We start from the raw sequence: 56,571 nt of genomic DNA on the forward strand, positions 1-56,571 counted from the left end.
CTCGACGGCATCGAGGCCACCCGGCGGATCCTCGAGCAGGCCCCCGAGGGCCGCGGGCCGAAGATCATCGTGCTGACCACCTTCGACCTCGACGACTACGTCATGGCCGCGATCCGCGCCGGCGCGAGCGGCTTCCTGCTCAAGGACGCCCAGCCCGAGGATCTCCTCGCCGCGATCCGCACCGTGCACCGCGGGGACGCCGTCATCGCCCCGTCCGCGACCCGCCGCCTGCTGTCCCAGATGGCCACCACGGCGCCGGCGGCCCCCAAGGACGCGACCCCGCTCGAGGCCCTCACCGACCGCGAGCGCGACGTCCTCTCCCTCATGGCCAAGGGGCTGTCGAACACGGAGATCGGCGAGGCCCTCTTCGTCGCCGAGGCCACCGTGAAGACCCACGTGGGCCGCGTGCTGGCCAAGACGGGTGCGCGCGACCGCGTGCAGGCCGTGATCGTGGCCTTCGAGACGGGCCTGGTCAGCCCCGGGGAATGAGCGCTCGGGGCTGAGCATTCGGGAGTGGGCGCTCGGGACTGGGCATGCGGGAGTGGGCGCCGGGGCGCGCTGCTCCCCCTGCGGTATGACGCCCCTCTCCCCCCGAGGTCGGCCCCGCGCCGCGGCGGTCGAGCCCGCGGCCCGATGCGGGGCCAGACCTCCGGGTCGAAGACTGATGAGGTCCCTCCCGGCAGGTGCCGGGGCCCCGACCCGCAGCAGGAGAACCCATGACCGCGCCAGCGTCCGCCGCCGCCCACGACAGCCTCGCCCACGACCCCAGCATCGGCGACCCCAGTACCGGCGACCGCAGCGGAGGCGGCGGGCACGCCGAGCCCGCGATCAGCGCCCGCGGCCTGGTCCGCACCTACGGCACGGGCGAGAGCGCCGTCCGGGCCCTCGACGGGGTCGACGTCGACATCGCGCGCGGCGCGTTCACCGCGATCATGGGCCCCTCGGGATCGGGCAAATCGACCCTGCTGCATGTCCTGGCCGGCCTCGATGCCCTGGACCGCGGCTCGATCCGCATCGACGGCACCGAGATCACCCGCCTGCGCGACGACGCCCTGACCGCCCTGCGGCGCGACCGCATCGGCTTCGTCTTCCAGTCCTTCAACCTGCTGCCGATGCTCACGGCCGAGCAGAACATCCTCCTGCCGCTCGACCTCGCGGGCCGCCGCGTCGATCGCACCTGGTTCGACACCGTCACCGGCGCCTTCGGCCTCACCGACCGCCTGGGCCACCTGCCCTCCGAGCTCTCGGGCGGGCAGGTCCAGCGCGTCGCGATCGCCCGCGCGCTCATCACCTCCCCCGCCGTGGTCTTCGCCGACGAGCCCACCGGCAACCTCGACTCCGCCACCACCGCCGAGGTCCTGGACTTCCTGCGCCTGAGCGTCGACGAGTTCGGCCAGACCGTCGTCATGGTCACCCACGAGCGCGATGCCGCCGAGACCGCCGATCGCATCATCACGCTCGCGGACGGCCGCATCGCGACCGACGAGGAGATCGCCCGATGAGCGCCATCGCCGCCTCCCGCCCCGCGGAGCATTCGCGGCGCGGCGGACTGCGCATCCGCCTGACCCCGCGCCGCCGGCACCTCGCCGCGATCATCACCATCGCGCTGTCCACCGCCTTCGTCGTCGTGATGGTGCTCGCCGGCGGCCTGCTGCGCTCGAGCATGTCGGCCGATATCGACGACCGGATGCGGGGCGCCGACCTCGTGGCCGCGGCGCCCGCGGGCGATGAGAGCGGGCCGGCCGGCACCCTGGCCCCGCAGATCCCGGGCGCCGTGGCCGTCTGGCCGCAGGGCGACCTGTACGCCACCGCACGCTCCGCCGCGCTGGATGCGCCGGTGTTCATCACGCTGAGCGTGGATCCGCCCGCCGCCGCCGGTGGGACCCCGATCGCCGAGGGACGGGACGCGAGGGCCGGGAACGAGATCGTCATCGACCCGACCGCCGCCGACCGGCTGCGGGTCGGGGTGGGCGATGAGATCACCCTGCCGGCCGAGTACTCGCCGACCGGAGCCGAGCAGCGCCTCACCGTCGTCGGCATCTCCCGCGGCACGCAGGCCGGCGCGATCGGCGGCGGCTATCCCCGGATCCACCTGAACCAGGCCAACACCGATGCGATCGCAGGCCCGGGCGCCTTCGACACCGCCGCGGGCTGGTCCGTGGCGCTCGAGGACGGGGCCGATGCGCAGGCCGTCGCCGCCGCTTCCACGACCGACGGCATGGATGTCATGACCGTCGAGGAGGCTCGCGAGTCGCAGCTCGACACGATGATGCGCGGCGCCGCCGCGCTCGGGCTGATCCTGGGCGTCTTCGTCCTCATCGCGCTCATCACGGCCGCGGTGGTCATCGCCAACACCTTCGCCGTCACCCTGGCCCAGCGGGTGCGCTCGCTCGCCCTGCTGCGGACGCTCGGGGCGCAGCGCCGCCAGGTCGCCCGCGTGGTGCTGCGCGAGTCGCTCGCGGTCGGCCTGATCGGCTCCGCGCTCGGGGTGGTCATCGGCCATGCGCTCGTCCAGGCGCTGCTGGCCGGGGCCCTGGCCGTGGGCTGGCTGCACGGCTTGCTCTGGGTGCCCGTGAGCGCCGCCTCCGTGCTGCTGCCGGTAGCGGCGGGCCTGGTCGTGACGCTCGGCGCCGGTATGGGACCGGTCCGCGCCGCCACGCGCGTCGCCCCGCTCGAGGCGCTGCGCCCGGCCCCGGACTCCGGCGGGCACGCCGAGGGCCGTCTGGGCCTCCGCGGCATTCTCGGGCTCGCGGCGCTCGTGGTCGGACTCGCCCTGCTCGGCGGCGGCGTCGCCCTCTCGCACGCCGGATCGACAGGCGGGGGCACCCTGCTGGGCGTCGTCGGCGGCGCCCTCAGCTTCTTCGGGATCCTCGTGGCGCTGGTCCGGGTCACGGCCCCTCTCGCGCGTCTGTCCGGCGCGGTCATCGGGCGCCTCGGCGGCCTCCCGGCGCGCATCGCCGCCGCCAACACCACGCGCTCCCCGCGCCGCAGCGCCGCAACGATCGCGGCCCTGCTCATCGGGACGACGCTCATGACGATGATGGCGGTCGGCTCGCAGTCGGCCTCGCATACCCTCACCACGGAGCTCGCGAGCCGCAAGCCCGTCGACATCGTCGTGACGGCCGAGTCGATGCCCGCCGACGCGGCCGAGGAGCTCGCCGGTGTCCGCGGGGTCGGAGACGTGGCGGCCGTGCGCCGCGGCGACGTGCAGGTCGGGGCCGACGAGCCGATGACGGTCTACGGCGCCACGGGCGCGCAGCTCGACGCGGTCGCCAACCGCGACGACCTCGGTTCCCTCCTGAGGGACGACGAGCTGCTGCTGGGCGCCGAGCGCGCCGACCGCTTCGGCGTCCACGACGGGCAGGAGCTGCGGATCACCGGGGCGGACGGCGCCGAGCACACGGTGCGCGTGCGGGTCGACGGGAACCTGCAGATGACGCTCGTGACCCCCGCGACGCTGGAGCACCTCGTCGCCGCCCCGACCCCGGTGCTGCTCGCGCGCTTCGCCGAGCCCGGCTCGGCCGACCGCGGCGACGCCGACGGGATCTCGATCTCCACCGGGGTCCAGGACCTCGTGGCCGGCGAGGGCTGGCAGGGCGCGGACGCGAACGGCGGCGCCGGCATCGAGCGCGAGATGTACGGGAAGACCCTCGGCACGCTGCTGGGCATCACCATCGGCCTGCTCGCCGTGGCCGTCATCGTCGCCCTCGTGGGCGTCGCGAACACGCTGAGCCTCGGCGTCATCGAGCGCACCGGGGAGAACGCCCTGCTGCGGGCGCTGGGCACCACGCGGCGGCAGATGCGGGCGATGCTCGGCTGGGAGGGCGTGCTGCTCGCGCTCGTCGGCGCCGTGCTCGGGATCGGCCTGGGCACCGTCTACGGGATCCTCGGCATCCACGCCCTGCTGGGCTCGGCGTTCCCGGTGATCATCGCGATCCCGTGGGCGCAGATCGGCGCGGTGCTGGTCCTCGCAGTCCTCGCCGGATGGGCGGCCTCGGTGCTGCCGGCCCGGCGCGCGGCTCGCACGGCACCGGCGCAGGCGCTCGCGGCGCGGGACTGAGCGCGGCGGGCCGAGAGCCCCCGCAGGAGATCGCGGAGCAGAGCCCCGGCAGGAGATCGCGGAGCAGGAGGAGACGACGGGCGGGACCGGTCATCAGGACCGGGCCCACCCGTCGCCTGCAGGGTGCGGCGTGCGGGGCGCCGCTCCTGGCCGAGCGGGGTGAGGCCGTCGCCGCGTCCGGCGGCTCGGCGCCGTGCGCTGCTCCTGTCAGTCCTGGTCGAGCGGGGTGGGGGTCGAGCTCACGAGCCGCATCAGCAGCACGATGGCGATGATCGCGAGGACCAGCCCGATGCCGCCCGCCGTCAGCAGTCCGCCGCGCAGCATCGAGGCGGCGGTCAGCGCCTGGAACAGCTGCCACGTGATGCCGAAGCCGACGCCGAAGCGCCCGCCGCGCAGCACCGAGGCCGCGGCGAGGCCCACCAGGACCGCGAACAGCACCAGGAAACCGGCCAGTCCCAGCAGGAACGTGCGCGAGGCGTCGGAGTCGGTGCCGCCGAGCGCGACGATCGAGGCGAGGGCCAGCAGGCCGAGGGCCTCGAGCGCGAGGACGAGCGCCGCCGGCGTGCGGGACGGGGAATCAGCCATGGCCAGAACTGTACGTGCCGCCTCGTGACTGCCACGCCGTGGCTGCCGCCCCGTGACCGCCGCGCTGTGACTGCTCCGTGCGCTCAGCCGCGCTCCCTGCGTCCGGGACCGGTGCGGCGCCCACCCGCCGCACCGGTCCCGGTCGGATGCAAGGGATGGCGGTGTGGGAAGTGCCACCGAGTTGCGCACGCGCGATCCCTTGTCCCGTCGACGCGGCCCCGGGGAAGATGGACAGCGCCCGTTTCCGAGGCCGACGCCCTGCATACGCGCAGACGTCGCCTCGTTCACGGGCGATGACCCCCACTGCACGTCCTGCGGGACGTACCGCGGCGTGCCGCCTCCTCGGAGACGGCGGGCCGCACTGGAAAGAGAGAGTGACGATGGACTGGCGCCACCGCGCGGAATGCCTCACGCAGGACCCGGAGCTGTTCTTCCCGATCGGGAACACGGGACCCGCGATCACGCAGATCCAGGAGGCCAAGGCCGTCTGCCAGCGCTGCGAGGTCATGACCACGTGCCTGAAGTTCGCTCTGGAGACGGGGCAGGACTCGGGCGTCTGGGGTGGTCTGTCCGAGGACGAGCGCCGCTCGCTCAAGCGCCGCACCGCCCGCGCCCGTCGCGCCGGCTGAGCCACTGCCCCTGCATCGGAGCTCCCCGGAGTCTCGACAACCACGGCCTCCACGGTCATGGCCTCTGCGGCCATGGCTCCGCGGCCATGGCATCCGCGGTCATGACGAAGGCCGGTCCCCCACCCGCTCTGCGGCGCCGGGGACCGGCCTTCGTCATGCGCGGGGTGGCTGATGGGCCACCGCATCGCCCCTGGCGGTGCTGCCGTCGGCGGCAGGAGCGGCCGGCGCGGAGCCCCGCTCGCGGCCTCAGACGCCCAGCGGGTCCAGGTAGACGTCGAGCGTCGCGATGGTGCCGCCGCCGGGGCGGTCGCTCCAGGTGAGCGTCCCGCCCAGCTCGCCCTGGACGAGCGTCGAGGCGATGTTGGTGCCCAGCCCGGAGGGCTTGCGCGAGCCCATGCCCACGCCGTCGTCCTCGATGCGGATCACCAGGTGGGATCCCGTGCGCTCGGAGCGGACCGTGAGCGTGCCGCCGGTCTCCGAGAGCCCGTGCTCGACCGCGTTGGTCACGAGCTCGGTGACGACGAGCGCGAGCGGCGTCGCCTCCTCGGCCCGCACCGTGCCGGCCTTCCCAATGCGCTCCGTGCTCACCTCCACCTGCACGGCCCCGTCCATCGGGTCGGTGTCGGCGTGGCGCACCGAGGCGCTCGCGGCGTCCACCGCCAGGCGCAGGCAGCGGTCGATCACCTCGTCGAAGAACACCGCCTCCTCGCTGCCCTGCAGCAGGGACTCGTGCACGAGCGCGATCGTCGAGACCCGCCGCATGGCCTCGAACAGGGCGTCGCGGGCCTCATCGCTCTTCATCCGCCGCGACTGCATGCGCAGCAGCGCCGCGACGGTCTGCAGATTGTTCTTGACCCGGTGGTGGACCTCGCGGATCGTCGCGTCCTTGGTCATGAGCTCGCGCTCGCGGCGCCGCAGCTCCGTCACGTCGCGCACGAGCACGATCGCGCCGTCGCGGACCCCGGAGGCCTTGAGCGGCACCGCCCGCAGCGACAGGGTGCCCCCGCGGGCCTGCATATCGGTGCGCCACGCCGCGCGCCCCATGAGCACGAGCGGCAGCGACTCGTCCACGGGGGCACGGGACTGCAGCACCTCGGTGGACAGCTCGGCCAGGGTCGTGTCCGTCATGTCCCCCTCCACGCCGAAGCGGTGGAAGGCGGACAGCGCATTGGGAGAGGCCCACTGGACCACGCCGTTGGCATCGAGCTCGACGATGCCGTCACCCACGCGCGGGGCGCCGCGTCGCGGCGGGATCGGCGCGCCGGCGATCGGGAACTCCCCCGTCGAGACCATCCGCAGCATCCGCATCCCGAGCTCCCGCTGGCGCACGCGGTCCGGGGGGCGCGGCGTGCTCGGCACGGGCGACTCGACCGTGATGACGCCGGCGACGAGACCGTCCTTGCGGACGGGGATCGTCAGCAGGTCCGCCGGCCGCCCCTCGCGCTCGACGAGACGGGGATCGACCTGGTCCCGTCGGCCCGTCAGCAGGGCGAGCAGCTCGGGGTCGGACCGGTCGTCCACGGCGATCCCGACGGGGTCCTCGTAGTAGACCGAGGAGCCGGCGGAGGGACGGATGTGCGCGACCGCGGTCGCCTGGCCTCCGCGCAGGATCCACAGCACGAGGTCCGCGCGCGTGAGATCGGAGACGACGTTCCAGTCGCCGACGAGCAGGCGGAGCCATTCGGCGGTGCGCTCGTCGTGTCCGGGGGCGTCGGAGAGGAAGTTCGCGCGGCTCGGCATGCGCCCAGGATACGGCGCGAGGGATACTCGGATCCGCCATGACCGCATGGCCCGGACGGCCGAGCCGGACGACTGCCCCCTGACGAGACCGCGCACCGCCGCGGAGAGACGGAGCACGCGTTGCACCTGACCGAGACCCTGCACCTGCCCGTCTCCGCGCCCGATGCGGCCCGGATGTACGCCGACCCGGGATACGCGCAGCTGCGCCGCCGGGAGCTCGAGGCGCAGGACGCGGATTCCCATATCGACGGCTCCCCCGAGGGCCCGTTCACGGCGACCACCACGCTGCGCATGCCCACCGAGCAGGTGCCCGACATCGTGCGCCGCTTCGTCGGGCAGAGCGTGCAGGTGCGAGAGACCCAGGAGTGGGGCGCGCCGGAGGCCGACGGGTCCCGCCGCGGCACGATCCGCTTCGAGGTGATCGGGGCGCCGGCGACGATGACGGGGCGCACGCGCCTGGTGCCCGCGGGCGATGGCGCGTCCCGCCTGGAGGTCGACGGCGATCTCGTCGCGAAGGTGCCGCTGATCGGCCGGAAGATCGAGCAGACGGCCGTGCCCTACATCGGCCAGGTGCTGCGTCGCGAGGAGCGTTCGGCCGCGGCCTGGGCGGCGCAGGGCAGCTGAGGATAGCGCCAGCACTGAGGACTGCAGCCCGCTGAGGGTGCAGGACTGCTGACGACCGCACAGCCGCTGACGCCTGCAACGCCGACGAGAGCTGCAGGAACGCCGGGGCGTCAGGAGGCCGAAGCGTCCTCGTGCAGGTAGGCGAGGGCCGCGGGGATCTCGGCGACGTCGAACCACAGCAGCGCGGGGTCCGTGTCATCGGCCCGGACCGCATCGGCGCCGAGCTCGGTGACGTGCACGCTGGCCAGGCGCACGTCCTCGGCGCGCACGGCGCGCAGGCCGAACGCCCCGTGGGTCTCCGAGGCGTCGGTCACCGCGCCGTCGGAGACGTCGCCCGCGAGCACGGCCACGCGCCGCGCGCCGGTGACCGGCCGGGGCGACGACTCGAGGGCGGCGTAGACGGCGTCCTGCAGCGCCTCGTACTCGAGATCCTCCGGGTCCTCGCCCGGGTGCTCGGCCTGCACGCTCGGCGTGACGCCCCAGACCGGACGATCGGCCTCCAGGCGCACGCGCGAGGGGACCGCCGCGGGGGCGCTCTTCGACGAGGTCGCGTCCGAGGCGGCGGGGGCCGCGGAGCTGCCGTGCGGGGCGAGCGCGGCGGCATCGGCGTCGAGCAGGGGCAGGTAGATCCTCATGCCCTCATCCTTCCACGCCGCCTCCGGCGCCCAGGAGCCCTCGTCGACGCCTCCCCTCCCGCGCGCTCGCCCGCCGCCGACGATGCGGACTCGAAGGCCGTGGCGCGCACCAGGGGCTCCGCGATCTGCGCGGCGAGATCCCGCACGGCGCGCCGCAGCGGCGTCCGCGGGCCGGCCTCGGACAGCAGGGCGCCGTCCCAGGCCGCCGCACGGCAGGTCGCCGGATCGTCGGGGAGCACGACCACGTCCTGGACCGGGAGGCGCCGGGCGACGAGGTCGCGCACCCGGTCCACCGGCACCGGTGCGGCATGCCGGTTGACGACCACGCGGGGTGTCGGGGCGCCGATCTCCGCGAGCCGGTCCTGCTCCCGCAGGAGCCGGGTGAGGGAGACGGGGTCGGCCAGGGCCACGGCGATCACCTCGTCGGCCCGCGCGAGCGCGCTGGTCGTCACGGCGTTGCGGCGCGGCGCCATGGTGTCGTAGCTGAGCTCCTCGTCCTCCTCGAGGCAGAAGCCGACGTCGACGATCACGAGCGCGCCGGTCGCCACGAGCGCGTCCCAGACTCCGTCGAGCACGCTCGCGCGGACCTCGGGCCAGCGGGCGGGCACCCCGATCCCGGACAGCAGGCGCAGCCCCGGGTGGACGACGGGGACGAGCACCTCGAGGGTCGCGGCGTCGAGGGTGTCGCGGGCACTCGCACGACAGGCGGCCACGAGACCCGGGGCCTCGTCGACGATCCCGAGGTTCTGCGCGAGGCTGGGGCCGTAGGTGTCGGCGTCGACCAGGATCACCTCCGTCCCGGCGAGCGCGGCCTCGTGCGCGAGGTTCGCCGCCAGCAGGGAGCGTCCCGGTGATCCCGCCGGTCCCCAGACCGCGACCAGGCGGCCCCTCGGCCCCGGCGGCGCCGTCTCCTCCGGCATCGCCTGCTCGTCCTGCGCGGTCCGGGGATCGAGCGCCGCGGCGATGGCATCGAGCACGACGGGGACCTGGGCATCCGCGGCGACCACGTGCCGCAGGCCGAGCGTCGTGGGCTGCGCGTCCGCGCTCGGCGGCCCCGTGAGCCCCACGACGGCGACGCCGTGCGCCATGAGGTCGGCGAGGGCTCCCCGGTCGAGGCCGCGGACGGCCAGGTCGATGAGGACGACGTCCCCGATGCCGGCGGCGGCCGCGGCGAGGACCTCCGCGAGGTCGGCGCAGCGCCGCACCACCCGCATCCGGGCGGCATGGTCGGTCGCGACGCCGTGGACGATGCGGACCTCGTCGCTGCCCGAGGCGCACAGCACGATGTCGATCGTGCCGGTGTCGCTCACGGCGTGACCCCTCTCGCCCCGGGGACGGCGATCACGTCCACCCGGTCCTCGGCCGCGAGGGCCTCGAGAACGGGTGCGACCGCCTCGACGGGGACGAGCACCTCGACGGACATCGACCGCATCCCCAGGGAGCTGCCCTCGTCGACCGACCGCACGACAGCGCCGTCGACCAGGAGGGAGGCCGGCGCCCGGTCCGTCGTCCCCGCGTCCGCCGGGGTGCTCCACAGCTCGACCTGCGCCCCCGGGGCGACGGAGGCCGCCACGGCCTCGTCGACCTCGATCACGACCGGGCGCAGCTGCACTCCGTCCCCCTGGCCGACGGAGCTGACGGGAAGCAGCTCTCCGGCGCGGACCGTCTGGACCGCCACGGCGCCGTCGGGGACCTGATCGGGCGAGCCGACGTACGCGGCGGCCTGCTCCCCCAGCCGCACCTCGGCGGTGACGAAGTCCGCGGGGTCGAGGGTGTCCCCGACCACGATGTCGTTGCGCGCGACGAGCACGGGGGTGGTCGCGGCGAGCCGCGAGACGAGCAGCATGCCGCCGGCCACGCTCAGCAGCACGAGCACGATGCCGACGAGAAGGCGGGGGTCGCGCCAGCGGGGGCGGCGCAGGCGCATGGCGGCGACGGCGGTCATGGGGCCTCCTCGGGGACGGGCACCGCAGCCGGCCCCGGCGGCGTCGCGGGGACCGTCGCGCGGCGATGCACGGGACTGGGGGCAGAGTAGACCGATCCGGGCATTCCGCGCCGCGGTGCACCGAGGATTGTGGACAACCGCGCCGCGGTCCACCATGATCGGCGCGCAGCCGCGGTTCCGGGTCCCGAGTGCGACAATGGGCGTGTCCCCGCCCCGTCCATGCCGCCGCCGCGGCCGTCAGGAAGTGCGATGCCCCCTCGCTTCGTCCCGCTCGCCGATGTCGCCGAGACGCTGTCGATCTCGGCGTCCCAGGCCTATGCGCTGGTGCGCTCCGGCGAGCTGCGGGCGATCAAGGTGGGCGGCCGCGGCCAGTGGCGCGTCGAGCAGGCCGAGCTCGAGGCCTACATCCAGCGCAGCTACGAGAAGACCGAGCAGGAGCTCGCCCGCGAGCGCGCCCTGGACTCCGAAAGGGCCTGACGGCGGAGCGCGCCGGGCGGGTCAGAGCACGCGCACGACGCTCACGGCGTCCAGAGCCAGAGTGATCGTCCCGCCTCCGAGAGCGCTGCGCTCCCCGGTCGGGAGCACCGCGAGATCGGCGCTGTCGCTCCCGATCCCGGAGAAGCGCCCGGTGACCTCGATGCCCTCGCAGGTGACGCGCACGAGGTCGCGATCACGGGCGAGCGCCCGCAGCAGCGAGGCGAAGGAGCGGCCCGGTCGCGCCCCCTCCCGAGGCCGCGACCGCGCCGCGAGCCCCTCGATGCCGGCGACGGCCGCGCGAGCCACGATCGCGCGGACCCGCCCCTCCGCATCACCGAGGACGATCCAGGCGTCGGAGACCTCGGCGATCTGCCCTTCCACGATGCCGCCTGCACGCAGATGCACGCGCACGCGGCGTCCGAGACTGCCGCGCAGGCGGTCGAGCAGGGTCAGCTGAGCCCGCTCCGCACGCCCGAGCTCCTCCGCGTTCGCACGGATCTCCTCGCCCTCGAGATGCTCCAGCCGCGCCTCGAGGTCCTCGAACATCCGCTCCATCGACATGGCGCCACTGTAACCAGCGCGCTCCCGGTTCTCGGTCGACTCTTGCCACATCGCCCCCACACGGCTAGTTTGAGTCCGAACATCATCAAACTGCATCAAACGAAGGCACTAGCGCCGGGTCGGTGCATCAGCGACGCGAACGACGAGAGCGATTCATGGCCGATGAGGTCTGGAGGGTCGGTCAGATCGACGTCAGCGATCAGCGGCGAGAGCGGCCGGTCGGGAGGAGGAACGGCATGGGCGGGACATCGAGGACGCCGCTGGCGGTGCGCACCGGCGCGCAGGCGGTCGTCGCCGCGCTGCTGGGCTCCGCCGCGCTCACCGCGGCCCGGGCTGCGTCCGGAACGGCGGCGTCGAGCTGGGGTGAACAGGCGCTGCTGGCCTGGGTCTGCGCACTGATCGCCGGTGCCGCCGCCCTGGGCTGCGCGTATCTGGCGCTGGTATGGACGCTGGCCACTGTCGTCATGGCATGGGGCCCGCGCGGCGCGATCGGCGGCGCGAGCCTGCGCGCGCTGCGCCTGCTCGCCCCCGCTCTGGCACGACGCACCGCGGCGACCGCCCTGATCGCCTCGACGCTCGCCTCCGTCCCGCTCGCCGCGGCGCAGGCCGACGACGGCTCCTCGCGCAGCGCCCCGCGATCCGCCACCGCCGCAGCCCGCCTCCTGCACACCGAGGCAGGCACAGACATCCCCGTGACAGGCGCGGGACGGGCCGAGGCGGCACGGATGAGCGCACGGGCGTCCTTCGGCTCCCTCGCCGCCGCACCCGGTCCCCGCGCCGAGCAGCCCGCCGACCCTTCTGGCGTCGACTTCGCTGCGGCTGACCCTCCTGTTGCTGACCCGCCTGCCGCGGACGGCGCCGACGCATCGGAGCTGCCCCCGCTGGGCTGGGGCGAGAGCCCGGAGGATCCGACGCCGCCGACCGCAGAGACGGCATCGCCCGCAGTGGAGACGGCAGCGCCAGCGACGGAGAGCGCGTCGCCCGCGGCAGACAGCGCGTCTCCGACGCCGGGGAGCGCCGGTCCGCAACCGCTCGTCGTCGTGGAGGTGCGCCAGGGCGACACGCTCTGGTCGATCACGGACGATCTGCTGGGTCCCGGCCCGGATGATCCCGCCGCGATCGCCTCCGCCTGGCCCACTCTCTGGGAGGCCAATGCCTCCGTGATCGGGTCCGATCCGAATGCGCTCGACCCCGGTCAGCAACTCGTCGTCCCGACACCGCTCGCCCCACGGCCGTCCCCCGCGGCCCCGCTCCCCTCGCAGGAGGAATCATGACCATCACCCAGCAGTCGAGCGCCCCGACGGGCGAGGCGATCGGCGGTCCCGGCCCGCACTCCCCCGCCACGGCCGTGCGCATGACCGAGACGGTCGCGCGCTTCGCCGTCGAGATCGTGCGGGACATGCGCCCGGCCGCGACCCTCTGGCGCCTGGTCGTGCCGGAGATCTCCGTGATGCTCGAGCGCCGTGCTCAGCTGACGCGGCGCCTCCGCGGCGCCGTCGGCCCGGACCGGAGCGCCGCCTCGCGGATCGTCGTGCGCGGGGTGCGCACGTGCATCGTCAGCGACACCGTCGTGGAGGCGAGCGCCGTGGTGCACGAGCGCGATCGCGCCCGGTTCCTCGCCCTGCGCTGGGAACTGCGGCCGCGCGGCTGGCGCGTCACCGTGCTGGAGCTCGGCTGAGGCGGCGCCTCACGCCCCCGTGCGCCGCTTCCACCCCATCGGGGCGGGCCTGCCCGTGCAGGGATCGGCGCACATCGGTGCCACCGGACCGGCTGCCGGGAATCACCCGGCGTCCGGCTCACCCGCATCCTCAGAGCCGTTCAGCTCCCGTATCTCGTCCGGGAACACCCAGAGTGGAGACTCGTGCTCGACTCCCATCTCGAGCACGCGCTCCTGCATCTCGACGTGCTCCTGCTCGGAGGGGAACAGCTCCGGAACACTGCTCGCCATGGATACGCGGAAGAAGTCCCGGAGCTTTCATCTCATGGCATCCCCTCAGAGCAGCTCGTGCGTTCTCAGCGCTTCCCGCTCTTGCGCTCCTGGCGCTCCTGACGGCGGCGCTCGGCGCGGGACAGGGGGCGCCCCTGCCCTTCGACGGTCGCCGCCGAGTACTGCAGCTGACCGGGCTTGGAACCGTCGTCGAGGCCCTTCGCCCGCAACTCGACCTCGGGCGCCTCCTGCGCGGTCTCCTCGTCCGCACCGGCCTCCACCTCATCGGCCCCGGCCGCGACGTCCGCATCGTCATCGGTCGCAGCGTCGGCCGCACCGCCGCCTGCGGCCTTCACCAGATCGGTGACGGCCTGCGGGACCACGGTGGCGGACTGCTGGACCTTCACGTCGAGGTTGTAGAGGTAGCCGACGGCGTCCTCCTTGATGCCCGCGATCATGTCGTTGAACATCAGGTGGCCCTCGCGCTCGTACTCGACGAGCGGGTCGCGCTGGGCCATCGCACGCAGTCCGATGCCCTCCTTGAGGTAGTCCATCTCGTAGAGGTGCTCGCGCCAGCGGCGGTCGATCACGTTGAGCAGCACGCGCCGCTCGAGCTGGCGCATCGCGTCCTCGCCGAGCTCCTCGACGCGCTTGTCGTAGGCCAGGCGGGCATCGGCCATGACCTCGGTGCGCAGGCGCTCGGCGGTCAGGTTCTCCTTGCCGCCCACCTCCTCGACGAGCTCGTCATGGGTGATGGAGATCGGGAACAGCGCGCGCAGCGTGCCCCACAGCTCCTCGAGATCCACGTCCTCCGGGTTGGTGCGGTGCGTGGCGTTGTCGACGGCCCCGCCGATCACCTCATCGATGAAGCGGTCGATGTGCTCGGTCAGGTCCTCGCCGTCGAGGATCCGGTTGCGCTCGCCGTAGATCGTCTTGCGCTGCTTGGTCAGGACGTCGTCGTACTTCAGGACGTTCTTGCGGATCTCGAAGTTGCGGGACTCGATCGAGGTCTGCGCGCGCTGGATAGCCCCGGAGACCATGCGCCCGGTCAGCGGCACCGACTCGTCGACGCCGCCGCGCGCGAGCAGCGACTCAGCCGCGCCGGAGTTGAACAGGCGCATGAGGTCGTCCTGCAGCGACAGGTAGAAGCGGGACTCGCCCGGGTCCCCCTGGCGGCCGGAGCGCCCGCGCAGCTGGTTGTCGATGCGCCGCGACTCGTGGCGCTCGGTGCCCAGCACGTACAGCCCGCCGAGCTCGCGGACCTCCTCGCGCTGGGCGGCGACCTCCTCCTCGGCGCGCTCGACGGCCTCGTCCCACGCGGCCTCGTACTCCTCGGGCTGCTCCTCCGCGGACAGCCCGCGCCGCTCGAGCTCGGCATGCGCCATGAACTCGACGTTGCCGCCGAGCATGATGTCGGTGCCGCGCCCGGCCATGTTCGTGGCGACCGTGACGGCGCCCTTGGCGCCGGCCATCGCGATGATCGCGGCCTCGCGCGCATGGTTCTTGGCGTTGAGGACCTCGTGCGGGACCTTCTTGGCCGTCAGGAGCTTGGAGAGGTACTCGGACTTCTCGACGCTCGTGGTGCCCACGAGCACCGGCTGTCCGGCCTCGTGGCGCTCGACGATGTCCTCGACGACCTCGGCGAACTTGGCCTTCTCGGTGCGGAAGACCTTGTCGACCTGGTCCTCGCGGATCATCGGCTTGTTGGTGGGGATCGGGATGACGCCCAGCTTGTAGGTGTTCATGAACTCGGCGGCCTCGGTGTCGGCCGTGCCGGTCATGCCCGACAGCTTGTCGTAGAGCTTGAAGTAGTTCTGCAGGGTGATCGTGGCCAGCGTCTGGTTCTCGGCCTTGATGGCCACGCCCTCCTTGGCCTCGATCGCCTGGTGCATGCCCTCGTTGTAGCGGCGCCCGGCGAGGATGCGGCCGGTGTGCTCGTCGACGATCATGACCTCGCCGTTGAGGACCACGTAGTCCTTGTCCCGCTTGAACAGCTCCTTGGCCTTGATGGAGTTGTTGAGGAAGGAGATGAGCGGGGTGTTGAGCGACTCGTACAGGTTGTCGATGCCCAGGTGGTCCTCGACGCGGTCGATGCCGGCCTCGAGCACGCCCACGGTGCGCTTCTTCTCGTCGACCTCGTAGTCGCGGTCGCGGCGCAGCACCTGGGCCACCTTGGCGAACTCGGCGTACCACTTGTTGGCGTCGCCGGAGGCGGGGCCGGAGATGATCAGCGGCGTGCGGGCCTCGTCGATGAGGATCGAGTCGACCTCGTCGACGACGGCGAAGAAGTGCCCGCGCTGGACCTTGTCGTCGGTCGAGACGGCCATGTTGTCGCGCAGGTAGTCGAAGCCGAACTCATTGTTGGTGCCGTAGGTGATGTCCGCGGCGTACTGCTCGCGGCGCTCGGGCGGCGTGAGCCCGGAGGTGATGACGCCGGTCGTCAGGCCGAGGGCGCGGAAGACGCGCCCCATGATGTCGCTCTGGTAGGTCGCGAGGTAATCGTTGACCGTGACGATGTGCACGCCCTTGCCGGCGAGCGCGTTGAGGTAGGCCGGGAGCGTGGCCACGAGCGTCTTGCCCTCGCCGGTCTTCATCTCGGCGATGCGGCCGCGATGCAGCGCGTACCCGCCCATCACCTGGACGTCGTAGGGACGCTGGCCGAGCGTGCGGTCGGCGGCCTCGCGGACCACGGCGAAGGCCTCGACCGCGATGTCGTCGAGGGTCTCGCCGTCCTCGAGCCGCTCCCGGAAGCGGGCGGTCTCCTCGCGCAGCTCCTCGTCCGTCATGTCGGCGAAGACGTCCCCGGCGGCGGTGACCTTCTTCGCGAAGGACTCGAGCAGTCGCCGTTCGCGGCCCTCGCCCGCGCGGAGGATCGTGTCGAAGAGGTTGACCACTCGTGCTCCCTGAGTCCGGGACGGCCGTGCCGCCCGGGTCGTCGGACCGGTCCGGTGACCGGCGATGCTCTGGCGGGCGCCGTCTGGGGCGCCCGGATGCGTCGTCCAGTGTGGCAGAACCGCGCCGGACCGTCGCCCATCCTACGGCGGACGCCTGCACGGCCCCCGGGGCGACGGACGCGATGCGCGGAGCAGGCTCGATCCGCAGAGCAAGCCCGATGCGCGGAGCGGACTCGCGTCAGGCGAGCGCGCGACCGAGCTCGGCGGCGAGGTCCCCGCGACCGAGCACCTCGATGCTCTCCAGGCCCTGCCAGACCCTGGCGCGCTCGAGCTCACCGGCCAGCGCCTCGGCCACGACGGCGACGTCCGTGCGGCGCCGCACGCCGGGGGCCGGTCGCGCCTCCCGATGCGCCTCGCACACCTCGAGCACCCCGCGGCGGCGGTCGGCGCGCAAATCGACCCTGGCCTCGATGCGGTCTCCGAGCAGGAAGGGCAGCGGGTAGTAGCCGTGGGTGCGCCGATGGCGGGGCGTGTAGATGCCGATGCGGTAGTCGACGCCGTACAGCGCGGCCAGGCGGGGACGGTAAAACGCGATCGGGTCGAAAGGGCTCACGAGCGCGGCCGCGCGGACGGGGGCGTCCGAGGGGGCATCGACATGGCGGAGCATGGGCAGCTCCCCGGCGGGCAGCGCGACGACGACGTCCTCGAGCAGGCCGTCTCCGCGCAGCTCCGCGATGGCGGGGGCGACCTCGCGGCGCGGCAGGCGGAAGTAGTCGGCCAGGTCGGCCTCGGTGGCGACGCCGCAGGCGAGGGCGGCCCGCAGCACGAGCTCCCGCACGGCGGCAGGGTCCTCGGTGCGCGCCGCGAGGTCTCCCGCGTGCGTCTCGGCGGGCCCGTCGACGAGCCCGTCGGCTCCGGCGCCGTCATCCGGCACCCCGGTGCCTGCGTCCGGCGCCCTCGCGACGAGCGGCGCGCTCGCGTCGGGAGCGAGGTCGTAGAGGCGCTCGAACTGGGGACTGCGCCCCACGCAGGCCAGGCGACCGGAGCGGAACAGGTACTCGACGATCCACTGGGTGTCGGTGCGCCGCCAGCCCCAGCCCTCCTCCGATCGCGCGGCGTCCCCGCGGACGCGGGAGACGCCGGCGGCGCTGATCGGCGCCCGGCGCGCCACCGTGTCCAGCACGTCCTCGAGGACCCGGGGATCGGACTGCCCCGCCCGGCGGACGGCGCCCCAGTCCTTGCGCGCAGCGCGCTCGCGGCGGAACGCGAGCAGGGCGTGCACGTCCGGCGGGACGTAGGCGGCCTCATGGGCGAGCGCCTCGGTCAGCAGCGATGATCGGCCGGGACGGCTCGCGGCGTCCAGGACGGTGGTGTCCCAGGAGCCCGCGCGGGTGAACACCGGCATGAGATGGGCGCGGGCGAAGACGCTCACCGAGTCGATCTGCAGCAGCTGCGTGCGCTCGACGGTCCGCCGCAGCGCCTCCCGGCTCGTCCGGCGGTCCGGGACCTCTGTGCGCCGCGACCGGCCCATCCCCTGGGCCCGCAGCGCGATGCGGCGAGCCTGGACGGCGGTGAGGCGGGCGGGCGGGCGAGCGTTCATGGGGTCTCATCCTGCCCGATCGGCGGCGGCCGTCGCGCACACGCTCACGCACGGGAGACGGCCCCCCGATGCTGTCCTGCCCTGGACCCGTACGCGCGCACCCGCTCACGGACGGCAGACGGCCCTCCCGGGCAGGGTCTGCTCCGGCGGCGCGCACGATGGGCGCACGGCGTACGGCCCACATGCGCACGACGGCCGTGCCGGGGCGGGCCCGGCACGGCCGTCGACGCATTCCAGATCCGCTGCGCCGGTGAGCGTCCGATCACCGGAGCAGCTCGCGGCTCACCCCTCGGGAGCAGTCTCGCTCTCGACCTCGGGCTCGACGTCGGGATCGAGCTCGATCACGCCGTAGTTCCAGCCCTTGCGGCGGTAGACGACCTTGGGGTGACCGGAGCTCTCGTCGATGAAGAGGTAGAAGTCGTGCCCGACGAGCTCCATGCGGTAGAGGGCGTCGTCGATCGACATCGGCACGGCCGCATGGCGCTTCTCGCGGATCACGACGGGGCTCTCCCCCGTCTCCGTCGTCGGCTCGCCGCTCGTCGCCGTCCCGTGCTCGGACTGCAGCAGGCCCTCGGCCTGCATGCCGCGGACGCTCTCCGGCTCGCCATGGGCCCGGTCCTTGCCGCGGCGGCGGTCCTTGGCGCGATCGCGCGCCCGCCGCAGGCGCTCGAGGAGACGACCGTAGGCCACGTCGAGCGCGCCGTAGAGATCGTCGGCACGGGCCTCGGAGCGGACCACCGCGCGGCGGTCGTGGACCGTCAGCTCGACGCGGTCGCAGAGCTCGGCCTGCCGGGGATTGTTCTCGTGGGAGATCTCGACATCCACGCGGAGCGCCTCGGGCGCGAGCTGCGTGATCTTGTCGAGCTTGTCCTCCAGGTGGCGGCGGAAGCGATCCGGCACGTCCATGTGCCGACCGACGACGTTGATCTCCATCAGGGTCCTCCTAGGTGAGTGGGGCGGCCGCTTCCTCGCCCGGCCGCTCGGCGCTGGATCGGGGGTGCCACCTCCTCGTCTCGAAGGTCTGTGTGACCTCCGATTCTGCCATGCCGTGTGGCGCGCGTCTCACCGAACTCCCAGATCCGATCCGCCCCTCCCGATCCCCCGGGCACGGACGCCGGGCGCGGCGGCCGCGCGGCGGTCACGACGAGGGCGCCCAGGACCTCGATCCCCCGAGCGGTCAGCGCATCGTGCGCATCGCGCAGCGTGGTCCCCGTCGTCAGGACGTCGTCCACGAGGATCACCCGCCGCATCCCGGCGCCCGCTCCGCGCACGCGGATGCGACCGGTCCGCGCGGCCCGGCGATCGCGACCGCCGCGGCCCGCCTGGCCGGGCCCGTGCAGGACCAGCGGCCGCGCCGTGCGACAGCCCGTGCGCCGAGCGATCTCCTCAGCGAGCTCCGCCGTGTGATCCGCCCCGCGCCGCACCCGGTGCGACAGGGCCGACGGCACCGGGACGAGGTGGACGGACCGCGGATCGAGAGGGCGCCGGATGCCTCCCTCCCCGCTGTCGGTGACGCAACCGCGCTTCCCGACGCCGCCACCCTCACCACCATCCTCACCACCGCTGCACTTCCCACCGTCGCGCTCCCGCTCGCGCAGCATCCGCTCGGCCCCGGGAGCGAGCGCCGCGCCGAGCGGCTGCGCCAGGCGCAGCTGACCCCCGTTCTTCCAGGACAGGACGATGCGGCGCAGCGCACCGGCATGCTCACCGAGGGCGAGCACCGGCATCACCGGCGCGAAGACCAGGGAGGCGGCGCCGCGCGAGGCGTCGGATGAGGCGAGCACCTGCAGCGCGGGCGCGCCGGCCTCGACCCGGCGGGGTCGGTGACGCAGGCGCGCCGCGCACTCCGGGCACAGGACCGTGCCCTCTGTGCCGCACGGGCAGACGAGCGGCACCGCGAGGTCGCACACCGCGCCCAGCACCGTGATCAGGGTCCGGATCCATCGCTCCATGCCGACAGCAGACGCCGGAGCCGCCCCGGACGTCGAGCGCCAGGGCGCGGATGGGGACAGGCGGCGCCTGGGGAGGAAGCGCGCGGTCACGAGATCGGCATCGCTCGCTCAGCCCCGGCCCTCAGCACACAGCCCCGCCCTCAGCAGGCGGCCCAGCCCTCAGCAGACAGCACCGCCGTCAGTAGAACGAGGGGCCGCGGGCCGACAGCACCAGACGCGTCCAGGCGGTGCCGTCGCTGCGATGCAGCGCACCGGACTCGTCGGAGCAGTACGCGACCCCCGACAGCGCGCTGCCGGCCAGGCGCGTGGTCCCGGTCGGCGGATCGGGCATCGGGTCGTCGGTCCCGGCGAGGTCGTGCACGAGCGCGCGCCCCTGGGCGTCCTCGACGGTGCCGAGCACGGCGATCGAGGCCTCGTCGTACCACGTGGCCTGGATGATGCTGTCGACGGGGAGGGCGACGGGCATCGGTTCGGTGACCGCCCGCGGAGCCCCGTCCTCATCGCGGACGACGGCGCACAGGTCCAGCTCCGTCACGCCCTCGCGGGACGAGATCACCAGCAGCCGCGTCGCGTCCCCGGACAGGTCCAGGCCCATCACCTCGCGGCCGGCGAGCCACGGGACCTCGACCTCCTGGTCCTGCTCGGGGCCGTGCGGCGAGAGCACGAGGAGGGAGGGCGCGCCGTCGTGCCGGGCCGTCCAGGTGCGTCCCGTGGCGTCGCAGCGCGGCGGTGCCGCCGGTGCCCCCAGCGCGACCTCGCGGACCCCGTCGGCCTCCTCCAGCGGGCACAGCAGCACGGTGGACGCGTCGGATCCGAGGGCCGCCGCACGTCCGGCGGCGGCGGATGCGCTCGGATCGCTCACGGCGCGGTCGGCGAGCGCGGGGATGAGCCGCACCGGGGCCGCACCGGGCGCCCCCTCGGCCAGTGCGACGATCCCCTGCTCGGCCGCCCCGAGCGCCCGGTGCCCCGGGAGCGGCCGGTGCAGCGAGGTGTCCTCCTCGTGCGTGAGATCGACGCCGTCGGAGGAGATGCGGACCTCCCCGAGGAGCTGCCCGGAGCGCACGGTCGCGAGGATCTGGGTGACGGCCAGGCGGCGGCGCTCGGACGGGAGGGCGCGGACCGCGGCGGGCACGGAGACGCGGAGCTCCCCCGAGCCCGTCGTGCGGATGGCGCTGTCCTCGGTCGCGAGCTGCGCGGGGACGGCGGAGCGCACGGCGTCGGCGAGGAAGGGCGCCGGGCGGCCCCCGAGATGCCGCAGGAGGGCCTGCGTCTGCTCCTGCGCCGCGGCCCAGCGGACGTCGGGCACGAGACGCTGGAGCGCCGGGTCGAGGTGGTACACGCGCCCCGGGGCGAAGAGGATCTCGAACACCGGCTCGGACAGGAAGACGCCGGCGGGCGGCCGGGAGATGCGCCACTGCCCGTCGACCTGCTCGAGGGCGATGTCGATCTCGCGCTGGGAGGGGGAGGACAGCGCGGTCCTCACGCCGAGGGCGTCGACCTGCGCGAGCGCCATCACGCGCATCGTGATCTCCCCCGGTGCACCCGGGTTCGGCGTCGCCGTCCCCGTATCGGCCGCGTACACGGTCACGCCGCTGCGGGGGTCCCAGGCGTCGCGGGCCTGCGCGGTGAGGTACGAGCGGGCGATCGCGTAGTCGTCATCGGCGCCGACTCCGGCGCGCACGAAGCCCTCGACGATCTGGGACGGATCCGCGCCGGGGCTCGGCGGCCGCGGCTGCACGTAGGGCGCGCTGCCGTCCTGCGCCTGGCCCACCGGGGTCGCGCTGATGTCGGAGGAGACGGGGATGCGCGCGCATGCGCTCGCTCCGAGCGCGACCGCTGCGGCCGCCCCCGCCTGCAAGATCCGGCGCCGCGCGGGCCGGACCGTCCCGGAGGTCCGACCAGGAGTCCGATCCGTCATCGTCGCTCCTCCTGGTGCCCGAGGCACCGCATGAGCGGCAGGGGCGCCGCCTCCGCACGCAGCGTCGCCCCGGCCTGCCGCGGCAGGGTCAGCAGGAACACCGCCCCCTCGCCCCGGCGGCCCCAGGCCTGCAGGCGCCCGCCGTGGGCCTGCGCGTCCTCCAGCGAGATCGCGAGCCCCAGCCCGGTGCCGCCGACGGTGCGCGCGCGGGAGGGATCGGCGCGCCAGAAGCGGTCGAAGACGCGCGCGGCCTCCGCGTCGTCCAGGCCCACGCCGCGGTCGATGACCGCGACGGCGACCGCGTCCGCGGTGCCGGCCGCCTCGAGGCGGACGGGACGGCCCCCGCCGTGCTCGATCGCATTGGTCAGCAGGTTGCGCAGGATGCGGTCGATCCTGCGGGCATCGGCCTCGAACTCGAGATCGTCGTCCCCCAGATCGAGGATCAGCTCGCTGCCGCGGGCGGCGGCGAGCGCGCGCACGTCCTCGGCCGAGCGCTCCGCGATCGCGCGCAGATCGTGCACCTGGGCGTCCAGCTCGACCGCTCCGGCGTCATAGCGCGAGATCTCCAGGAGCTCCTCGAGCAGGCCCTCGAAGCGCGCCACCTGCGCCGTGAGCAGCTGGGTGGTGCGGTCCACGTCCGGCGGGAAGCCCTCGCGGGCGCCGTCGAGGACGGAGGCGGCCATGCGGATCGTCGTCAGCGGTGTGCGCAGCTCGTGGGACACGTCGGAGACGAAGCGCTGCTGGACCCGGGACAGCTCCGTGAGGTCATCGACCTTCTGCTCGAGCGATGCGGCCATGTCATTGAAGGACGTGCCCACGCGGGCGAGCTCATCGCCGCCGGAGACCCGCACCCGGGAGGAGAGATCGCCGGCGGCGATGCGCTCGGCGGCCGTGGCCGCGCGGCGCAGGGGCGTGGTGACCAGGCGCGCGACGACGATGCCGATCCCGACCACGAGGGCCTCGAGGACGAGCCCGCCGCCGAGCATCACGCGCTGGATGAACGAGAGCGTGTCCTGCTCGGGCTGCAGCGAGTACAGCAGGTAGAGGTCGTAGCCGCCCGCACCGGGGACGGCGACGCGGGTGCCCACGAGCAGCCCCGGCTCGCTCCGGCCGTCCCGGCGGATCTCGACGCTGCGCAGGCGCAGGGAGTCGGGGGCGGAGGCGACGGCGGCCGAGAGCTCCGGGTCGATGAGGTCGGTCAGCACGCGGTCGGTGGAGATGACGGAGACGGTGCCCTGGGCGCCGGCCGGCACGAGCGCGATCTCCCGTCCGCCCGCATCGGCCCCGCCCTCGCGGGTGTCCTGGACGAACTGCGCGACGGTGTCGAGCTCCTGCCCCTGGCCCCGCCCCGTATCGGCGTTGAGCGTCTCGACGAGCCCGGAGCGGGTGGTGAGCGACTCGGCCACGACCCGGTCGCGCCGCTGGGTGAACAGGCCGTCGGCGATGACCGAGGACAGGTAGCCGCCGACCGCGAGGACGGCGAGGGAGGACAGGAGCACCGTGACCGTGACGACGCGGACGGTCAGCGACCATCCGCGCGGGTCGAGGGCGCCGAGCAGGCGACGCCATGGGGCTCGGACAGGTCTCACCCGTCGTCGCCGGCGCGATAGCCGACGCCGCGGACCGTGAGGATCACGCGCGGATGCTCCACGTCCTTCTCGACCTTCGAGCGCAGGCGCTGGACGTGGACGTTGACCAGGCGGGTGTCCGCGCTGTGCCGGTAGCCCCAGACCTCCCGCAGCAGCGTCTCGCGGGTGAACACCTGCCAGGGCTTGCGGGCCAGCTGCACGAGCAGGTCGAACTCGAGCGGGGTCAGCGGGATCACGCGGTCGCCCCGGCGGACCTCGTGACCGTCGAGGTCGATCCGGAGGTCGCCGATGGACAGGCGCTCGGTCGTCGGGGGCGCGGCGCGCCGCACGCGGGCGCGGATCCGGGCGACGAGCTCATCGGGCTCGAACGGCTTGGTCAGGTAGTCGTCGGCACCGGCCTCGAGGCCCTCGACGACGTCGGAGGTGTCGCTGCGGGCGGTCAGCATGATGACGGGGACGCCGGAGCGCCGACGCAGCTCGCGGCACACCTCGATCCCGTCCATGCCGGGGAGCATGAGGTCCAGGAGCACCAGATCGGGGCCCACCCGGTCGAAGGCGTCGAGGGCGGAGGCGCCGTCCGGGGCCGTCACAACGTCGAAGCCCTTGCCCCGCAGCACGATGCCGACCATTTCCGCGATCGCATGGTCGTCGTCGACCACCAGGATGCGGGAGGGGGCTGCCATGGACACATCATGCCATCGCGGATGCCGTCGATTACGGAAGCGGGGCATGGGCCGCCGGGCCGTGCGAGAGCACCACGGGGCGGCGACCCGTCGGCGAGGACCGGAGGCGGCCGGGCCGAGAGCGGACCGAGGTCGCCGCGATCATCGACCATCGTCGGATCGCACCGCGCACGACGGACCGTACGGTGAGGGCATCGCCCCGTGGGAGAAGCGAACCCCGTGGACGAAGCGACACGTGGAAGGAGCGCCGTCATGACCAGTCCCTGGACCGCCCCCGGCTCCGAGGGCGGGCGTGCCGACGAGGCGCCGCCGACGATCGCTCCGATGAGCCCCTGGGCCGATCCCGTCGCGGACTCCGACCGCGCAGCCGGTGCACCCGCCGGGACCGCCGCCTCCGAACGGGCCCAGCGCCGCGAGCTCGTCGCGCGCGCGCCGCTGTTCCCGCTGCGCCCTCTCGGCCTCGGGGAGATCCTCGGGGCGGCGACCGGGCTCTACCGCCTGCGCCCCCGCCGGATGCTCGTGGTCTCCGCGGTCGTCTTCGCGATCGCGACCGTCATCATCACGCTGCTGTCGGGGATCTCGCTGGTGCCGATGGTCGGCACCCTGCAGGCGACGATGGAGCAGGCCTCCACGAGCACCGGTGCGGAGGTCGACCTCGGGACGACGCCCGCCGAGGCGATCGCCGTCCTCGCCGGCACGCTCGCGACCTCGCTCATCTCGGTGATCGCGGTCCAGGTCGTCACCGCGGCGATGGCCCCGCTCGCCCTGGCCGAGGCGACGGGCCGCCCCCTCTCGACGAGCCGGATGTGGGCGAGCGCCCGTCGTCACGGCCCGCGCGCCGCGCTGCTCGGCCTGATCATCGCCCTCGCATCGGCGCTGCTCGTGGGCATCCTGATCGCCCTGGGCACCCTGCCCCTCGTCCTGACCGGCGGCGAGAACCTGTGGCTGCTGCTCCCCCTGGGGCTCGCCGTTCTGCTGTCGATCCTGGGCGTGCTGTGGCTCATGGCGCGCACGACCCTCGCCACCCCCGCCCTCGTCCTCGAGGACCTCGGCCCGGTCGCGGCGCTGCGCCGCTCCTTCGCCCTCACGCGCGGTCGCCGCCTGTGGCGGGTGCTGGGGATCACGCTGCTGCTGATGCTCCTGGCCTACGTGGCGATGCAGATGGTGGCCGGCGTCGTCTCGATGGTCGCGACGATCGTCTACATCGCGATCCTCGTCGCCACGCAGTTCCAGCAGCTCATGCTCGCCGTGGGCGTCATGCTGGTGCTGTCGATGCTCGGGAGCTTCATCGCCTCGACCCTGGTCCAGCCGTTCGTCTCGGCGGGCACGACCGTGCTCTACGCCGATGAGCGGATGCGGCAGGAGGCCTGGGACGTGGAGCTGAACCGGGCCTCGCGCGAGCGGCGCGACGAGGATCTCTCCGCGCTCGCAGCGGACATCCGATGAGGAGGCGCGCGAGGTGAAGGACGTCGATCCCGACGAGGCGCGGCGCCTCCTCCTCGACGAGCTGTCCGAGGGGCAGTACGCCCACCGCCAGAACATCCTCGAGCGCCTCTGGGGCATGCTCCGCGATCTCCTCGACGCTCTCCTGCAGGGGGACGGCGGGTCCCCCGCCGCGGGCACCGCCGTGGCGGTCGTGGTCGTGCTCCTCGCTCTCGCGCTCGCCGTCGTCCTCCTCCGGCGCCGGGGCATGCTGCGCCGGAGGGTCGCGCTGCGCGAGGAGATCGAGCTGACGGCGGATGCCGCCGTCCCCGCGGAGGAGCTGCGACGCCGTGCCGGCGCGGCCGTCCTCGCGGGCCGTCACGACGACGCGGTGGTCCTCGCGATGCGCGCGATCGTGCGCGACCTGTCCGAGCGCACGCTGCTCGAGGTGACCGACGGCATGACCGCCCATGAGGCGGCCGCCGATGCGGGACGCGCCTTCCCCGAGCTGCGCGGACGCCTCGCCCGCACCGCCGACGACTTCGACACGGCCGCCTACTCCCGGCGCACCGCGAGCACGCGGCAGGCCGAGGCGGCCGTCCGCCTCGCCGAGTACCTCGCCCAGACCAGCCCCGAGGCGTCCGTCCTGGAGGCGCTGTGACCGGGGCGGGCATCGACACCGGAGCGGTCCCCGGGGCTCCGGCGTCCCCCGAGATGGCGGCCGTGCCCGGGGCTGCGGCCGCGCCCGGGGCTGTGGCCGTTCCCGACGCCGCGGCGAGCAGGGCCCGACGCGGTCGGCGGCGCGGCGGGGGCGCGGCGCGGGAGGACCGCTCGACGCGGATCGCCGTGATCGTCGTCGTGCTGGCGCTGCTGGCGTCGGTCGCCTCCGTGCTGGCCCAGGGCCGTTTCCGCGAGGCGCCCTTTGAGCCCACCTCCCCGCTGCCCGCGGGCTCCAAGGCCCTCGTGTCCGTCCTCGAGGAGCAGGGCGCGGAGGTCGGGACCGTGCGCCGCACCGACGAGGCGGCGCGGGATCTGCGGGGCGGGGGCACCGTGCTGGTGACCGACCCGTCCGCCCTCGGCCGCGACCAGCTCGAGCTGCTGCGCTCCGCGCTCGATGCGGGCGAGGGCCGCCTCGTGCTGCTGGCCCCCGACTTCGGCTCCCTGTCCGTGCTCGCGCCCGGCATCCGCCCCACCGGGCGCGTCGCCGAGGACGCGCCCGCGATCCGGGCCGATGCGTCCTGCGCCGACGCCTCCTTCCGTGCCCGCTCCGTCCGGGCCGGTGAGCTGCCCCTCGAGGACGACGGGGAGCAGACCGCGCCCGGGCTGCTGTACACGGGCGGATCCGGCACCCGCTCGTGCTTCCGCACCGACGCCGGTGCCGCCGTCGTCCGCACCGACGACGTGATCGTCCTGGGCAGCGCCCGCTTCATCACCAACGAGGGCCTGCGGGAGGCCGACGGCCCCGCCGTCGCGCTCAACGCGATCGGGACCGCGGGCCCGGTCACCTGGTACCTGCCCTCGGCCACCGATCCGATGGCCTCCGACCTCGCGAGCCCGCTCGAGCAGCTGCCCCCGTGGACGGGCCCCGTCGCGCTGTGGCTGGCGGTGTGCCTGCTGCTGGCGCTGTGGGCACTGTCCTGGCGGCTCGGCCCCGTCGTCGTCGAACCGCTGCCGGTGAGCGTGCGCTCCCAGGAGCTGACCGTCGGCCGCGCCCACCTGCTGCGCCGCGCCGGGGCGCGGGACTCCGCCGCCCGCTCGCTGCGCTCGGCCGCCGCGGTGCGCCTGGCCGACCGCCTGGGCGTGCGCCGCCGCGAGGGCCTGGACGCCCTCATCGCGGCGATCGTCCCCCACTCCCGCCGCGACGGCGGCGAGATCCGCCGCCTGCTGGGGCCCGAGACCGTCGCCTCCGACGCGGAGCTCGTGCGCCTGGCCCATGAACTCGACCGACTCGAGAAGGAGATCGACCGATGACCGCTCTGCCCCCGCATCCCGCGATGCCCGATCCCGAGGACGCCCCGGATGTCCGCGCCGGCGCGGGTGCCGCCCTGTCCGACGATGCACCGGCGCGCGAGCGCCTCGTCGCCCTGAGCGGCGAGATCCACAAGGCCGTCGACGGGCAGGACGCCGCGGTCACGAGCCTCGTCGTCGCCCTGCTGTGCCGCGGCCACGTGCTCCTCGAGGGCGTCCCGGGCGTCGCCAAGACGCTGCTGGTGCGCGCCCTGGCCGCGTCGCTCGACGTCCAGATGCGCCGCGTGCAGTTCACGCCCGACATGATGCCGGGCGATGTCACGGGCTCCCTCGTGTACGACAACTCCACGAGCGATCTCGTCTTCCGCGAGGGGCCGGTCTTCACGAACCTGCTGCTGGCCGACGAGATCAACCGCACCCCGCCCAAGACCCAGTCCGCGCTGCTGGAGGCGATGGAGGAGCGCCAGGTGACGGTCGACGGCCGCTCACGCGCCCTGCCCGACCCCTTCATGGTGGTCGCCACGCAGAACCCCATCGAGTTCGACGGCACCTACGCGCTGCCCGAGGCGCAGCTCGACCGCTTCCTGCTCAAGGCCGTGATGCCGCTGCCGGGCCGCGACACGGAGATCGCCGTGGTGCAGCGCCATGCGCGCGGCTTCGACACCGGCGACCTGGCGAGCGCGGGCCTGCGCGCCGTCGCGGACCCCGACAGCCTGCGCCGCGCGCAGGCCGAGGTCGCCCAGGTGCGCGCGGAGGACTCCGTGGTGCAGTACATCGTCGACGTCGCGCGGGCGACCCGCCGCTCCCCCAGCCTCGCGCTCGGCGTCTCCCCGCGCGGCGCCATCGCGCTGCTGCGCACCGCGCGGGCCTGGGCCTACCTGCAGGGACGCGACTTCATCACGCCCGACGACGTCAAGACGATGGCCCCGTCCACGCTCGGCCACCGCGCGCGCCTGACCACCGAGGCGGATCTCGAGGGATCGCAGATCGAGGCCGTCCTGGCGGCCACGCTCGCGGCCGTCCCGGTCCCCCGCTGATCCAGGGGCGATCCGCTCGTGCGCATCCGACCGACCCCGCGCGCCGCGCTCGCGGCGCTCATCGCCGTGCTCCCGCTCGTGCTCGCGCCCTCGTGGATCACGCTCGCGATGTGCGCCGCCGTGCTCCTCGTCCTCCTCGTGGTCGACGCCCTGGCGGCCCCGTCGCCGCGGGCCCTGGTGGTGCGGCGGACGATGCCGGCCAAGGCGCGCCTGGGTACCGCGGTCACCGGGCGCCTGCTGGTGACGAACCCGACCGGTCGGCGCGCCGTCCTCGACGTGCGCGACGCCTGGGATCCGACCGCGGGGCTCGCCGCGCAGCGCTCCCGCCTGGTCGTCCCGCCCGGGGAGCGGCGGGCCATCACCCAGGAGTTCTCCCCCGTCCGACGGGGCCCGCACGCCTCGCGCACGGTGGCCGTCTCCTCGCGCGGGCCGCTCGGCCTGGCCCGGCGCACCGCCTCCCAGGATGTTCCGGGCACGCTGATGGCCCTGCACGCCTTCGGCTCGCGCCGCCACCTGCCCTCGCGCGTGCGGCGCCTGCGGGAGATCGAGGGACTGGCGGCGGTGCACCAGCGCGGCCAGGGCACCGAGTTCGACTCCCTGCGCGACTTCGTCGACGGCGACGACGTGCGCTCGATCGACTGGCGGGCGACCGCGCGGCGGCGCAGCGTCGTCGTGCGGACCTGGCGCCCCGAGCGCGACCGCCACGTGCTGATCGTGGTCGACACCTCGCGCACCTCCGCCGGCCGCGTGGGCGAGGCCCCGCGGCTCGACGCCGCCCTCGACGCGACGCTGCTGCTGACGGCCCTGGCCACGCAGGCCGGTGACCGTGTGGATGTGGTGTGCCTGGACCGGATCGAGCACGTGTCCGTGGTCGGCTCGAGCGTGCGCACCGTGCTCGCCGATGTCGTGGCCGCGACTGCGCCGGTGCATCCCGCGCTCGTGGAGACCGACTGGGAGCTCGCGGCCGCCACGATCCGGCGCCGGGCCCGCAAGGGCGCGCTCGTGGTGCTCGTGACGCCGCTCGAGCCCGCGGCGGTCCAGCAGGGGCTGCTGCCCGTCGCCGCCCGCATCGCCGCCGACCATCCCGTGGTGCTGGCATCGGTCGCGGACCCGGCGCTCGCGGCGATGGCGCGCGAACGCGGCGATGCGGAGGCCGTGTACCGGGCGGCGGCCGCCGAGCAGGCGCGGGCCGAGCGCGATGCGGTCGCCGAGCTGCTGGGCCGCAGCGGCGTCCAGGTCGTCGACGAGGTCCCCGAGCAGCTCCCGCAGGCGCTCGCGGACCGCTATCTCGCCCTCAAGGCCGCCGGACGGCTGTGAGCGGAGGTCGGGGGATCAGCCGGCGACGGCGACGCTGTCGCCCACGACCTCCTCGGACAGGTCCCCGGTGATCCCGCGGCGCGCGGCCCTGCGCCCCAGGACCCCGGCGTAGGCGAGGAACGCGCCCCAGGCCAGCGCCCCGATGCCGATGCGGACGACGGTGGGCAGGGGCGAGGGCGTCACGAACGCCTCGATGAGCCCGCTGACGAGCAGCACGGGCACCAGGCCCAGGGCGACGGTCACGAGCGCACGGCCCGCGCGGGCGAGCGCCCAGGTGCGCGGCAGCGGCCCCGGATGCAGCCACGCCCAGAACAGGCGCAGCCCGGCACCGGCGCCGACGGCGACGCACGTCAGCTCGAGCAGCCCGTGCGGGGCGATCGCCAGCAGGAACGTGCCGAGCTGCCCGTGCGCGCCCATGACCGCGCCTGCCAGGCCGATGTTCAGCCCGTTCAGCACGAGCATCCACACCGGCCAGACGCCGGTGACGCCGAAGACCACCGCCTGCAGCGTGATCCACGCGTTGTTGGTCCAGACGTTGGCGGCGAAGCCGCCGGCATCGCCCTGGACGTAGTAGGAGGTGAACGCCCCGGAGGCCAGGCGCCGCTGCGCGGCCTCGGGGACGAGGGAGGCCCGCAGCCCGTCGTCGAGCCCCAGGACGATGCCGACGAGCAGCGCGGAGCCGAGCATGATCCCCGCCGCCAGCGCGGTCTGCCACCGTGCGGACCACAGCGCCGCCGGGAGGTCCTCGAGCACCACGGCCCGCACATGCGCCCACAGCGGGGTGCGCGAGCCGATGATCCGGCCGCGCGCGCGGGACAGCAGCACGGAGAGCCGGGCGGTCAGGACGGGGTCGGGGTTGGTCGAGCGCACGGTGGACAGGTGCGTGGCCGTGCTGCGATACAGGGCGATGAGCTCGTCGACCTCGGCGGCCTCGAGGTGCCGACGGCGCACGAGAGCAGCCAGTCGGTCCCAGGTGGGGCCGTTGACGGCGATGAAGGCGTCGGTGTCCACGCCCTCACCCTAGGACCGTCCGGGAGGCTGCGGCCTTCGACGAAAGTCGCCCGCCGCGCCGCCGACGGGCGACCGATGGACGTGCCGCTCGCGCGCCGCACCTGCCAGACTCGTCCCATGAGCACGGCCATGAGCACGGCGACAGGCACGGCGACGGGCACCGGGGGCACGGTCTGCTCCGCGGGGCCCGCGGAGACCGCACGGCGCGAGGCCCTGGTGACGGGCGAGGCCGTCCTGCTGGACCTGCGGCCCGCATCCTTCGCGATGCGCATCCTCTCCTTCGCGATCGACGGCCTGGTGTCCCTCGCCCTCCTCGTCGGCGGGATCTGGTCGCTCGCGATGCTCGCCCGCTCCGCGTCCCTCGATGAGGGCTATCTCGCGGCCGGCTCCGTGCTCATCACCGCGTTCGCGCTCCTCGGGATCCCCGTGCTCGCCGAGACGGTGTCCGGCGGCAGGTCGCTGGGGCGGTGGGCCGTCGGCACGCGCGTGGTCCGGGACGACGGGGGCCCGGTGCATGTGCGCCAGAGCATCCTGCGCGCCGTATCCGCGCTGTTCGAGATCTGGACGGTGTCGGGCACGCTCGCCCTGGCGATCGCTCTCGTCGATGCGCGGTCGCGTCGCCTCGGCGACCTGCTCGCGGGCACGTTCGTGCTGCAGGAGCGGCTGCGGACGCCCGCGCCGACGCAGGTCGAGGTCCCCGGGCATCTCACGGCTTGGGCGCGCGGCGCCGATGTCGGCCGTCTGCCCCCGACCCTGCTGCAGGAGATCCGGACGTTCCTGGCCCGGTCGTCATCGCTGCACGCGCGCTCCCGCCGCGACCTCGCTCTCGACCTGGTGCAGCGGGTGGTGCCGTCGGTCTCGCCGCCCCCGCCTCCGGGCACGGACCCCGAGGCGTTCCTGCAGGCCGTGCTCGCTGAGCGGTCCCGGCGCGACGAGGAGCTCCTGCGGTCCCGCCGCGAGCGGGAGCTCGAGCTCGCCCGTCAGGTCGGGACGCTGCCGTTCAGCTCGTGAGGCGCATCGCCCCGCGGCGGGCGGACCGATGCGGCGCTCAGTCCTGGGCGGCCTCGCCGCGGTCGGCGATGAGGACGGGGATCCCGCCCTCGACCGCGTAGGTGCGCGGGCACGCCTCGCACTCGAGGGTCCCGGTGCCGTCGACGAGCTCGCCGCGGCACACCGGGCAGCGCAGGCGCGAGCGGACCCAGGAGGGGACGTCCGCCCGGCTCGCTCCCGGATGCGCTCCCCCAGTGCTCGGGCCGACGCCGTCGGACGCGCTCGGGGCTGCAGTGCCGGGTGCTTCAGTGCCGCGTGCAGCGCTGCCTGCCGAAGCACTGCCTGCCGCAGTGCTCTCCGCCGCGGCGGCGTCAGGTGCAGAAGCATCGGGCATGGTCGCCTCCTGGGGGATGATGTCGAGGACCTCGTCGCGGACGCGCTCCATCGTCGCGGCGTCCTCGGCCTCGACGTTCAGGCGCAGCAGCGGCTCGGTGTTGGAGGAGCGCAGGGAGAACCACCAGCGCTCGGGCGATGCCGGAGCGAGGCCCGCCGCGCTGGCGTCGGTTCCTGCGGGGTCCGCCGCAGCGGCATCCGGGGCCCAGTGCTCGACGGTCATGCCGTCGAGGTCGTCGATCACGGTGCCGGGCCGCGGGGCCATCACGGCGCGGACCCGCTCGCGGGCCGCGGCCGCATCGGCGATGCGCGAGTTGATCTCGCCGCTGGCCACGTACGGGTCGTGCTCGGCGACCAGCGCGGACAGCGGTCCCTCGGTCTCCTGCAGCGCCGCGAGCACGTGCAGCGCCGCGAGCATCCCGGAGTCGGCGAAGAAGAAATCACGGAAGTAGTAGTGCGCGGAATGCTCGCCGCCGAACACGGCGTCCTCGCGCGCCATCAGCGCCTTGATCAGCGAGTGGCCCACCTGCGAGCGGACCCTCCGACCCCCTGCCCCAGCGATCGCCTCGCCCACGTGCCGCGAGGACACGAGGTTGGCGACGACGACGGGCTCGTCCTCGCCCGCCGCCCGGGCACGGGCGATCTCCCGCACGGCGATGAGCGCGGTGATCGCCGAGGGCGGCACCGGGGTGCCGGTCTCGTCGACCACGACGCAGCGGTCGGCATCGCCGTCGAAGGCCAGGCCGAGGTCGGCCCTCTCGCGGCGCACGGCGTCCTGCAGCTCGCGCAGGGTGGAGGTGTCCAGCGGATTGGCCTCATGGCTCGGGAAGGTGCCGTCGAGCCGGAAGTTCAGCGGGACGACAGTCACGGCGTCGAGGTGCTGGGCGACGGCGGGCATCGTGTGACCGGCCATGGCGTTGGCGGCGTCGACCACGACGCGCAACGGGCGGCAATCCGGCACCGGGACCAGGCGGAGCATCATCGCGACGTAGTCGTCGAGGGTCTCGACGCTTTCGCGCGCACCGCCTTCGCGCTCCGGGATCTCCCCCGCCGCGAGGTAGGTCTCCGCCCTCTCGCGGATCTGCGCCAGGCCCGTGTCCCGGCTGATCGGGCGGGCCCCGGGTCGGCACAGCTTGATGCCGTTGTCGGGCGCCGGGTTGTGGGAGGCCGTGAACATCGCCCCGGCGAGGTCGTGCAGGCCCGAGGCGCAGTACAGCTGGTCCGTCGAGCTGAGTCCTGCGACGAGCACCCGGGAGCCGCGGCGGACGGCGCCGTCGACGAACGCGGCGGAGAGCTCGGGCGAGGAGACGCGCATGTCGTGGGCGACGATCATCCCCGCGCCGTCGAGGAGGTCCGCGAACGCGGCCCCCAGCGCCCGGGCGACGGGCGCGGTCAGCTGCTCCCCCGCCGTCCCGCGCACGTCGTAGGCCTTGACGATCGCGGAGAGGCCGACGGGCGCGGCGGAGACCTCGGTGGGCGCATCGACGGGCGTCGCCGCCGCGCTCGTGCCGGTCATGTCCGCATCCTGCTCGTGGGTGCTGCGGTCACTCATGAGGGCTCCTGACGACCTGGAGGTGCGGAGGGCGGCCCGGGCGCGGGTGCTCGACGGGCTGGGCCGGCGGCGCGGAGGGCCGCGGACGGACGGCGTCGGCGAGGGCGACGAGCTCGTCGGAGGCCTCGGCAGTCCCGGGGACCCGGATCACCCGCCACCCGCGCGGGACGGTCATCCCGGCGGAGTGCTCTGCGCACAGGTCGTAGGAATGCGGCTCGCTCGCGCGGGCCAGCGGGCCCAGCACAGCGGTCGAGTCCGCGTAGTTGTAGGTGAGCGTGCTGACAGCGGGTCTCGAGCACGCCGTCCGGGAGCATTCGCGAGCAGGCACGGGTCGGAGTCTACGGCGAGCGGGGCCGGTACAGTCGGACCATGGCACGAGGCGAAGGGCACAGCACCGCGGATCCCGGCGCGGACGGCACCGGCGCCTCCCGCCCCCTCCGCCCCTCGATCGCTCCCGCAGCCGTCGCCGCACGGCGGCCCCGACGTCGTGACCGCCACGGCCGCGGATTCCGCGGCATGCTCCTGCCCCCGCACTTGCCGGGGCATCTCACGCGGCGGGAGATCTTCGACGACACGGTCCTCGAGAGCGCCGAGGCCCTCATGGACCGCTTCGGCCGCCGCCTCGAGCACCTCGCCGTCTCGGTCCAGGAGATCCCCACCACCGACCCCGCGCCGTGGGAGATGCAGGCCGTTCCGCTCGGGCGCTACATCGCCCCGGATCGCGATCACCCGCCGCAGATCGTCCTGTACCGCCGCCCGATCGTGAGCCGCTGCTCCGCGCCCGGGGACCTGGAGATGCTGGTGCGCCAGGTCCTCGCCGAGCAGATCGGCGCGATGCTCGCGATGGACCCCGAGGACGTCGATCCGGGGGCCTGGGACCTCTGAGGCGCCGCCTCCCGTGAGCGGACCGCCCTCCTGACCCGACGGCGCGCACGCGCGAGCGCGCCGCTGAAGCGGGTGCGCCGCTGGGGCGGGTGCGCTCGCGGATCAGGCGGCGAGCGCGGGTCAGGAGGCGGCGACGTCGAGCGCCGCGGCGCCATCATCCGCCGGTAGCACCGGCAGCGTCGACAGCACGGCTCCCCCCGCACCGGCCGGGGAGGGGGCCTGCGCCCATGCGCCGTGGACGCCCCCGCCGTCGGTCGCGACGACCAGCGCCACCGGGGCGCCGCGCGTGCCCGTGAGGGAGGCGGCGGCCACGAGGGCCTCCCGTCCCGCACCCAGGCGCACGGGCACCGGGGTCCCGGCACCGCCGTCGGCTCCGAGCAGGATCACGGTCGCGGCGGTCTCCTCCGCGGACCACAGCGAGAGCACCGCATCGGATGCGCCGTAGGGCAGCGGGAGCAGTCCGGCGCCGCCGAGCTCCGGGGTCTGGCCGGCGATCGCGAACTCGACGGGCGCGCCGATCGTGTCACCCGGGAGGTCCTGCCCCACGACGGTCGAGCGAACTGCGGCGTCGACGGCCCCGTCGGCCGTCACGACCGCCGTCAGATCGCCGTCGCCGGTCCCTGCGAGCGGCACGGAGACGACGGCCCCGGGAGCCACCTCGATCCCCTCGCGGTGCGCCGCCGCGATCGGCCCGTCGGCACCGTGCAGGTCCACCGCCGCGGTGATCGCGGAGCCTCCGGGATTGCGCAGCACGAGGACCGGGGTCTGCCCGGGCGCGACGTGGACGGCGGGGATCACCTGCTCCGGAGCGCTCGGCGGCAGCGGGGCGAGGATCTCGCCGCCGCCCGGGGTCAGGCCGCTGCGCTCGGTGGTCTGCAGGTGCATCGCGAGCGGCGCGCCGACGGTCTCGACGCTCACCCCGAGCGCCTCCTGGCCGGGCGCCACGGATTCCAGGAGGAGGCGCTCCGTCGTCCCCGGGGCGACGACGATCCGGCTCGATCCCGCGAGGTCGGCGGGGCCGTCGGGGGTCGAGACCTGGATCGCGGCGGTGGCCGGGCGCGTGCCGGGGTTGGTCAGGACCAGTGCGCTCGAGGTCCCGGCCTCCGTGCCGGCCCCGAGGAAGGACGCCGACACGACCGGCTCGGAGCAGCGCGACAGGGAGAGCGAGCGGAAATCGCCGGCGGGCGTCAGGGCGGCCTGGCCGGCGACCGCGGCGAGGCCGCTGTCATCGACGGGCTCGGCGGCGACCTGCACGGGGCCGGTGGCCGCGGGGGCGGCGAAGGAGGTGTCGCCGTAGGCGCCCGAGGCGATCCGGGCACCGGCGACGGGGGCATCCCCCGCGCTCATGGTGACGCTCGGGGCCGGTGCGGTGCCGTCCGAGGCGAGCTGGGTCTGGGCACCGCTGGCACGGCCGAACAGCAGCGAGGAGGATCCCGTGAGCGCCGCACCGCGCACGGCGGTCTGGGGGCTCGGGGGGATCACCGCGAGCGCGGCGTCCCCGCCCCCGCTCAGGAGCTCGTCGGGGACCGTCAGCGGGCCCGGGCACAGCAGGTCGGCGCTGCGGGGAGGCGCCGTGGCCGTCGCCGCGGGGAGGTCCTCGGCGGAGGGGGCCGGCAGCTGCGCGAGGAGGACGCCCGCTCCCACCAGGGGGAGCAGGCTCAGCACGGCCAGGACGGGGCGGACGGTGCGACGGCTCACGGGGTCCTCTCCTCCGGGACGTGGGCTCGTCCGCGCCAGGGGACGGCGACGAGCGCCGTCAGCGCGAGCGCGAGGGCGAGCAGCAGCTGGGCGAGTCGGACAGCCGGGGCGTCCGTCGTGATGACGAGGCGACCGGAGGCGTCCGGGGGCACGAGGAAGCCCTGGGCCCAGCCGTCGACCGTGACGGGCTCGAGCTCACGGCCGTCCAGGCTCGCCCGCCAGGCGGCCGAGCGGTTCTCCGCCAGGGAGACGGTGCGCATCGCCGGGGCGGCCCCGACGGGCGCCTCGACGTCGATCACGGACGCCGCCAGGTCCTCGCGGGGCTGCCCCGGCGCGGTCGCGCCGATCGTCGCCCGGCCGTGCTGGTCGATCACGCGCCACAGGGAGCCTCCGGTGCCCTGCGTGACCTTCTCGAGCAGCGACGATGTGTCCAGGGCGGTGATGAGCGCGGGGTCCTGCTCGGGGTCGCCGGGAACGAGCACGTAGCCGACGGCGAGGTCCTGCAGGCCGGTGGGGTCGGTGTCGGAGGCCAGCAGGGCCGCGGTCGTGCGCAGCACTGCGGCGTCGTCCTTCGCACTGCCGTCGGTGCCCTGCGCTCGGGCCCGCTCGAGGTCGCGCGCCGCGGAGAGCGCGGAGGTCTGCGTCGCATCGGGACCGCCGGCGCGCACGAGGCGCGCCGGGACGGCGCCCGTGCGGGCCGCGCCGTCGCCCAGCACGAGCGTGCGGGTGCGCGCCTCCGATCGCCCCTGGTCCGCGGCGGCCGCCGGGATCTCCCGCAGCTCGCCCCGCGTCACCTCGAGCGCACCCGGCAGGGCGAGGGACCAGCCGAGGACGAGCGCGGCGGTGGACGCCCCGATCACGAGGGCGGCGAGCGCGGTCGCGCGGCGTCTCAGCATGCTCATCCGCGCCCCGCGCCGGGCGAGCGCGTCGATCATGCAGCCGGCGCCGAGCAGCAGGGCCAGGAGGGTCGCGGACATCGCCGCGTTCGCGGGGGCGCGCAGCACCTGGCCGTCGACGACGCCCGTCGGGACGGTGACGGTCACGATCGCGGCGCCGACGCCGAGGGCGGTCAGGAGCGCGGCCAGTCGACCGACGGTGCCCGCATCCCCCCGCAGGAACGGGGCCGCCAGCGCGCAGGCCGCCACCGGGATGAGCAGCAGCAGCGGCGCCCAGGCCGCGCCGTCTGCGCCCAGCGTCCCCGCGAGGGCCTGCCAGCCGCTGCCCGGGGCCAGGCGCAGGGCGTCGAGCAACGTCGATGCCCCGTCCGTGCCGACGCCGATCCCGTCCTGGGCCCCGACCGCCAGCAGCGTGCGCGGATGCGCGAGATAGCGGGGCAGGTACGGGAGGTGGAGCGCGAGGGAGGGCACGAGGACCCAGAGCAGGCGCACGCGGCGCCCGGGCACGAGCAGGGCGATGATCGCGAGGGCCGCGGCGGCGAGGACCACGAGCCCGGCCTGGACGGCGCCGATCACGAGCAGGAGCAGGCCGGCTCCGGCGGCCGCGGACACGCTGGCCTGCGAGCGCTTATGGGGCAGGCCCACGGCGCGCGCCACGGCGAGCGCCCACAGCGGCAGCAGCGTGTGGACGAGCGCGAGGGGCCAGCGGCCCTGGGCGACGGCCTCGAGCAGCGACGGGGCGAGCGCCCAGGTCGCGCTGAGCACGAGGCGCCCGCCGACGGCCCGGGTGAGGGCCCCGGCGGCCCACCAGGCCCCGAGGGCCGCGCAGGGGATCGCGCCCAGCAGGATCGTCTCGACGAGCAGCGGCCCCGGGACGGGGAGGTGCCCCAGGAGGCGGATCAGCGGGTCCGCGGCGACGCGGGCCCCCTGCCCGCTCGGGATCCACGAGGCCCACGCGGTCTCGAGGGTCTCGTGCCAGTCGGCGGGCAGGGGCACGAGGGCTCCGCCGCCGAGGTCGCCCCCGGCCAGGAGAGGGCGCAGGCCGATCAGCGTCCCGACCGCCGCGAGCACCCCGAGGGCGAGCGTCCACGCCGTGTGCCGACCGAAGTCGGCGTCGTCGGCCCCATGGGTGGTGCCGGCGATGCCCCAGGTGGTGCGTCGGATCCGACGGCTGCGCTCGTCATCGGCCAGGGTGCGGGTCCACAGGGACCCCAGGGACCGCCGCACGGCCTCGCGGCGCGGGAGGAACAGCGGGGCCAGGCGCGAGCGCGGCGTCCGGGCGCGCGAGGCGGCGCGCGCGGAGCGGGCAATGATGCCGGGGCCCGCGACCGCGGCGCGCAGCGATCCGACGATCTCGTCGAGGATCGTGGAGGGGCTGTGGGTCATGACCGCGCCGAGGGCGCGCCAGAGCGCTCCGAGCGGCAGCAGCAGGAGCGCGAGCACGGCGAACGGGGCGCGGCGCATCGCGAGCGCGGTGCCCAGGCGGCCTGCCCGGTTCGCGCGGCGCTCCGCACCGGTGCTCCCGCGCACGGGCGCCAGGGCCCGTGCCGCGGGGACCACCTCGACGCGGTATCCGCCGCGCCACAGCCGGTGGCACAGCTCGACGACGGCCCAGCGGTCGGGCAGCGCCGGATCGAGGCCGCCGACGCGGACCAGCGCGTCCTCCGCCAGCAGCAGTCCGTCCATCGGGAGGGCGAGGACATCGCGCCGCCAGTCGTCCTGGCCCTGGTCGATCTCGCCGCCGTCGACGCCTGTGACCACGCGCGCCGACCGGGTCAGGGTGAGTCCGACGTCGACGAGGCCGTCGGCCGCATCCGCAGCCGTGCCGCCGCGGCGCCGCCCGGACCCTCCGTCCCGCGCCTGGACGCGCTTGGCACCCGCCGCGGCGATGTGCGCATTCTGCGCGGCCCGGCGCGTGAGCTCCTCGAGGCAGCGGCGTCCCGGGTCGGATCCCGCCGGGACGAGCCACAGCCAGGAGCTCTCGCGCTGGAGGAGGTCGTGGGCGAGGTGATCGCCTGCGGCGGCGAGCGCGGCGCGGAGCCCGGGGCGGGCGGGCCGCAGGACCGCCTCGACCTCGTCGCGAGCCGCGATGGAGCCGGGATCGACGGCGTCGTCGCCGTCCGCCCCCTCCGCGGCCGGGGAGGCGTCGGCGGAGCGGGGCGAGATGATCACGAGCACGCGGTCGGGGGCGCGCGTCTGGGCGCCCGCGGCGGCCAGGGCGCTCTCGACGGCACGGGCGCGCGTGCCGGTATCGGCGAGGACGAGGGCGGTGACGACGGGGGCCGTGACGACGAGGGCCGTCGTGCGGGTCATCATGCTCGATCGAGGGCGCGCACGGCGCGGCCCTCAGACGGCCCGGCGCTTGAACTTGCGGCGCTCGCGTTCGGACAGTCCGCCCCAGATGCCGAACCGCTCATCGTTCTGGAGGGCGTACTCGAGGCACTCGGCGCGGACCTCGCACGAGACGCAGACGCGCTTGGCCTCGCGGGTGGATCCGCCCTTCTCGGGGAAGAAGGCCTCCGGGTCCGTCTGCGCGCACAGGGCGCGCTCCTGCCACGAGGGCTCGGCCTCCTCCGCCCCGTCGATCACCGTGAGGTCGAGGAGGGTGAGCTCGCGGGCGGCGTCCTCCGTGCGCTCGGAGTCCGGGCGGCGGCTCATGTCCATGCGGACTCCTTCGGTGCGTGGTGGGACGGTGCACGGGGTCCTCGCGGCGCGCCGCCGTGCGGGCACGGGTGCTCGCGCGGCGGGCATGCGGAGAGGACGACCTCTAAAGTACACCGGTGTAACTCGGGACCGTCAAGCCGCATCCGCGCCCGCGATGAGATGATCCCGGTCCCGGTGATCACCGTCTCATGGCCGACAGACGGCCGATCCACGGCCGAGCGCGAAGGAGCACAGACCGTGAACACTCCCCTGCCCGCTCCCCCGCCCGCCCCGCTGCCCGCCCCGTCATCGACCGCCGTCCCGGGACTCGCGGTGCTGCCCGTGACCGGTCTGGACGAGGTGCGCGCGGGCGATGATCTCGTCGCACTGCTCGCCGCCGCGCTGCACGGCGACGGACCGTGCCCGGCGCGCGACGGCGACGTCCTGTGCCTGGCCTCCAAGCTGGTCTCGAAGGCGCAGGGCCTCGTGGTGGATCCCTCCGCAAAGGAGCGCGCCGTGGAGGCGGCGACGGTGCGCCGCGTCGCACGGCGGCGTCACGGCGCCGTCGTGACCTCGGTGGTCGAGTCCGTGAGCGGTCCCGTCATGGCCGCCGCCGGGATCGATGCCTCCAACGCCCCGGACGGCCTGCTCCTGCTTCCCGCGGATCCCGATGCCGCCGCCCGCGCGCTGTGCGGTGCGCTGCGCGAGCTCCTCGGCGTCGAGATCGGCGTCATCCTGTCGGACACCTGCTCGCGGATCTGGCGCACGGGCGTGACGGATCTGGCCCTCGGCGCGGCCGGCGTGCAGGTGCTCGAGGACCTCCGCGGCGGCATCGACGATGCCGGTCGTCCCCTGGGGGTGACGGTGCGCGCGCTGGCCGACGAGATCGCCGCGGCCGCGGACCTCGTCAAGGGCAAGGCGACGCGGGTTCCCGCGGCCCTGGTGCGCGGCCTGCCCACGGGGACCGTCGCACCCCTCGGCGGCATGCAGTCTCCCGCGAGCACCGTCCCGGGAGAGCCGTGCTCCGCCCCCGCGCAGCCCTCTGCGGTCGGAGCGCGGACTCTCGTGCGGACCGGGGAGGGCGACTGGTTCCGCCGCCCCTCGCTCGAGTCCGTCTGGCAGGCCCTCGGGCTCGGCGAGGACGACGAGCCGATCGCCGCGATGGGCCCCGAGCCCGATCACGTGCGGATCGCCCGGGCGCTCGCGGTCGCGGCGACGCGGCGCGATGATGATCGCGATGATGAGGACGAGCAGGACCTCCTCGTTGCGCTCTCCCCCGCCGGCGCCGCGCCGACGGTCGACGGGCCCGTCGCGGACCCGGCAGCACCCGGGCCCGTCGCGGACCCGGCAGCACCCGGGCCCGTCGCGGACCCGGCAGCACCCGGGCCCGTCGCGGACCCGGCAGAACGCGGGCCCGTCGCGGACCCGGCAGCACCCGGGCCCGTCGCGGACCCGGCAGCACCCGGGCCCGTCGCGGACCCGGCAGAACGCGGGCCCGCGGAGGGCTCGGCGCCGCTCCTCGTCCACGTCGTCCCGGGCGGCGATGATCCCGCATCCTGGATGCGCGCCGGGGCGAGGGCCGAGCGCATCCGCACGGCGCTGGCCGCCGAGTCCATCGCCCGTCCCCTGCCGCCGGTCCGCGTCGTGGTGCGCGGCCCTGCCCCGGCCGCCGACCGCCGGCCCGATCCCCAGGAGGATGCATGACCGACTCCCGCTCCCCCGCGCCCCGCACGGGCCGCGAGCTGCTCGATGCCCTTGCCAAGCTCGGCCCGCGACCGGCCCTGACCTGGTTCGGCGCCGATGGCCGCACCGAGCTGTCCGGCCGCGTCCTGGGCAACTGGGTGATCAAGGCCGCGAACCACCTCGCCGACGAGATCGCGCTGTCGAGGGGCGATGCCCTCGTCCTGGATCTCCCGCCCCACTGGAAGCGCCTGGTGCTCGCGCTGGCCGGCTGGACGACCGGCGCGGAGGTCCGTGTCCTCGACCGCGACCCGGCGACGGCCTCGACCGCGCCGGTCCCGCCCGCTGACGTCGACGGGATGCTGATCGTCGCCACCGACCGCCCCGGGACCGAGCTCGCCGATGCCGCCGAGGAGCTGCTGGTGCTGGACGCCGTGTCGCTGGCCCTGCGCGCCTCGATGCCGCTGCCCCCGCTCGCGCACGACTGGGCGCAGGAGGTGCGGGGCGCCGGGGACGTGCTGGCCCTCGCCCCCGGCCCGTGGTCCGGCCCTGTCGTCGCCCCCGCGACCGCCGCCGACGAGGGCGCAGAGGTCCTCATCGGCTCCGACGGCGCGGACGGCTCCTCGGATGTGTCGGCGATGCTGGGCGCCTGGCTCCGGGGCGCCCGGGTGCTCGGACCCGTCGCCGCGATCGACGACGCGACCCGGGCCGCGGAGGGCATCGGCCCCGATCGCCCCGCCTGAGACCCGCGGGCGCTGCCGGATGCGCGAGAGCCCGACTGCTCCCCGAGGGGTGCGGCCGGGCTCTCGTCGTGTCGGCGGAGCCGAGGCTCAGCCGGTGCCGTCGATCAGGCGGCCCCGTCGATCGGGCGGTGCCGTCGATCAGGCGGAGCCGAGGCTCAGCCGGTGCCGTCGATCAGGCGGCGGTGGCGCGCAGGCGCGCGACCGCGGTGCGCGGATCGCCGTCGTAGATGATCTTCCCGTGCTCGAGCACGACGATGCGGGAGCACAGCTTCTGCAGCATCGCGAGCTCGTGGGAGACGACGATCATCGTGCGGCCCGCGACCTGGAGCTCGCGGATGCGCTTGATGCACTTCTTCTGGAAGGGCTCGTCGCCGACCGAGAGGATCTCGTCGACCAGGAAGATGTCGGGGTCCGTATGGACCGCGACCGCGAATGCCAGGCGCAGGAACATGCCCGAGCTGTAGTACTTCACGTCCGTGTCGATGAACTCCTCGATCTCGCTGAAGTCGACGATGTCCTGGAACCGGTCATCGATCTGCGAGCGGGTCATGCCGAGGATCGCGCCGTTGAGGTAGACGTTCTCGCGCCCGGAGAGGTCCGGGTGGAAGCCGGCGCCGACCTCGATGAGGCCCGCGACGCGGCCGCGCAGCATGACGCGCCCCTCGTCGGGGAACAGCACGCCCGAGATGGTCTTGAGCAGCGTCGACTTGCCCGAGCCGTTGAAGCCGATGAGCCCGACGGTCTCCCCGGCGTGGACCGTGAGGTCCACCCCGTTCAGCGCCGTGAACTCGTCCTTCAGCTTCTTGCGCTGGAGCGCCGCGAAGGCGAGCTCCTTGAGCGAGTGGTTGTGGCGCAGGTCGAACTGCTTGGTCACGCTCTCCACGCGCACCATCTCGCGCGTGAGGTCCGGCTTGGGCGGCGCGCCGGGGACGTCGATCGTGGAGGGTGCCATCACAGCTCCTGGGCGAAGCGGCGCTTCGTGCGCTCGAAGACGAGGGTGCCGATCGCGAAGACGATCGCGGAGGTCAGCAGGCCGACCCACCAGTACCCGAACGGGCCGTTGGACAGGGGGCCCAGCGGCGGGACCAGCGAGAGGTCCTTGTCGACCTCGACGGCCTCGACCACCTCGGGGCCGTAGCGCCAGAACGCGACGTGGAACAGCTCGACCACGATCGCGAGCGGGTTGAGCGAGTACAGCCACCACCAGATCGAGTCCTGCAGCGCGTCCTTGACCATCGTGATCTTGTACATGATCGGCGTGATCCACATGGCGACCATGGTGATCAGGTCGACGAAGTTCTCGATGTCGCGGTAGGCGGCGTTCAGCGCCGCCCCGATCATCCCGAGACCCATGGACAGCAGCAGCAGGATCACCATGCCGAGGAAGAACGCGATCGCCGCGGTCGGCGAGGGAATCCAGCCGTAGAGCAGCGCACCGATCGTCAGCACCAGGACCTGCGGGAGGAAGTGGATGAGCGCGACGATCATGGACGACCACGGGAACAGCTCGCTGGGCAGGTAGATCTTGGACACCAGCGCCTGGTTGCCCGTGATCGACCGCGTGCAGTTGCCGAACACCTCGCCGAACAGGTTCGCCACCACGATGCCCGAGAACAGGTACACCGCATAGGCCGGCATGCCCTTGTTCAGCTGCAGGAACACGCCCAGGGCCAGGAAGAACACGAGGAACTGCACGGCGGGCTTGACGTAGCTCCACGCCATGCCGAGCACGCTGCCGCGGTAGCGGACCCGCAGCTCCTTCTTGACCAGGAGGTGCAGCAGGAAGCGCTCGTAGAGCGGGTTCAGCCAGCCGTGGTCCTGCCCCGGCGTGCGCCAGCCCTGGGCCTTCTCGGCCTTGGACAGGCGTCCGATCGACGGGGCTGCGGCTCCGGCGCTCACGCGGTCTTTCCCGCGCCGGCGTCCTTCGCGGGGCGCTCGGGGGCGGGGTTGTCGCGGAACGTCTTCTCCCACGCCTCGAAGCTCGTCAGCTCGGGGGCGGCGGCGCGGAACTGCTGCTGCAGCTCCGACCAGCGCCGGGCGAGCTCGACGTGCGTGCGGGCGGTCTCGGCGAGCATCTCGCGCGCCTTGGCCCTGTCGCGCTTGTACCAGGAGACCTGCGTGCCCTCGGCGTTGGAGACGAGCGCGCTGTCGTACTGCGACAGGCGCCACCAGCGCGCGTCCTGGTGCGCGACGGCGGTCTCGGGGTTGCGGTCGGCGCGCTCCTTGACGGGCGTGGCCAGCTGCTTGACGAGGGTCTTGGCGGTCCACAGCGGAAGGCGGGAGCGACGCGGCTCCATGAACGGGCGCCCGCGGTGCGGGGGCTTGTCCACGTGCACGGCCGGGTACTCCTCGGCGTCCTTCTTGGCGCGCGAGTCGTCGAAGTCGGCCGCCATCTTCCGGATCTCCGGGAGCTTGGTGCCGATCTCGGAGTGCAGCGGCGAGGGGCCGCGCAGGACGTCGCGCTGGGCCATCATGCGCCCGGTCTCCGTGTAGTACTGCATGGAGATGATGTGCTTGACGTCCATGTACTGCGACTCGCGGATCACGCGGCCGCCCCGCGGGTACGGGGAGTGCAGGAGCGCGGTGATGATGCGGTTGCGCTCATGGAAGTAGGCCTGCCAGCCCACCAGGTCGTCCTTGTCGACCCAGCTGACGTGCCACACGCCCGCGCCCGGGAGGCTGACGGTCGGGTAGCCGGCCTTCTTGGCGCGCAGGCCGTACTCGGCGTCGTCCCACTTGATGAAGACGGGCAGGGACAGGCCGATCTTCTCGACGGCCTCGACGGGGATCAGGCACATCCACCAGCCGTTGTAGTCGACGTCCGCGCGGCGGTGCAGCCAGGGGGTCGTGCGCAGCGGGAAGAGCGCGAAGTCGTGGCCCAGGAAGTTGTCCGGGTTGGGCAGCGAGGGCTGGATGCGCCAGGGGTCGACGACCTCGCCGAAGGTGTGCAGCACCGAGCGGTTGTTGAGGTCGAACATGTGGGCGCCCGTGATCGTGGGCTTCGTCGCGTAGTCGGCGAAGGTCACCAGGCGGATGAGCGACTCGGGCTCGATGACGATGTCGTCGTCGCAGTTGACCACGTAGGTCGAGCGGCCCGCCTTCGCGGTCTCGTACATGCCGCGCGAGAAGCCGCCGGAGCCGCCGATGTTGCCCTGCTCGACGATGGTGAGCTGATCGCCCATCGACTCCTGGAGCGGGCCGAGCTCGTCGGGGTGGTCGGAAAGGCGGTCCGAGCCCTGGTCGATCACGTACATCGTGTCGAGGACCCGGCGCAGGTCCGGGTTCGACTCGAGGGTGCGGATGTTCTCGAGGCAGTACTCGACCTTGTTCATGGTGGTCATGGAGATCGAGAAGGTGCCCTCGGTGCGGGCGAGGGACGCCTCGGCGGACCAGTCCGCGCCGACGATCGTGAAGTCCTTCGAGCCCGCGTAGGCGTCGAACCAGTACCAGCCGCCGTCGCCGAAGGCGGTCAGCGGGAGATCGAAGACGTGCTCGCCGTTCTCGGTGACGACCAGGAACTCCTGGCGCTGGATCGCGCCGCGCGCGTTGGAGCGGTAGACGACGATCTGGCCGCGGCCGCGGGTGACGATGCGCAGGCGCACCGAGCGCACCGGGGTCCAGCGCCGCCAGTAGCTGGCCGGGAACGCGTTGAAGTAGGTGCCGAAGGAGCGCATCTGGCCCGCCGGGATCCGCACGCTGTAGCGGTCCGAGAGCTCGGTGGCGTCGACCTGCGCGGCGGGAGCGGTCGACCCTCCCGCGGCGTCGACCTGCTCGTCGCCGCCGCCGAGGCCGAAGCTCGAGGACACGGCGCTCGAGCGGGCGCTCTGCTGCTCGATGTACAGCGGGATGATGTCGGGCGTCGCCTCGAGCGGGAGGATCAGGCGGTGCAGGATGCGGCGCTCGGCCTCGGGCCGGGCGGGGGCGTCAGTGGTGGTCACGGGGTGTCTCCTCAGGAGGCCAGCAGGTCGGCCAGCTTGTTGTCGGCCACGGACAGCGCCGCGCCGATCGCCATGTGCATGTCGAGGTACTGGTAGGTGCCCAGGCGCCCGCCGAAGATCGTCCTCGGCTCGGCGTCGGCCATCGCCCGGTAGGCGAGCAGGGTCTCGCGGTCCTCGGTGGAGTTGACGGGGTAGTAGGGCTCGTCGTCCCGCTCGGCGAAGCGCGAGAACTCGCGCTGGATGATCGTGCGGTCGCCCGGGTAGTCGCGCTCGGGGTGGAAGTGGCGCGGCTCGATGATGCGGGTGAAGGGGACCTCGGCGTCGGCGTAGTTCATGACGGAGGTGCCCTGGAAGTCGCCCGTGGAATCCAGGCGCTCGGTCTCCAGGTCGATGGTGCGCCACTTGAGGTCGCCGTGGGCGTAGTCGAAGTAGCGGTCGACGGGGCCGGTGTAGACGACGGGGATCCGGCCGCGGACGGCCGCCTTGTTCAGCGGCTGGCTCTCGTCGAAGTAGTCGGTGGACAGCTGGACCTCGATGTTCTCGTGGTCGGCCATCTTCTCCAGCCACGCGGTGTAGCCGTCGGTCGGCAGGCCCTCGTAGGTGTCGTTGAAGTAGCGGTTGTCGTACGTGTAGCGCACGGGCAGGCGGGAGATGATCGAGGCCGGGAGGTCCTTCGGATCGGTCTGCCACTGCTTGCCGGTGTAGTTCTTGATGAACGCCTCGTAGAGCGGGCGGCCGATGAGGGAGATGCCCTTGTCGTTGAGGTTCTCCGGGTCCTGGCCCGCGAGCTCGCCGGCCTGCTCGGCGATCACGGCGCGCGCCTCGTCGGGCGTGTACGCGGCGGAGAAGAACTGGTTGATCGTGCCCAGGTTGATGGGCATCGGGTACACGACGCCGTCGTGAGTCGTGTAGACCTTGTGGACGTAGTCCGTGAACGTCGTGAAGCGGTTGACGTACTCCCACACGCGCTCGTTCGAGGTGTGGAACAGGTGGGCGCCGTACTTGTGGATCTCGATGCCCGTCTCGGGATCGCGCTCCGAGTAGGCGTTGCCGCCGATGTGGTCGCGACGGTCGATGATCGTCACCTTCGCGCCGTGCTGCGTCGCCGCACGCTCGGCGATCGTGAGACCGAACAGGCCGGAGCCCACGATCAGGAGGTCAGGGGTCGCCACAGGTCTGCCTTTCGATGGACTGCCGAACAGCCCCACAGTAGACCAGGCGCGAGCGCGTCCCGGGGAGATCGCCGGGGTCCGATGCCCCGTGCGGCGGAGGTCACCCCGCCAGCGGCGGTCCCGCTCAGCGGGAGCGCGGGGAGAACGGCTCGACGAACGTGCGGTACACGAAGCGGCGCGCAGCGCCCGGCACGAGGCGGTAGGCGCCCCGGCTCGCGAGATTGCGGACGAAGCCCCACGGGCCGATCACCCGATCGCGCAGGAAGATCCGCTGCAGGCGCAGGTCCGAGGCGAGCATCCCCCAGCCGCCGCGCCGGGCGAACAGGTCCTCGTCGACGCGGTAGTCGACGAGGACGTCCGGCAGGTTGCCGCAGCGGGCCCCGGCCAGCACCATCCGCTCCCACAGCCAGTAGTCCTCCAGATGGTCGAGCTCGCGGTACCCGCCGGCCGCCAGGGCGACCGGGGCGCGCATGACGACCGTCGGGTGGTGGAAGGGGCTGTGCACGGGCAGGTAGGCCACGATCTCCTCGTGGCTGAGCGGGCGCCGCCGCAGCGGCCCCGTGCCGGGGGCGACGTCGTCGGAGAACTCCTGCATCGCGCAGCCCAGCAGGTCCAACTGCCCGTCCGCGAGGGCGGGGATCTGGCGCGCGAAGCGGTCCGGACGGCAGAGGTCGTCGGCGTCGGCGCGCGCGATGATCTCGGTCTCAGCCCGGTCGAGCGCGTCCTGCAGCGCGGGGGCGAGTCCGCGGTGCCTGTCGTGGCGCAGGACCAGGGCGGGCCCCAGCTCCCCGGTCTCGATGCCCGCGAGCTCGCGCTCGAGCTCGGGGCCGACCGGGCCGTCGACCGTGACGATCAGGTGCGCGGGCCGCAGGTCCTGCTCGAGCGTCGCGGAGCGCGCGGCGGCGCGGAAGCGATCGGCGCGGTCGCCCCGCCACAGGGGCATGACGACGGTGAAGGGCGGGGGCGCGACCTCGTTCATCGACCGGCCGCGCGCTCGATCCGGCGGATGTCGGCCGCCGCCTCCGGATCCGCCGAGAGCACGGCCTCGCTGCGGCGGGGACCGCGGCGCAGCGCGTCGCGCAGGCCGCGGACGCCGACGCCCACGAGGTCCACATCGCGGGTGCGCCCGAGCATGAGCGCCCAGCCGAGCGCGGTGCGGCCGCCGTAGAGGACCCGCTCGAGGGGGGCGAAGGAGCGGGTGCGTCCGAGCGCCCACACCCGGTTGCGCACGTCGTAGTAGAAGCGCCCGCCCGGGGATGCCTGGGCGTTGCCGAAGGTCGCGGTGCGGTGCTCGACGACGCTCGAGGGGACGTGGATCCCGCGGCCGTGGCGCAGGAGGCGCCCGGTGTGCTCGAAGTCGTCGGACCAGATGAAGTAGTCCGCCAGCGGGAGGCCGAGGCGGCGCACGTCCTGGCCGTTGAGCAGGGCGGAGACGAAGCTCGCGGTGCGGATGGGCCGTGCGCCGGGCGAAGCGGCGGCCGCATCGGCCTTCTCGGCCGCGCTCGCGCCCAGGCGCGTGCGCGGGCGGTTCATCGGGTGCTCGCGGCCGTCGGTCCACTCCGCGCGGGAGGAGAGGACGGACAGGCGCACGGGGGAGGCCTCGAGGGCGGCGACGTGGGCGGACAGCGCTCCCGGGCGCGGGATCGTGTCGTCGTCCATCACCCAGACCCAGTCGGCGTCATGGCGCACCAGGGCGCGCGCGATCCCGGCCGCGAACCCGCCGGCGCCGCCGACGTTGCGGCGCAGATGCACCACGTCCGCGCCGATCGGGTGCGCGTCGGCCACGGCGCCGGAGGAGTCCGAGGAGGCGTTGTCGACGACCACGACCGCATCGGGGCGACGGGTCTGCGCCGCGAGCGCATCGAGGCACGCGGCCAGCAGCTCCTCGCGGTTGTAGGTCACGACGACGGCGACGACGCGCTGGGCGTCGGCGCCCGCGTGCGCCCCGGCGTCCTCGGGGTGGGCGGCGGTCATGCGGGCCTCCTGGCGGCGGGACGGTCGCGGGTGCGGATGCGAGAGCGGAAGCGCGGTGGCGCGGGTGCTCGGTCGCGCCGCCAGTCTACGGACGGCGCATGCCGCGGGCCGTGCACGCGGCCGTGGCCCGTGTCGCACGGACGGCGCTCGTCTATGAGGGCCCCGTGTCTGTGAAGGCCCCGTGTCTGTGAAGGCCCCGTGGATGTCCCGGATACCGGGCGGCGGTGGCGGCGTCGGGCACCGATCGCCGCTGTAGCCTGTCGGCAGCCCCGCCGCGGGGCCTCGCAGGACGACGGAAGGCCCAGCTGTGGACGATCGCGACGACCGGAGCCCCTCGTGCCCCGGAGCGCCCCGGCGCCCCGTGCGCCACCGCGCCCGACCGGGCGGCTCCGCTCGCCCCGTGCCGCCGGCCCAGCCCTCCGCCCCCCGCGACCAGGGCTCCCCGGGGGCGGACCGCTCCGTCGGCGCCGATCGCGCCTGCGAGGGGCGTTCGACCGCACCGGCGTCCGGCCGCGGCTCCGACACGCCGACGACCGCGATGCGGGCTCCGTCGCCGACGCGGGTGGACATGCGGGCGGTCCCCGCCGAGCCCGATGCGCCCGATGCCATCCGCACCGCTTCGCGTCCGCAGGACCGCCCGGGCGGCAGCACGGAGGCGCCCCGCGGTGCCGCCGCCCGTGCCCGAGCCCGCTCGCGGCGCGCCGGGACGGCCGGGACCTCGCCGCTCGCGGCACGCCTCTCCCGCATCCCGCGGCCGCTGCGGCTGGCCGCCTTCGCGCTCGCCGTGGTCCTCGTCGTCACGGGGGCGTGGTTCACCGGGCTCGCGCTGTGGGCGAACGGCCGCATCGAGCACGTCGATGCCCTCTCCGACATGCAGGGCACGCCGGGCACGTCGTATCTCATCGCGGGATCGGATCGCCGCGGCGGCGAGACCGTCGCCGACGACGGCACCGCGGGCGAGCGCGCCGACACGATGATGCTCCTGCACAAGGCGCCGAACGGGAACTCCTATCTCGTCTCCCTGCCGCGCGACACCCTCGTGGACATCCCCGGGCACGGGAAGTACAAGCTCAACGCGGCCTACGCGTTCGGCGGCCCGGCTCTCCTCGTCGAGACGGTCGAGGGGTTCACGGGCATGAAGGTCGACCACTTCGTGGAGATCGGCTTCGACGGCGTCTCCGGCCTCGTCGATGCGGTGGGCACCGTGAACCTGTGCATCGACCAGGACGTCGATGACGAGAAGTCGGGCCTGAAGATGACCAAGGGCTGCCATGACACCGGCGGCGAGCAGGCGCTCGCGTTCGTGCGCGCCCGCTACTTCGATCCGACGGCGGACATCGGACGCCAGCAGCGCCAGCAGCAGTTCGTCTCCGCGCTCATGAAGCGGGTGATGACGCCGGGCGTGCTGCTGAACCCGCTGGCGCAGGTGCGCCTCGCGGACGCCGGGACGGCGGCGCTGCGGACCGACGACTCGACCGGCGTGATCGACCTGGCGCGGATGGCGCTGACGATGCGCACGGCCATGAACGACGGCACGACGCTGACGATGCCGATCAAGGATCCGAACTATCACACGAAGAAGTCGGGAGTCGCGATCCTCACGGACGAGGACGACATCAAGGCCTTCTTCGGCTCGATCGAGGACGGCTCGGCGAAGGCCCCGGCGCAGGGCTGAGGCTCTCCCCTCCCCTGGTCCGCGCTGCTCAGCGGAACAGCATGTCGATGACGATGTTCACCGAGTTCAGGGCGCTCTGCCCCTTCGCCCGCGAGTAGTCGGTGTAGAGGATGTGCACGGGGTGCTCGCGGACCGTCAGGCGGTGCCGTCCGATCTCCTCGACGATCTCCGAGGCATGGGCCATCTTGTTCTGCTCGATGGTGATGACCTCGCAGGCGCGGCGACCGAGGACCCGCAGCCCGTTGTGGGCGTCCGTGAGGTGCAGGCCCGAGGTCAGGTTCGAGTAGTGCACCGCGCCCCACAGGACGAGCCGCTTGATGAGCCCGGGCTTCGTGCGGTCGTCGAGGAAGCGGGAGCCGAGCACGCAGTCGACGCCCTCGGCCTCGCGCAGCGCGATCATCGCCGCGGCATCGTCGACCTGGTGCTGGCCGTCGGCGTCGAAGGTGACGATCTGCTCCATGGCCGGGTCCCGCAGGGCGTAGTCGATGCCGGTCTTGATCGCGGCGCCCTGGCCCATGTTGTACGGGTGGCGCACGACGGCGGCGCCCGCGGCCTCCGCGATGCGGGCCGAGTCGTCCCCGGAGCCGTCGTCGACGCAGACGACCAGGGGGTAGCGCTCGCGCAGCCCGCGGACCACATCGCCGATCACAGCGGCCTCGTTGAACAGGGGGATCACGAACCACGTGGTCTCGGCACCGGGCGCGGAGGAGCCGTGCTGCGGCTCGGCGTCGCGCATGTGGTCTCCTCGCTGCGAGAGGGCGCCCGGCGTATCGACGCCCTGATTCCCTGGGAGGATAGCCTGTCGCCGTGGACAGACTTCTCGGCCCCCCGGCTCCGCCCATCGGTGTGACAGGGCACACCGTCATGATCCAGCTCTTCCTGCTGATCGGCATCGTGGGCATCGCCGCGTGGCTGTTCGTCAATCGCGGCGCCAAGCAGCTCGCCGTGCGTCGGCTGCTCCTCGTCGCCTTCACCGTCTTCGCCGTGCTCGCCGTGCTGTTCCCCACGCTCGTCACGGGCGTCGCGCACCTCGTCGGCGTCGGGCGCGGCGCCGACCTGCTGCTGTATCTGACGGTGGTCGTGCTCCTCGGGTCGCTCGCCCTCCAGGAGGCCCGGACGAAGTCGGCCGAGGTCCGCACGACCTACCTGGCACGACGCATCGCGATCGACGAGTCGGAACCGCCGGTGCAGTACCGCGAGCGGGTCCTGGGCGACAGGTCCCGATGACCGATCTCCTCCAGCTGGGCGCCGCGTTCCTCGGCGTCCTGCTCATCGCCTATGCGCCCGGCTATCTCGTCGTGAGGGCGGCGGCAGGGTCGCGGGGCCTCGCCCTCGCGCTCGCCCCGGCGCTCGGCGCCTGCATCGCTGGAGTCGGTGCGATCGCCGCCCAGGGCGTCGGGCTGCGCTGGTCGCTGCCCGTGCTCATCGTGCTCTCCGCCGCGGTTATCGCCCTGGCCGGCGGTCTCGCCCGACTGGGGCTCGCGCTCCCGTCGACCGTCCTCGACGCGCCCTGGTCGGCGTTGGGCCGCCGCGCCCAGCTGGCCTGGAGCGGCATCCTGGCCGGCGCCCTGCTCCTGGCCGTCGGACCGATCGCGGCCCGCGCCGGCCGCGCCGACGCCGTGCTCGAGCGCTACGACACCCTCTTCCATCTCACCGCGCTCGCCTACATCCGGGAGACGGGGCAGGCCTCGAGCCTGACGCTGAATGCGGTGGCGAGCCCGGCCCGGTCGCCCGCCTCCTACCCCGCGGCATTCCACGACCTCGTGGCGCTCATCCCCGGCATCGACATCCCGATCCTGCTCAACGGCGCGACGCTGGCGCTCGCGGTGGTGCCGTGGGCCCTGGGCGCCGCGCTGCTCGCCCGGGTCGCCCTGCCGCGGACCCCGTGGGCCCCGCCGGCCTGCGCGGCCATCGCCATCGTGATCCCCGCGAGCCCCCTCGACCTCTGGATCCACCTCTCCCCCATCCCGAATCTCGTGGGCTTCGCGTTCCTGGGCGGAGCCCTGGCGGGCGCCGCCGCGCTGTGGGAGTCGTGCACGGGCACCGTGCCGCCTGCGGACGGCAGCTCCCCCGTCGAGGCGGAGGCGGCACCGTCACGCGCAGCGACCGCCCCGGCCCGCACCGCTCAGATCCGCACTGTCCCTGTCCGCACCGCGCCGATCCGCACTGCCGTCGCCGCCACGGGCATGATCGCGGCGGCAGGAGCGGGCCTGACGCTGCTGCAGCCCAACGTCGGCGTGACCGCGCTGCTCGCCGTCGCCGTGCTCACCGCGGTGACCGGCCTGCCGCACTGGCGGACCCGACCGCTGCTGGCGATCGTGCCGCTGCTCGCGCTGGCCCCGATCGCGGCCCTCGTCCTCACCCCGCTGGGCGCGCGCGTCACCGGTTTCACGGGAGGCCTGCGGGTCCCGTGGTACACGGCACTCGGCGAAGTGGGACTGGGGCTGTGGACGGTCTGGCCGATGGCTCTGGGCGTCTGCCTCGCCGTGCTCTGGTGGCCGGGGCTCGTGCGCGCGGCGAGGACGCCACGCATCCGCTGGATCGCCGCCCTGTGGGGGGTGCTCGTGGTGCTGTACCTCGACGCCGCCGTGGACTCCCCGCTGAACCTGTCCGTGCTGTACTTCCGCGGGCAGGACCGCATCGCGGTGCCGCTCGCCCTGGTCTCGGCGCTGCTGGTGATCCCCGGTCTGCAGGCCTGGGCTCGGCGCCTGCGCCTGGTCGGCGAGGACGCCGAGCCACTCTCGGCCGCGACGCGCGCGGTGCTCGTCCTCACCGCCGTGGCCGTCGCCCTCTCCTCCGTCCCTCCGCGCCTGGACAATGCCGCGCTGAATCTGGACGCGGAGTACGCCGGGCGGGGCCGGTTCCTCCAGGCCGACGAGGTGGCCCGCTTCACCGAGGTGGCCGATCAGCTCGACCCGGACGCGACGATCCTCGCGAGCCCCTACTCGGGCGCCTCGCACATGTATGCGCTGCTCGGCCTGCGGGCCTACGTGCCCGTCGCCGGGGCCGTCCTGACGGCACCGGATCGTGCGGCGATCGACGCGGTCCCGGAAGCGGGCTCCTCCCCCGCGGCGTGCCGGGCGCTGCGCGACCGGGGCATCGACTACGTGTACCAGGAGTCGATCCTGTACCAGCGGGACACGACGTTCTCCCCAATCGGGTGGGGCGGGGACGACCTGGGACCCGTGGTCTTCGAGACCTCCCATTCGCGGCTCATCCGCGTCGAGTGCGATCCCGGGGCCTGACCGCTCGCGCCGTCCTCCGGGGCTCATGGACGCCCTGGCCCACGGAGGGGCACCCTCGCCGTGCGGGCGGGCGCCCTCGTCGCATGGACGGGCGCCCGGCCCGGAGCACGGAGCCCCGGACCGGGCGCCCCGGTCCCTGCCTGCGGCGGCCCTCAGCCGGCGACGGCCTTCCGCACGGCCTCGATGACGCACTCGACGTCGGCGTCCGTGAGCCCGGGGAACATCGGCAGCGAGATCTCGCGCCGGTAGTAGTCCTCGGCGACCGGGCACATCCCGCGCTGGTAGCCGAGGTCCTCGAAGACCGGATGCCAGTAGGCGGGGATGTAGTTGACCTGCACGCCGATGCCCTGCGCGCGCAGCGACTCGAAGATCTCGCGGCGCCGCTGGGCGGGGACGCGGAGCGGGTACAGGTGCCATGCGGGCGCGGCCCCGGCGGGGGCGACGGGGATGTCCACGCCGTCGAGATCGGACAGCGCCGCGTCGTAGGCCGCCTTGATCTGCGCGCGGCGCGCCGCGAAGTCGTCGAGCCGCGCCAGCTGGCTGGTGCCGAGCGCCGCCAGGACGTCGGGCAGACGGTAGTTGAGCCCGAAGGTGTGGACCTCCTGGTGCCACGGGCCCTCGTCCGGGAAGCGCTGCTGGGCGCGGTCGCGCACCAGGCCGTGGTTCTTGAACGCCCGCGCGCGGGCCGCGAGGTCATCGTCCGCCGTGACGACGGCGCCGCCCTCGGTGGTCGTGAGGTTCTTCGTGGGGAAGAACGAGTAGGTCGTGAGGTCGGCGAGCGAGCCGACGGGCGCGCCGTCGAGCGTCGACCCGATCGAGTGCGCGGCGTCCTCGAGGAAGAGGAGGCCATGGCGCTGCGCGAGGTCCCGGAAGGCGGGAGCGTCGACGGGGACGCCCGCATAGTCCACGCCCGCGACCACGCGGGTCCGGTCCGTCACGGCGGCCTCGGCGGCCTTCGGGTCCAGATTGCCCGTGGCGGGGTCGACGTCGGCGAAGACGATGCGCGCCCCGAGGAGGGCGGCGGTCGCGGCGGTCGCCACGAACGTCAGCGGCGTGGTCACCACCTCGTCGCCGGGCTCGATCCCCGCGGCGGCGTACGCGATGTGCAGCGCGGCCGTTCCCGAGGTGGCGGTCACCGCGTGGCCGACTCCGGCCCGCTCGGCCACGGCCGCCTCGAAGCGGTCCACCTCCGGGCCCGTCGTCAGCCAGTCGCTCCGCAGGGCGCGGACGACGGAGTCGACGTCGCTGTCATCGATGGACTGGCGCCCGTAGGGCAGCATCTCAGATCCCCTTCTCGATGATCGCCGCGATCTCCTCGCGCGTGTACCACTGGTCGTTGGAGTCCGAGCGGAAGAAGAATCCGTCCTCGACGGGGGTCGCGCCCTCGGGCGTCGTGTACCCCCAGGTCGCGAGGTCCGGCTGGATGATGAAGTACTTGCCGTCGCGGATCGAGACGGCGCGGCGGCCCTCCTCCGGGCTGATCATCTCCTCGTGGAGCTTCTCGCCCGGGCGGAGGCCGACGTCGACCATCTCGGCGCCCGGGACGACGGCCTGGGCGAGGTCCGTGACCTTCATCGAGGGGATGCTGGGGACGAGCAGCTCGCCGCCCTGCATGAGCTCGAAGGTGTCGATCACCATCTGCACCGCCTGGGGCAACGTGATGAAGAACCGCGTGCAGGTCAGGTCCGTGATGGGCAGGGGCTTGCCCTCCTCGCCGAGGCGGCGGAAGAACGGGATGACGGAGCCGCGCGAGCCCATCACGTTGCCGTACCGCACCACCGCGAAGCGCGTGTCGTAGGCGGCCGCGTAGTGGTTGCCGGTGATGAAGAGCTTGTCGGCGGTCAGCTTGGTGGCGCCGTAGAGGTTGATGGGGCTCGAGGCCTTGTCGGTGGACAGGGCCACGACCTTCTTCACCCCGGCGTCGATGGACGCCTCGATGACGTTCTGGCTGCCCAGGACGTTGGTCTTGACGAACTCGAACGGGTTGTACTCCGCGGTGTCGACCTGCTTCAGCGCCGCCGCGTGGACGACGTAGTCGACCCCGTGCAGCGCGCGGGCCAGGCGGCGCTCGTCCCGGACGTCGCCGATGAACCACCGCAGCCGCGGGTCGTTGCCGAACAGGTTGCGGACCTCGTACTGCTTGAGCTCGTCGCGCGAGAAGACGACGACGCGACGCGGATCGTGGTTGTCCAGGACCTCCCGCAGGAACGCCTTGCCGAAGGAACCGGTCCCACCGGTCACGAGGATGGATGCACCGTTCAGGAGTGACACGCGGATCTCTTTCGTCGTCGGGTCGGGAGGGTCGCCGGAGCGCCCGGACTGTGCGTGCGATTATGGCACGGTGAGTGACTCGCGAATCGTTGCCGTGATCCAGGCCCGGACCGGATCGTCCCGTCTTCCCGGGAAGGTGCTGCGACCGCTGGGCGGCCGCCCGGTGCTCTCCTGGATGGTGCGAAGCGCCCGCGCGGCCCGGGGCATCGACGACGTCGTCGTCGCGACCTCGACCGCGCCGG

At 74.1% G+C, this 56,571-nt stretch carries 50 protein-coding genes (1 of these 50 only partly in view); 21 read left to right on the forward strand and 29 right to left on the reverse strand.

The window, feature by feature from the left end:
* From FM110_RS05355 to FM110_RS05365, 3 genes are all read left to right on the forward strand, one after another.
* The coding region (locus FM110_RS05355; RefSeq protein ID WP_143276281.1) for a LuxR C-terminal-related transcriptional regulator at positions 1-489 on the forward strand (489 nt) is incomplete at its 5' end.
* 227 nt (positions 490-716) lie between these two features.
* On the forward strand, positions 717-1,502 hold the full coding sequence (locus FM110_RS05360; protein WP_087103363.1) for an ABC transporter ATP-binding protein: 786 nt from the start codon (positions 717-719) through the stop codon (positions 1,500-1,502).
* Positions 1,499-4,060 (forward strand): ABC transporter permease, encoded by a 2,562-nt coding sequence (locus tag FM110_RS05365; protein ID WP_087103365.1) that lies wholly within the window; start codon positions 1,499-1,501, stop codon positions 4,058-4,060. The genes FM110_RS05360 and FM110_RS05365 overlap by 4 nt, the downstream gene beginning before the upstream one ends.
* A 207-nt stretch (positions 4,061-4,267) precedes the next feature.
* Here FM110_RS05365 and FM110_RS05370 read toward each other — a convergent pair whose 3' ends face one another.
* Positions 4,268-4,645, reverse strand: a complete 378-nt coding sequence (locus FM110_RS05370) for a hypothetical protein (RefSeq protein WP_087103367.1) — start codon at positions 4,643-4,645, stop codon at positions 4,268-4,270.
* Positions 4,646-5,025: 380 nt separating this feature from the next.
* On the opposite strand from FM110_RS05370, the gene FM110_RS05375 reads away from it, so the two are divergent.
* Positions 5,026-5,274: a WhiB family transcriptional regulator gene (locus FM110_RS05375; RefSeq protein ID WP_087103475.1), complete on the forward strand. Its 249-nt coding sequence runs from the start codon at positions 5,026-5,028 to the stop codon at positions 5,272-5,274.
* Between the two features lie 246 nt (positions 5,275-5,520).
* Here FM110_RS05375 and FM110_RS05380 read toward each other — a convergent pair whose 3' ends face one another.
* Positions 5,521-7,014: a sensor histidine kinase gene (locus tag FM110_RS05380; RefSeq protein ID WP_087103369.1), complete on the reverse strand. Its 1,494-nt coding sequence runs from the start codon at positions 7,012-7,014 to the stop codon at positions 5,521-5,523.
* A gap of 120 nt (positions 7,015-7,134) precedes the next feature.
* Here FM110_RS05380 and FM110_RS05385 point away from each other — a divergent pair, with 120 nt between their 5' ends.
* A complete protein-coding gene (locus FM110_RS05385) occupies positions 7,135-7,638 on the forward strand; it encodes a DUF2505 domain-containing protein (RefSeq protein WP_087103370.1) in 504 nt (167 codons plus the stop codon).
* Positions 7,639-7,748: 110 nt separating this feature from the next.
* Here the strand turns inward: FM110_RS05385 and FM110_RS05390 are convergent, their stop codons facing one another.
* Genes FM110_RS05390 through FM110_RS05400 form a run of 3 tightly spaced genes read right to left on the reverse strand, consistent with a single transcriptional unit; the run spans position 7,749 to position 10,218 of the window.
* Positions 7,749-8,273 carry a DUF6912 family protein gene (locus tag FM110_RS05390; RefSeq protein WP_087103372.1) on the reverse strand — a complete coding sequence of 175 codons (525 nt, stop codon included), beginning with the start codon at positions 8,271-8,273 and terminating at the stop codon, positions 7,749-7,751.
* Complete coding sequence (locus tag FM110_RS14735; protein ID WP_200810178.1) at positions 8,270-9,583, reverse strand: AAA family ATPase; 1,314 nt, start codon at positions 9,581-9,583, stop codon at positions 8,270-8,272. The genes FM110_RS05390 and FM110_RS14735 overlap by 4 nt, the downstream gene beginning before the upstream one ends.
* A complete protein-coding gene (locus FM110_RS05400) occupies positions 9,580-10,218 on the reverse strand; it encodes an SAF domain-containing protein (protein WP_087103374.1) in 639 nt (212 codons plus the stop codon). The genes FM110_RS14735 and FM110_RS05400 overlap by 4 nt, the downstream gene beginning before the upstream one ends.
* Positions 10,219-10,467: 249 nt before the next feature.
* Between FM110_RS05400 and FM110_RS05405 the strand changes: the two genes are divergently transcribed.
* Positions 10,468-10,695, forward strand: coding sequence for a helix-turn-helix domain-containing protein (locus tag FM110_RS05405; protein WP_087103375.1), 228 nt, complete (start codon positions 10,468-10,470; stop codon positions 10,693-10,695).
* 21 nt (positions 10,696-10,716) lie between these two features.
* Here the strand turns inward: FM110_RS05405 and FM110_RS05410 are convergent, their stop codons facing one another.
* Complete coding sequence (locus FM110_RS05410; RefSeq protein WP_087103378.1) at positions 10,717-11,256, reverse strand: hypothetical protein; 540 nt, start codon at positions 11,254-11,256, stop codon at positions 10,717-10,719.
* A gap of 236 nt (positions 11,257-11,492) precedes the next feature.
* Here FM110_RS05410 and FM110_RS05415 point away from each other — a divergent pair, with 236 nt between their 5' ends.
* The gene (locus FM110_RS05415; protein ID WP_143276283.1) at positions 11,493-12,530 is read left to right on the forward strand and encodes a LysM peptidoglycan-binding domain-containing protein; all 1,038 of its coding nucleotides are present in this window, start codon (positions 11,493-11,495) and stop codon (positions 12,528-12,530) included.
* The gene (locus FM110_RS05420; protein ID WP_087103382.1) at positions 12,527-12,934 is read left to right on the forward strand and encodes an Rv3235 family protein; all 408 of its coding nucleotides are present in this window, start codon (positions 12,527-12,529) and stop codon (positions 12,932-12,934) included. The genes FM110_RS05415 and FM110_RS05420 overlap by 4 nt, the downstream gene beginning before the upstream one ends.
* A 102-nt stretch (positions 12,935-13,036) precedes the next feature.
* On the opposite strand, the gene FM110_RS14115 is transcribed toward FM110_RS05420, so the two are convergent.
* The 8 genes from FM110_RS14115 to mtrA all read right to left on the reverse strand — a co-directional run bounded on the left by FM110_RS14115 (position 13,037) and on the right by mtrA (position 23,819).
* The gene (locus FM110_RS14115) at positions 13,037-13,204 is read right to left on the reverse strand and encodes a hypothetical protein (protein ID WP_159457988.1); all 168 of its coding nucleotides are present in this window, start codon (positions 13,202-13,204) and stop codon (positions 13,037-13,039) included.
* A 65-nt stretch (positions 13,205-13,269) separates the two neighbouring features.
* Positions 13,270-16,077: a preprotein translocase subunit SecA gene (gene secA / locus FM110_RS05425; protein WP_087103384.1), complete on the reverse strand. Its 2,808-nt coding sequence runs from the start codon at positions 16,075-16,077 to the stop codon at positions 13,270-13,272.
* Between the two features lie 238 nt (positions 16,078-16,315).
* Positions 16,316-17,677 carry a winged helix-turn-helix domain-containing protein gene (locus tag FM110_RS05430; RefSeq protein ID WP_087103387.1) on the reverse strand — a complete coding sequence of 454 codons (1,362 nt, stop codon included), beginning with the start codon at positions 17,675-17,677 and terminating at the stop codon, positions 16,316-16,318.
* Positions 17,678-17,959: 282 nt separating this feature from the next.
* A complete protein-coding gene (gene hpf / locus FM110_RS05435; RefSeq protein WP_087103389.1) occupies positions 17,960-18,610 on the reverse strand; it encodes a ribosome hibernation-promoting factor, HPF/YfiA family in 651 nt (216 codons plus the stop codon).
* Positions 18,610-19,629, reverse strand: a complete 1,020-nt coding sequence (locus FM110_RS05440; protein WP_087103391.1) for a ComF family protein — start codon at positions 19,627-19,629, stop codon at positions 18,610-18,612. Before FM110_RS05440 ends, hpf begins: the two co-directional genes overlap by 1 nt.
* Before the next feature lie 178 nt (positions 19,630-19,807).
* Positions 19,808-21,547 carry a GerMN domain-containing protein gene (locus tag FM110_RS05445; protein WP_087103393.1) on the reverse strand — a complete coding sequence of 580 codons (1,740 nt, stop codon included), beginning with the start codon at positions 21,545-21,547 and terminating at the stop codon, positions 19,808-19,810.
* Positions 21,544-23,136 (reverse strand): MtrAB system histidine kinase MtrB, encoded by a 1,593-nt coding sequence (gene mtrB, locus FM110_RS05450; RefSeq protein ID WP_087103394.1) that lies wholly within the window; start codon positions 23,134-23,136, stop codon positions 21,544-21,546. The genes FM110_RS05445 and mtrB overlap by 4 nt, the downstream gene beginning before the upstream one ends.
* Positions 23,133-23,819 carry an MtrAB system response regulator MtrA gene (gene mtrA, locus FM110_RS05455; protein ID WP_087103396.1) on the reverse strand — a complete coding sequence of 229 codons (687 nt, stop codon included), beginning with the start codon at positions 23,817-23,819 and terminating at the stop codon, positions 23,133-23,135. The genes mtrB and mtrA overlap by 4 nt, the downstream gene beginning before the upstream one ends.
* 252 nt (positions 23,820-24,071) lie before the next feature.
* Between mtrA and FM110_RS05460 the strand changes: the two genes are divergently transcribed.
* The 5 genes from FM110_RS05460 to FM110_RS05480 are packed head-to-tail and all read left to right on the forward strand — an operon-like array spanning position 24,072 to position 29,563.
* Positions 24,072-25,265 (forward strand): hypothetical protein, encoded by a 1,194-nt coding sequence (locus tag FM110_RS05460; RefSeq protein WP_087103398.1) that lies wholly within the window; start codon positions 24,072-24,074, stop codon positions 25,263-25,265.
* 13 nt (positions 25,266-25,278) lie between these two features.
* The gene (locus FM110_RS05465; protein ID WP_234991933.1) at positions 25,279-25,902 is read left to right on the forward strand and encodes a DUF4129 domain-containing protein; all 624 of its coding nucleotides are present in this window, start codon (positions 25,279-25,281) and stop codon (positions 25,900-25,902) included.
* Positions 25,899-27,212 (forward strand): DUF4350 domain-containing protein, encoded by a 1,314-nt coding sequence (locus FM110_RS05470; protein ID WP_234991934.1) that lies wholly within the window; start codon positions 25,899-25,901, stop codon positions 27,210-27,212. Before FM110_RS05465 ends, FM110_RS05470 begins: the two co-directional genes overlap by 4 nt.
* Positions 27,209-28,246, forward strand: a complete 1,038-nt coding sequence (locus tag FM110_RS05475; RefSeq protein ID WP_234991935.1) for an AAA family ATPase — start codon at positions 27,209-27,211, stop codon at positions 28,244-28,246. Before FM110_RS05470 ends, FM110_RS05475 begins: the two co-directional genes overlap by 4 nt.
* 18 nt (positions 28,247-28,264) lie before the next feature.
* Positions 28,265-29,563, forward strand: a complete 1,299-nt coding sequence (locus FM110_RS05480) for a DUF58 domain-containing protein (RefSeq protein WP_159457989.1) — start codon at positions 28,265-28,267, stop codon at positions 29,561-29,563.
* A 15-nt stretch (positions 29,564-29,578) separates the two neighbouring features.
* Here the strand turns inward: FM110_RS05480 and FM110_RS05485 are convergent, their stop codons facing one another.
* On the reverse strand, positions 29,579-30,574 hold the full coding sequence (locus FM110_RS05485) for a stage II sporulation protein M (RefSeq protein WP_087103400.1): 996 nt from the start codon (positions 30,572-30,574) through the stop codon (positions 29,579-29,581).
* 117 nt (positions 30,575-30,691) lie between these two features.
* On the opposite strand from FM110_RS05485, the gene FM110_RS05490 reads away from it, so the two are divergent.
* Complete coding sequence (locus FM110_RS05490) at positions 30,692-31,585, forward strand: RDD family protein (protein ID WP_234991936.1); 894 nt, start codon at positions 30,692-30,694, stop codon at positions 31,583-31,585.
* A 37-nt stretch (positions 31,586-31,622) separates the two neighbouring features.
* Here FM110_RS05490 and FM110_RS05495 read toward each other — a convergent pair whose 3' ends face one another.
* Together FM110_RS05495 and FM110_RS05500 are read right to left on the reverse strand one after the other, a co-directional pair.
* Positions 31,623-33,509, reverse strand: coding sequence for a phosphomannomutase/phosphoglucomutase (locus FM110_RS05495; RefSeq protein WP_234991937.1), 1,887 nt, complete (start codon positions 33,507-33,509; stop codon positions 31,623-31,625).
* Complete coding sequence (locus FM110_RS05500; protein ID WP_087103401.1) at positions 33,502-33,837, reverse strand: DUF3499 domain-containing protein; 336 nt, start codon at positions 33,835-33,837, stop codon at positions 33,502-33,504. Before FM110_RS05500 ends, FM110_RS05495 begins: the two co-directional genes overlap by 8 nt.
* Positions 33,838-33,878: 41 nt before the next feature.
* Between FM110_RS05500 and FM110_RS05505 the strand changes: the two genes are divergently transcribed.
* Complete coding sequence (locus FM110_RS05505; protein WP_087103403.1) at positions 33,879-34,394, forward strand: metallopeptidase family protein; 516 nt, start codon at positions 33,879-33,881, stop codon at positions 34,392-34,394.
* A 120-nt stretch (positions 34,395-34,514) separates the two neighbouring features.
* Here the strand turns inward: FM110_RS05505 and FM110_RS05510 are convergent, their stop codons facing one another.
* From FM110_RS05510 to FM110_RS05520, 3 genes are read right to left on the reverse strand one after another with little or no spacing between them, the layout of a single operon-like run.
* Positions 34,515-36,092: a DUF5719 family protein gene (locus FM110_RS05510; RefSeq protein WP_087103405.1), complete on the reverse strand. Its 1,578-nt coding sequence runs from the start codon at positions 36,090-36,092 to the stop codon at positions 34,515-34,517.
* A complete protein-coding gene (locus tag FM110_RS05515; RefSeq protein ID WP_234991938.1) occupies positions 36,089-39,304 on the reverse strand; it encodes a glycosyltransferase family 2 protein in 3,216 nt (1,071 codons plus the stop codon). The genes FM110_RS05510 and FM110_RS05515 overlap by 4 nt, the downstream gene beginning before the upstream one ends.
* A gap of 30 nt (positions 39,305-39,334) precedes the next feature.
* Complete coding sequence (locus tag FM110_RS05520) at positions 39,335-39,652, reverse strand: WhiB family transcriptional regulator (RefSeq protein ID WP_234991939.1); 318 nt, start codon at positions 39,650-39,652, stop codon at positions 39,335-39,337.
* A gap of 237 nt (positions 39,653-39,889) precedes the next feature.
* Between FM110_RS05520 and FM110_RS05525 the strand changes: the two genes are divergently transcribed.
* Positions 39,890-41,335: a coenzyme F420-0:L-glutamate ligase gene (locus FM110_RS05525; protein ID WP_234991940.1), complete on the forward strand. Its 1,446-nt coding sequence runs from the start codon at positions 39,890-39,892 to the stop codon at positions 41,333-41,335.
* The gene (locus FM110_RS05530; RefSeq protein ID WP_087103408.1) at positions 41,332-42,054 is read left to right on the forward strand and encodes a TIGR03089 family protein; all 723 of its coding nucleotides are present in this window, start codon (positions 41,332-41,334) and stop codon (positions 42,052-42,054) included. The genes FM110_RS05525 and FM110_RS05530 overlap by 4 nt, the downstream gene beginning before the upstream one ends.
* Positions 42,055-42,226: 172 nt before the next feature.
* Here FM110_RS05530 and FM110_RS05535 read toward each other — a convergent pair whose 3' ends face one another.
* The 6 genes from FM110_RS05535 to FM110_RS05560 form a co-directional block, all read right to left on the reverse strand.
* Positions 42,227-43,006, reverse strand: a complete 780-nt coding sequence (locus tag FM110_RS05535; RefSeq protein WP_087103410.1) for an ABC transporter ATP-binding protein — start codon at positions 43,004-43,006, stop codon at positions 42,227-42,229.
* A complete protein-coding gene (locus FM110_RS05540; RefSeq protein WP_087103412.1) occupies positions 43,006-43,953 on the reverse strand; it encodes an ABC transporter permease in 948 nt (315 codons plus the stop codon). Before FM110_RS05540 ends, FM110_RS05535 begins: the two co-directional genes overlap by 1 nt.
* Positions 43,950-45,992, reverse strand: a complete 2,043-nt coding sequence (locus FM110_RS05545; RefSeq protein WP_234991941.1) for a glycosyltransferase — start codon at positions 45,990-45,992, stop codon at positions 43,950-43,952. The genes FM110_RS05540 and FM110_RS05545 overlap by 4 nt, the downstream gene beginning before the upstream one ends.
* 11 nt (positions 45,993-46,003) lie before the next feature.
* On the reverse strand, positions 46,004-47,164 hold the full coding sequence (gene glf, locus FM110_RS05550) for a UDP-galactopyranose mutase (RefSeq protein ID WP_087103414.1): 1,161 nt from the start codon (positions 47,162-47,164) through the stop codon (positions 46,004-46,006).
* Between the two features lie 124 nt (positions 47,165-47,288).
* Entirely contained in the window at positions 47,289-48,143 is an 855-nt protein-coding gene (locus FM110_RS05555) for a glycosyltransferase (protein ID WP_087103416.1), read from the reverse strand.
* Entirely contained in the window at positions 48,140-49,138 is a 999-nt protein-coding gene (locus tag FM110_RS05560) for a glycosyltransferase (protein WP_087103418.1), read from the reverse strand. The genes FM110_RS05555 and FM110_RS05560 overlap by 4 nt, the downstream gene beginning before the upstream one ends.
* A gap of 400 nt (positions 49,139-49,538) precedes the next feature.
* Between FM110_RS05560 and FM110_RS05565 the strand changes: the two genes are divergently transcribed.
* Positions 49,539-50,813: an LCP family protein gene (locus tag FM110_RS05565; RefSeq protein ID WP_234991942.1), complete on the forward strand. Its 1,275-nt coding sequence runs from the start codon at positions 49,539-49,541 to the stop codon at positions 50,811-50,813.
* Positions 50,814-50,841: 28 nt separating this feature from the next.
* Here FM110_RS05565 and FM110_RS05570 read toward each other — a convergent pair whose 3' ends face one another.
* Positions 50,842-51,549, reverse strand: a complete 708-nt coding sequence (locus tag FM110_RS05570; RefSeq protein WP_087103420.1) for a glycosyltransferase family 2 protein — start codon at positions 51,547-51,549, stop codon at positions 50,842-50,844.
* A gap of 128 nt (positions 51,550-51,677) precedes the next feature.
* On the opposite strand from FM110_RS05570, the gene FM110_RS05575 reads away from it, so the two are divergent.
* Positions 51,678-52,040: a DUF2304 domain-containing protein gene (locus FM110_RS05575; RefSeq protein WP_087103422.1), complete on the forward strand. Its 363-nt coding sequence runs from the start codon at positions 51,678-51,680 to the stop codon at positions 52,038-52,040.
* Entirely contained in the window at positions 52,037-54,058 is a 2,022-nt protein-coding gene (locus tag FM110_RS05580) for a DUF6541 family protein (protein ID WP_087103423.1), read from the forward strand. The genes FM110_RS05575 and FM110_RS05580 overlap by 4 nt, the downstream gene beginning before the upstream one ends.
* Before the next feature lie 152 nt (positions 54,059-54,210).
* Here FM110_RS05580 and pseC read toward each other — a convergent pair whose 3' ends face one another.
* A complete protein-coding gene (pseC, locus tag FM110_RS05585; RefSeq protein ID WP_087103425.1) occupies positions 54,211-55,338 on the reverse strand; it encodes a UDP-4-amino-4,6-dideoxy-N-acetyl-beta-L-altrosamine transaminase in 1,128 nt (375 codons plus the stop codon).
* Position 55,339: 1 nt separating this feature from the next.
* Positions 55,340-56,329 carry a UDP-N-acetylglucosamine 4,6-dehydratase (inverting) gene (pseB, locus tag FM110_RS05590; protein WP_087103427.1) on the reverse strand — a complete coding sequence of 330 codons (990 nt, stop codon included), beginning with the start codon at positions 56,327-56,329 and terminating at the stop codon, positions 55,340-55,342.
* Between the two features lie 94 nt (positions 56,330-56,423).
* Here pseB and FM110_RS05595 point away from each other — a divergent pair, with 94 nt between their 5' ends.
* Positions 56,424-56,571, forward strand: partial view of a cytidylyltransferase domain-containing protein gene (locus FM110_RS05595; protein ID WP_234991943.1) — the start only. The gene runs 566 nt beyond the window's last position; the window shows 148 of its 714 coding nt (coding positions 1-148); it begins with the start codon at positions 56,424-56,426; its stop codon lies off the right edge, out of view.

Source organism: Brachybacterium nesterenkovii, from assembly GCF_900163655.1.
Lineage (GTDB): Bacteria > Actinomycetota > Actinomycetes > Actinomycetales > Dermabacteraceae > Brachybacterium > Brachybacterium nesterenkovii.

Bases quoted from the DNA above. Each gene is read 5' to 3' on its own strand.
- FM110_RS05360 (WP_087103363.1), top strand. From the start codon at position 717: ATGACCGCGCCAGCGTCCGCCGCCGCCCACGACAGCCTCGCCCACGAC.
- FM110_RS05365 (WP_087103365.1), top strand. From the start codon at position 1,499: ATGAGCGCCATCGCCGCCTCCCGCCCCGCGGAGCATTCGCGGCGCGGC.
- FM110_RS05370 (WP_087103367.1), bottom strand. From the start codon at position 4,645: ATGGCTGATTCCCCGTCCCGCACGCCGGCGGCGCTCGTCCTCGCGCTC.
- FM110_RS05375 (WP_087103475.1), top strand. From the start codon at position 5,026: ATGGACTGGCGCCACCGCGCGGAATGCCTCACGCAGGACCCGGAGCTG.
- FM110_RS05380 (WP_087103369.1), bottom strand. From the start codon at position 7,014: ATGCCGAGCCGCGCGAACTTCCTCTCCGACGCCCCCGGACACGACGAG.
- FM110_RS05390 (WP_087103372.1), bottom strand. From the start codon at position 8,273: ATGAGGATCTACCTGCCCCTGCTCGACGCCGATGCCGCCGCGCTCGCC.
- FM110_RS05400 (WP_087103374.1), bottom strand. From the start codon at position 10,218: ATGACCGCCGTCGCCGCCATGCGCCTGCGCCGCCCCCGCTGGCGCGAC.
- FM110_RS05405 (WP_087103375.1), top strand. From the start codon at position 10,468: ATGCCCCCTCGCTTCGTCCCGCTCGCCGATGTCGCCGAGACGCTGTCG.
- FM110_RS05410 (WP_087103378.1), bottom strand. From the start codon at position 11,256: ATGTCGATGGAGCGGATGTTCGAGGACCTCGAGGCGCGGCTGGAGCAT.
- FM110_RS05415 (WP_143276283.1), top strand. From the start codon at position 11,493: ATGGGCGGGACATCGAGGACGCCGCTGGCGGTGCGCACCGGCGCGCAG.
- FM110_RS05420 (WP_087103382.1), top strand. From the start codon at position 12,527: ATGACCATCACCCAGCAGTCGAGCGCCCCGACGGGCGAGGCGATCGGC.
- FM110_RS14115 (WP_159457988.1), bottom strand. From the start codon at position 13,204: ATGGCGAGCAGTGTTCCGGAGCTGTTCCCCTCCGAGCAGGAGCACGTC.
- FM110_RS05430 (WP_087103387.1), bottom strand. From the start codon at position 17,677: ATGAACGCTCGCCCGCCCGCCCGCCTCACCGCCGTCCAGGCTCGCCGC.
- hpf (WP_087103389.1), bottom strand. From the start codon at position 18,610: ATGGAGATCAACGTCGTCGGTCGGCACATGGACGTGCCGGATCGCTTC.
- FM110_RS05440 (WP_087103391.1), bottom strand. From the start codon at position 19,629: ATGGAGCGATGGATCCGGACCCTGATCACGGTGCTGGGCGCGGTGTGC.
- FM110_RS05445 (WP_087103393.1), bottom strand. From the start codon at position 21,547: ATGACGGATCGGACTCCTGGTCGGACCTCCGGGACGGTCCGGCCCGCG.
- mtrA (WP_087103396.1), bottom strand. From the start codon at position 23,819: ATGGCAGCCCCCTCCCGCATCCTGGTGGTCGACGACGACCATGCGATC.
- FM110_RS05460 (WP_087103398.1), top strand. From the start codon at position 24,072: ATGACCAGTCCCTGGACCGCCCCCGGCTCCGAGGGCGGGCGTGCCGAC.
- FM110_RS05475 (WP_234991935.1), top strand. From the start codon at position 27,209: ATGACCGCTCTGCCCCCGCATCCCGCGATGCCCGATCCCGAGGACGCC.
- FM110_RS05490 (WP_234991936.1), top strand. From the start codon at position 30,692: ATGAGCACGGCCATGAGCACGGCGACAGGCACGGCGACGGGCACCGGG.
- FM110_RS05495 (WP_234991937.1), bottom strand. From the start codon at position 33,509: ATGAGTGACCGCAGCACCCACGAGCAGGATGCGGACATGACCGGCACG.
- FM110_RS05505 (WP_087103403.1), top strand. From the start codon at position 33,879: ATGGCACGAGGCGAAGGGCACAGCACCGCGGATCCCGGCGCGGACGGC.
- FM110_RS05515 (WP_234991938.1), bottom strand. From the start codon at position 39,304: ATGATGACCCGCACGACGGCCCTCGTCGTCACGGCCCCCGTCGTCACC.
- FM110_RS05520 (WP_234991939.1), bottom strand. From the start codon at position 39,652: ATGGACATGAGCCGCCGCCCGGACTCCGAGCGCACGGAGGACGCCGCC.
- FM110_RS05530 (WP_087103408.1), top strand. From the start codon at position 41,332: ATGACCGACTCCCGCTCCCCCGCGCCCCGCACGGGCCGCGAGCTGCTC.
- FM110_RS05535 (WP_087103410.1), bottom strand. From the start codon at position 43,006: ATGGCACCCTCCACGATCGACGTCCCCGGCGCGCCGCCCAAGCCGGAC.
- FM110_RS05555 (WP_087103416.1), bottom strand. From the start codon at position 48,143: ATGAACGAGGTCGCGCCCCCGCCCTTCACCGTCGTCATGCCCCTGTGG.
- FM110_RS05560 (WP_087103418.1), bottom strand. From the start codon at position 49,138: ATGACCGCCGCCCACCCCGAGGACGCCGGGGCGCACGCGGGCGCCGAC.
- FM110_RS05570 (WP_087103420.1), bottom strand. From the start codon at position 51,549: ATGCGCGACGCCGAGCCGCAGCACGGCTCCTCCGCGCCCGGTGCCGAG.
- FM110_RS05575 (WP_087103422.1), top strand. From the start codon at position 51,678: ATGATCCAGCTCTTCCTGCTGATCGGCATCGTGGGCATCGCCGCGTGG.
- FM110_RS05580 (WP_087103423.1), top strand. From the start codon at position 52,037: ATGACCGATCTCCTCCAGCTGGGCGCCGCGTTCCTCGGCGTCCTGCTC.
- pseC (WP_087103425.1), bottom strand. From the start codon at position 55,338: ATGCTGCCCTACGGGCGCCAGTCCATCGATGACAGCGACGTCGACTCC.